Below are 57,671 nucleotides of genomic sequence, written 5' to 3' on the forward strand. Positions count from 1 at the left end.
GATTTTCTGGGGTGGAATTTCCGAAAATATCAGGGAAAACTACTCATCAAACCGAGCAAGAAAAACGTGCAAACGTTTTATCGCAAAGTGAAGGAAATAATCAGTACACATAAAGAGATTAAACAAGAGGAGTTGATAGACTTGCTTAATCCGATACTACGAGGTTGGGCGCAATATCACAGCCCTGTAGTAGCCAAGACAACGTACAGCCGTGTAGAGAACTTAATATTTAAGGCTCTATGGCGGTGGTCAAAACGGCGACATTCGAATAAGAACGTTGACTGGATAAAGGAAAAATATTTCCATACAGTTGGCGAACGAAATTGGATGTTTGCAGTTCCTGTAGTAAACGAAGATGGCAGTAAAGGATTAAAAGATCTGTATCAGTTGTCGGGTACAGAGATTAAGCGGCATAAGAAAATTAAAGGGGCGTATAACCCCTTTGATCCCGAATGGGAAATGTATGGCGAACAGTTGCAACAAGAACGTATGTTGGAAAATATGCGTCACAAAAAGCAATTTATTCGTATGTATATTGATCAGGGCGGACTTTGTGCTGTATGCAAGTGCAAGATGACCAAAGCAACAGGCTGGCATGACCATCACATAGAATATCGTGTGCATGGAGGTTCTGATGCTCTAGGGAATCGCGTATTATTGCATCCCAACTGCCATGCCCAAGTGCATAGCAAGAGTTTGAAAGTAGTAAAGCCGGTTCCCTTGTAGGGAACTTCGTAATATAGCGTTTCCTTTTTTAGGAAATTTTATAATAGGCTTGAGCCGTGTGCGATGAAAGTCGCAAGCACGGTTCTTAGGGGGGAATGGGTCAGTAATGACCTGTTCCTACCCTCCTCAATAAGTTTATAGAAGATTTACCAATGCCAAATCCGAATCGAGGCTCTTGCGGCTATCAGTCCAATGAGTTTGAACCAGAATACGACCGTCCATCTAAATCCGAACTCAAGCGTCAAATGACCGCCCTGCAAAAAATGGGGCAAGAGTTAGTGGACTCCGCACGCGATCGCGTCAAACGAGTTCCTATGCCAGAAGATGTGCGTGACGCCATTCTCGAATGCCAAAACATCACCAACCACGAAGGCCGTCGTCGCCAGATGCAATTTGTGGGCAAAAAGATGCGTACTTTAGATGAGGCAGAAGTCGCGCTGATTCAAAAGACCATTGATAGCTGGAAAGGTGCTTCCAAGTCCGAAACAGCCGCCATGCATTCACTCGAACGCAAACGCGAAAAGTTGCTGGCGAAAGATGAAGCCCTAACAGAATTAATGGCCGAAAATCCTGAACTCGATGTGCAGCATTTGCGCACACTAATTCGCAACGCCCGCAAAGAGCAAGCCGAAAACAAACCGCCAAAAGCCTATCGTGAAATCTTCCAGATTTTGAAAGAAATTCAGGCGAAAAATAAAGCCGCTACTGCATCAGAAGATGACGCAGAAAACGACGATGCAGAAGATGACGACAATTGATCTAGATCGCGCTTTGCGGATAGGCTTGGTGTCGATCTCTGATCGCGCCTCCACTGGAGTTTATCAAGATCAAGGTCTTCCTGCATTACAAGCGTGGTTCGGCGCCGCACTCAGCACGCCGTGGTCTATGGAAACCCGTTTAATCCCAGATGAACGCGCTGCGATCGAACAAGCTTTAATTGACCTGGTCGATCACGCTCGTTGCGACTTGGTGATAACCACAGGCGGCACAGGCCCCGCGAGACGTGACGTCACACCAGAAGCGACATTAGCCATAGCAACGAAAGAAATGCCAGGATTTGGCGAGCAAATGCGCCAGATCAGTTTGCAATTTGTGCCGACCGCAATCTTGTCACGTCAGGTTGCCGTGATACGTGAAACCACCGATCACGCAGCATTGATTCTCAACTTGCCTGGGCAACCTAAGTCGATCAAAGAGACTTTGGAAGGATTAAAAGACGCCGATGGCAAACAAATTGTTGCCGGTATTTTTGCCGCAATCCCCTATTGCATCGATTTAATCGGCGGTCCATATGTTGAAACCCATGAATCGGTTTGCAAAGTATTTCGCCCAAAATCCGCGTTACGCGTAAAAACGTCTGAAGTATAAATTTTTCCAAATAAATCATGACAACTGAACTCTTAGAAACGATAGAAATCGAAAGCGGAAACAACCCAACAGCTGCAGTCATTTGGATGCATGGTTTAGGTGCCGATGCGAACGACTTTGTGCCTATCGTTAAAGAACTCGACCTGCGTAATTGCCCAGCAATTCGCTTTGTATTTCCAAATGCGCCGCAAATTCCTGTCACCTTGAACGGCGGCTACATTATGCGCGCCTGGTATGACATCGCCGCCGCTGGTACCGATATCAATAAGCGCGAAGATGAAGCTGGCCTGCGTCTCTCACAGCAACAAATTGATGCCTTGATCGCGCGTGAAAATGCGCGTGGCATTCCGACGGACAAGATCATTTTGGCGGGTTTTTCGCAAGGCTGCGCGATGAGCCTACAAACGGGTCTACGTCACCCACAAAAATTAGCAGGCATCATGGGCTTGTCTGGCTATGTTCCCTTGGCAGATAAAGTTGCTGCTGAACGCCATGCTGCAAATCAAGACACGCCAATTTTCTTGGTACATGGAACTAGTGATCCTGTGATACCGATCCAACGTGCGCAGCAGTCGCGCGATCTATTGCTGAGCCTCGGCTATACCATTGAATGGCATGATTACTGGATGCAGCATTCAGTATCGCCACAAGAAATTATCGATATAGGAAATTGGTTGCGTAAAGTCCTATGAGTAGTTCTCTAGTAGAGTCATCATAGTAAAAAAGGCTTATTTGAATTCAAATAAGCCTTTTTATTTTCCAGCGGTTTTACTAACTTCCTTTCCAACTTTCATGCCAGTTTTGATTAGATCTTAAACGCTGGCAGTTTCCAATACGTCACTGCGCGCCACAACCATTCCATAGGTCCGTAGCGGAATTTACTCAACCACCAGTGACTAAACATCAGCTGCAAAATCACCACGATGAATACAAACACAACTTGGTGCGAACGTTGCATGCCGTAATAGCCCAAGCCGTAGCTATAAAAAACTGCAGAACAAATGATAGATTGAGACAAATAATTCGTCAGCGCCATACGACCGTACGGTGCCAGCAACTTCACTTTGGCAAATACGCCTGCGCTGTTGAACATCAAAATCAACACACTGACATAACCTAAACAAGCAGGCAAATTTCCTAGATACAGCAGCCCGGTTGCCAATGTAAACGGATCATTGTCCATTCCTTTCACCGGCGCAGTCGTAATCAAACTACCCGCAACACCTAAACCGATACCGATGGGTAAACCAAATAATGCGAGCCTTCTGAACATAGGCAAATGCGCCTTAGTGTTATCCATAATGCCTGATCGTACAAACCAAAAGCCAATCAGAAACATACAATTAATCAAGACACTAAAGATCGTCACATTAGGCCAATTTTCGGCGAATTCTTTAGCTCGAAATTTCATTGCGTCGAGATAAGTTCCCTTAGTTAGAATTTGCACTTCCAACTTATTATCAGCCTCTTTCTTTTTCTCTTGCTCTACCTGTTTTTTCTTTTGCTCAGCTGCAGCTATTTTGCGTTTAGCAGCGTCGCTTGGAGCGGCAGGATTGCTTGCATTGGCCATGACAGCATTACTTGCAGCGCTGGCAGCAGGCGCACTCGAAACCACGTTCTCAATCTGCGGTCCAGTTTCACTTGCAATTGTTGGCGTTTCTTTAGTCCCCCAATACTCAAAACTGCCACCGATAATCATAGAGATAAACAAAGTGCAGTAGAGCAAACTGCCGATTTTCCAAGGACGGACTTCTTTAGGCTGATGCGAACGCGCTAATATATACGCCAACAAGAAGAAAAATCCTGCCGAAAAAATTAAGCCGCGTACGGCTTTCATCGCTGGGATGAAGAATCCTCCCAGGCTAATTAACAATGCAATTCCACCCATCACACACAAGACAGCAGAAGTAATAGGCATGGTTTTACCAAAGAACTTAAGCACGGCTTCGGTACGCAACAAGAATGTCATTCCACCCAACAAGGCTAGTGCGACAGCAATTGCCCCTACCTGATTTAAAGCGGGGATTGCTGCAAACAATGCTAACACGATGGCAGCCAGAAAAATCCAACGTATTTTCGCAAACAAGATCAATAATAAACCTCCTGCAGCGATGGCATAACTAAATAAAATATCTCCAGGCCAAATCAAAATATGGTGCAGCAAGCCAAAGATTGCCAAGGCAATCAAGCGACGCAAATAAGGCTTAAGAAAATTCTGTCCTTTGGCTTCGGTACGTGTCAGCATCAGGGCAAAGCCCATACCAAACAGGAGCGAGAAAATCGTCCAAAACTTTCCTGCAACAAAATACGCAATCACATAGCTCGCTAACCAATTCAGTCCAGTCAATCCCGCTGGCATGCCCTCGCCCAACTCACCCACGGCGCGATTAAAGAATTCGATATTCATCAAGAAAATACCGATCAGCGCAAAACCGCGAATCACGTCAAGGACACCGATGCGCTCATTCGCGCTCACCGGCGCTAACGCTGACGGTGCTGTTGGTGCAGGCGCAGGTGCAGGTGCAGGTGCACTACCATCAGGCATTGGAAGGTCGTCATTTATAGTATTTGTACTGTCGTTTTGCATGTTTTCTCTCACCTCAACAAATGTCTAATTGAAAAAGCGCCTCGATCTGCATCAAAGCGCTTTTTTTATCATTATGCCTTATAAAATGGTAAAGCCAATATACTCAAGGAAATTAACCTATCTGTGCCTGTAAAGAATCAGGCTTGATTCTCATCACTGGGAATTGCCAGTAAGTGACCGCACGCCATACCCATTCCAAAGGACCGTAGCGGAAACGTGCCAACCACCAGTGACTAAACAACACTTGCAAGCAAATCACACAGACGGCGAAGCCTAATTGTTGTGCACGGCCTAAGCCAAAATATCCCATTCCCCAGCCATAAAAGAAACTGGCCTGGACCAAAGACTGCATTAAATAATTGGTCAATGCCATGCGGCCAAAAGGTGCGAGCACTTTAATTTTCGAAAACACAGTATCGCTATGTAACATCAACACCACAATACTGAGATAAGCCAGACAAGTTGGTAAGTTACCCAAATTCAAAAGCATTTGGGAAAGCTGCCAGCCATCACCCGAGACGCCAGGTACATGAGAGACCGCGATACTACTTGCCAACACACTTAAACCCCAACCGACAGGCAATCCAATGACTGCAATTTGACGGAATAGTGCTAAATGTTCTGAGGATTTCGTGATAATTTTGGCTCGCACAAACCACAAACCGAGTAAGAATAAAGCGATCGCTTCAAATGCCATACCCGCCGGATTGAATGGTCCTTCCATCAGTCGGTCAAAACGCTGCTTTACCGTATCCATATAGGTACCATGGCTCAACACCTCGACATCTTCGGCGATTTTTTTTCTATTTTCCTGAATGTTATTAATTGAGTCAGCATCAGTCTCTATTTTCTTTTGTGCATCGGTCTTGACTACCTTAGGATCACCTTTTTTCGCCTCGACTTTTGCGTCTGTTTTTGCGTTTACTTTGGGTGCCAATTTGCCTTCAGCGATTGCAGCTTTCTTACTCAACTCTTCCTCTGCTTTGATTTTTGCTTTTTCCGCTGCAAGCTGTACCGCTTCTGGCGAGTTAAATACGCTCTTGATAGGCTGTTGATAAGAAATGATGCCGAACACGGTACCAATTAAGAACGGCATACAATAAATCAGAACGCCAGCGCGCCAAAAACGAGCAGTTGTAGGTTGATGAAAGCGCGCAGATAAGAAGGCAATCAATAGAAATACAAATGCCATCACAGACATAGGGTTGCGACCATTTTTCATAGCCACAACAAACCAAGATACCAAGGCCACCAAACCAACTAAGACTCCAGCGACCAAAAACAAAACAGAAAACAAGGGGATCTGCTTACCGAATACCTTGACCAGTTTTTCATTGCGAATAAATAACCCAAGCAAACCCATATAAGCGATACCCGCCACCACCGCTCCAAAGGAATTCATACCAGGAATAAAACAGAATCCAAGCAAACCAACAACGCTCAGCACAATCCACTTCCAGCGTCCAAATAAGACGATCAACAAACCACCAGCTGTAAAGGCATAGCTGAGTAAAATATCGCCATACCACAGCATGACATTATGTAGAAAACCAAAGATCGCCAAAGCAATAATGCGGCGAATATACGGCTTAATGAAGGGGCGATTGGTTTCTTCAGCCCGACTTAACATCACTGCAAACCCCATTCCGAACAACAGTGAGAAAATCGTCCAGAATTTGCCCGCTACGAAGTAATTGACGAAATAAGTAGCAAGCCAATCGATACCATGTGCAGCAGGTGGAATGCCGGTACCAAAATCTAGGAAAGAGCGATTGAAATACTCGATGTTCATGAAAAAGATGCCGATTAAAGCAAATCCTCTGACGACATCCAAAGCCTGTATCCGTTCGCTGGCGGCAACCGGGGCAAGCTTTGCGCTTAGCGCATCGGCGGCGAATGCCGCCTTAATATCGAATGTGTGTTCCATTTTTCCCCATTTCCATGACCAGAGCAGTCAGATTTGTACAGTCTTATTTTGGTTTGAAAAACAATCGCGTTTAATCAACGTTAAAAACATGAAAGACATTTAGCAGCATCAGATGCTACGCTTCAACTTGGTGAAAAACAAACATCTTGCGACGAACTGCGTAAATCAAGGAGTGAAATCATTTTAATTGCGCTTATACTCGACGTCTTAAGTTAAACCATAGTTTGATCAGCAGCACTAAACAAAGATCAAGAATTACTAAACGCATTGCCAAATAGCGCAAAAAAGAACAGACATCATGCCAAGATCACGCGCACTAGCTTCAAGCAAAAAATTATTCAATATCGACGCGACTGCGAAGTTAAGGCTAGGATTCGCAGTACTTCTGACATTGCTGCCGCAGATATCCAGCGCACAAAACAGCTCTGTCAAAACAGAAATCAAACAAAGTTGGCAATTACCAGGTTTACAGAGCAAAGCGCAAATTTTGGTCGATAACTGGGGTGTTCCACATATTTACGCTGAAAACGAAGCTGATCTCTTTTTTGCCCAAGGATTCAATGTCGCCAGAGATCGTTTATTTCAAATTGATTTGTGGCGCAGGCGTGGCCTAGGACAGCTCGCTGAAGTGTTTGGCCCGTCGTATTTAGAACAAGATAAAGCGGCACGCGCTTTCTTATATCGTGGTGACATGAAACAAGAATGGGCTGTCTATGGCAGTCAGGCGCAGACACTAAGTAAGAGCTTCGTCGCGGGAATCAATGCTTACATAGATTACTTGAGCAAGAATCCTGAAGCGCTGCCGCCTGAGTTTAAAGTCATGCAGTATCAGCCGGCTAAATGGCAAGTCGAAGATGTAGTGCGGATACGCAGTCATGGTTTGACTCGTAACCTGACTTCAGAAGTAGCGCGGGCCAAATTAGCCTGCACTGGGAATCTAGCGCTTGATGAAGTCAGACAAAGTTTAAGCCACGACTGGAAAACCCAAGTGCCAGCGGGTTTAGATCCCTGCTTACCCGATGATGTGTTGCACCAATTCACACTAGCCACGCAAAATGTCATTTTCGATGCCAACAGCAGACGTGTAAGCCAAACCACCCAGCCGACAACACTCGCTATGCTAGGGTACGACACCGGAACCGAAACGCAAGAAGGCAGTAACAACTGGGTCATTGCCCCCGCCAAGTCCAGCACAGGGCGGGCCATCATGGCGAACGATCCTCATCGGGCCTACTCCACGCCCTCATTGCGTTACATCACCCATTTGAGCACACCGGGTTTAGATGTGATTGGAGCCGGCGAACCAGCCCTGCCTGGCATCTCTATTGGTCACAATGGCAGTATCGCGTTTGGTCTGACGATCATGGCGATCGATCAGGAAGACTTATATGTGTACGAACTCAATCCGAGCAATCCTCAGCAATACAGATACCAAGGAAAATGGGAAAACTTCATTCAACACAGCGAGACTTTTAAAATTAAAGGTCAGCCCGATCAACAAGTCTATCTCCCCTTCACACGACATGGCCCGATGATCTATCTTGAGTCTGACAAGAATCGGGCATTCGCGGTGCGTACCGCATGGTTACAGGCGGGCATGGCGCCCTATTTTGGCAGCGTCGATTACATGCGTGCGAATAACTTTGCGCAGTTTAAAAAAGCCATGCTGCACTGGGGCGCTCCAACCCTGAATCAAGTTTACGCAGATACCAAAGGCAATATAGGCTGGGCACCTGGCGGAATGACACCAATACGACGTAATTGGGATGGACTATTGCCCGTGCCGGGAGATGGGCGTTACGAATGGTCAGGATTCTTATCGGGAGACAAGCTGCCCTCTAGCTACAACCCACGATCCGGTTGGTTTGCATCGGCCAACGAAATGAATCTGGCCAAAGACTATCCACAGAAAGACCGCAAGCTCGGTTTTGAGTGGCCACTTCCGGCGCGCTACCAGCGTATAGCCGAGGTCTTAGGGCAAGACAAAAAAATCTCTATCGAAGACTCTATGCGTTTGCAAAATGATGTATTCTCGTTGCCTGCGAAGCGCTTAGTTACGTTAGTCATGAGTGTAAGCAATACGCTAAAAAACAAAGATGAAACCCAGCAAAAAGCGCTGGCTGTTTTCAAAGACTGGGATTACTTCGAACATGCCGACTCACCGGCGGCCGCTTTGTTTCAAGTCTGGCTGACACAGACGCTGGCACCCGCCTACAAAAATATAATGTTAGGAAGCCAAACTGGATTAGTCACTAGCATGCCAGATATGACGCGCATGCTGCAGAATTTAGATAGCGTCAGTCACTTCCCTGCGCAGTTTGGCAATACTTCACAAATCGCACGCGCCGCACGCGACGAATTGCTGCTAAGCAGCTTAAGCATGGCCTACCAAGGTTTAGAACGTTTACAGGGCAAAGACACCAAAAACTGGCGTTGGGGCGCACTACAAAAAACTCCCTTCAAACACGCAATGTCAGCGATTGTTGATCCCAATACCCGGGCTCAATTCGACGTCGGCAATCTGCCACGTGGCGGCAGTGCAAATACAGTCAATCAATCCAGCTTCCGCCTGCAAGACTTCGTACAATTAAATGGTCCGTCATTCCGTGTCGTGATCGATGTAGGAAATTGGGACAATTCACGCGCAATCAATACACCGGGACAATCAGGTGATCCTGCCAGTCCGCATTACCGAGACCTAGCTGCATCATGGGCAAACGGTGACTATTTTCCTCTACTGTATTCACGAAAAGCGGTAGAGGAAAATACAGGGCAGCGTTTTGAACTAATTCCTGTGAAATAGAACTGAGGCAAACACTGAGTTATGTTATCACTCAGTGTTTTAACCATCAGGTAAAATGAGTGTCGCGCATTCGCACGCTCAGGCTTACAAACAAAAGCTCAAATACGAAAACTTAAACAGCCCACACAGAACGGTAAGCAATACCCCCCCAAAGTCCAAGAACCGCAAGAAAATTAATCGTAAAGATCAATCCCCTTAGTCTGACATTGGCAGTCAGTATCTGAACCAAACTGTGCAGCACTCTACCAATAACAAACACCCACGCCAAGGCAACTGAGGACGAAATAACAGGTGCGTGAACCAGCAACAAACCCGCCGCATAAAAGAACAAGGGCCATTCGAACTGATTCGATAAATTTGCACTGATACGAGGTTCAAATTTTGCCCAAGGATTACTACCATCGGTGCGGCGACATACACCCCAGATAGTCGGGGCACGCGCGATTGTGAGCAAGACATAGAGGAATGCGCATAGGGCAACGTGGCTTGCCATGGGGATGATTAGAGGATGCTGCATAAGGGTTTCTAGTTGTGCCATGTAATTTCTCGAGCGTTCAATTTAAACATCCCGCCGAGCCCGAACATAAAATCAACTTTCATAAACTTGAAAATTTACGATTACGCTATGCTAGTCACCGCGCCAGAATTAGACCGTTTTTTCTCTATCTTGTTGACAATTGTAGACGCAAGAAAATCACCCAAGCGTTGGTGCGAACCAAAAAAAATAAAAATCCAATCAAGAATACCAAATAGGAACGTAATATTTCTAAAAAAAGATTGTACTGGAGTACATGGACGAAAATCCAACTTACTCACAGCGCTCAAGCCTAACAGTTTCTTGCCTATACTTTGTCCATTAGGAAGTGAATCTGAAAACAAGAAGTACAACATACCAATTACGATTCCCGCATACCCAGCAGATTCTGCATCGATCACTAGTTTCAACATGAAAAAAACTGAATAGCCAACAAAGTATGTAACTAATCCATCAATGAACTGACCTTGAAATCGTGTGCCAGAGGTCTTGTTGCGCCGGCTTCCATTTCAATCGTTTTGTTTTCCATCATTGACTACCTAATTAAGGTTTACGGCGACAAAGAGAGCAATCAAATTTTAGCCTAAAGCAAATCGCCACAGAAAGCATCAAGCGTCGCCTCACATACGTTTCGACCAGTATTTACAGCGCTTAGAGGAATAAAAATTTTTGTAAAATTCGTCAACTAAGTTCCACGCATTGTACACAAATAGTATTTACATGAAAGCATTTATTCTCAAAGGTGTATAGCGCCTTAATCTTACTTAGCACCGCCATTTCAAAACGCGAAATTTAATTGCATTAATTGATTTAGTTTGTACCTCCTAACATGTGGCTATTAAAACCATATAAGGATATGCCCTTATATTCTTTTGAGGATCACAGAAAATCACTTATCCTCAATATCCTTGTTAGTACCCTTTTGCATTGAGGAACTTATGCCTGTTTATCAAAATAATGCCGATTCTATCGGTCGTACCCCTTTAGTTAAATTAAACCGAATTACGGATGGTGCTGGCGCCACTGTGTTGGCGAAGATTGAAGGTCGTAATCCTGCGTATTCGGTGAAGTGCCGGATTGGTGCTGCGATGGTGGCAGATGCTGAAGCGCGTGGTTTGCTTGGCCCGGGTAAAGAATTGATCGAACCCACTAGCGGCAATACCGGCATTGCGCTGGCGTTTGTCGCTGCCGCGAAAGGTATCCCCTTGACCTTGACGATGCCTGAGACGATGAGTATCGAGCGTCGTAAACTATTGGTCGCCTACGGTGCCAAACTGATCTTGACGGAAGGTGCAAAAGGCATGAATGGCGCGATCGCTAAAGCTGAAGAAATTCGTGCCAGCGATCCTGATCGTTATGTCTTGCTGCAACAGTTTAAAAATCCAGCCAACCCGGCAATTCATGAAAGAACAACTGGTCCAGAAATCTGGAATGATACTGAAGGTCAGGTCGATATCTTTGTCTCTGGCGTGGGCACGGGCGGCACCATTACCGGTGTATCTCGCTACATCAAGCAAACCCAAGGTAAGGCGATTTTGACCGTAGCGGTTGAACCGACCGCAAGTCCGGTATTGACGCAAAAACGCAATGACCAAGAGATCAAACCTGCACCGCATAAAATTCAAGGTATCGGTGCCGGTTTTGTACCTGATGTGTTGGACCTGTCTTTGGTTGATCTGATTGAGCAAGTCAGCAACGAAGACGCCGTCGCTTTTGCGCAGCGCCTGGCAAAAGAAGAAGGGATTTTGGCGGGCATCTCATGCGGCGCAGCGACAGCTGTGGCAGTGCGTCTAGCCCAGTTACCTGAGAATGCTGGCAAGACGATTGTTGTGGTTTTGCCCGATTCTGGTGAACGTTACTTGAGTTCGATTTTATTTGATGGTTATTTTGATGCGAGCGGTATCGCGATTTAATGGTTAGATTTACTAGGGTGTGCACAGCGCCCTAGTATTAAACTTTAACGAGTCTTTTTAACGGTCAGGTGCGGTCAACGGCAAAATAATTTCAAAACTGGTACCACTCTCGATAGTACTGCGCACTTCTATACTGCCGCCTAATACTGAATGAACGATGTTGTAGCAAATATGCAGACCCAAGCCACTGCCACCTTGCCCTAAGCGTGTCGTAAAAAAAGGATCGAATATCTTACTCAGATTTGATTCACTGATGCCGTGCCCATTGTCGCTAAAAATAATGCGCACCTGTCTGTCATCGATAAATTCTGCCTTCAAGCTCATTACACCGTGTTTGCGCTCGTCAAATGCATGCACGATCGCATTCATGATCATATTACTTAACACCTGCCCAAATGGCCCTGGATAACTATCCATGAGTATCACTTCAGGCATATCAATCTTTAACTCATGTTCTTCTCGCTTTATTCGATTTGACATCGTTAAGGCGATTTCTTCACTGACTGTTCTTAAATCAAACTGTCGTCTTTGATCAGAGGTTTGATCGACCGCAATTTGCTTAAAGCCGGTGATCAAATCAGATGCCGTGGATAAATTACGGACCAACAATGTGCTAGAGGTTTCGGTGGCACGGGCAAATACGTCGAGGCTAGAACGACGCATTTTACCAGTCTCGACTTCTGCCAAAAATCGACTACTCATTTCTTGCATAGTGCTGGCGGTCAACAAGCTATTACCCAAAGGCGTATTCAGTTCATGAGCCACACCCGCCACCAAGGAACCTAGAGCTGCCAGTTTTTCTTGCTCAACCAATTTCGCCTGTGTCAATTGCAGATATTGATAGGCTTCCGCGTTATCAAAAGCAATCGCAGAATACGCTGCGAGGGTACGCAAAATATCCAAATCTCTGGATGTAAATGCATAGCAACGCTCGCTCTGCAAGCAAAGTACGCCAATCACTTTGGATTTCACAATCATAGGTGCAAAGATACCCGACTTCGCCTGTGGTGGTTCACTCTCATCGACATGACGCAAACCTCGACTATTTGCTGATACATATTGTCGATTAACCGAATCCTGTAAGCGATTATCGAATTGATACTCATCAATCTTAATTTCTTTAGCGCTTAGTACACATTGTGAAGAAGGCTGCTCCGCTGCATCAAGACTACGCTGATAGGGTTCAACCATTTTTCCATTTGCCACCATAAAGCGAAACTCAATTTGACGTTTATCCCAATCCACCATGCCAACTCCGAATGACATGGACTCAATGAGTTTACTGATATTTTGATAAAGCACTTGTTGAATCATCGTTGAATCTAAGCTTCCGGTAATTTCACGGCCGATGGCACTTAATAAAGCAATATCTTGCTTTGCGCGTTCGGCGATTTCTCTTTGCTCGACGACTTCGGCTGTACGCGCTGTGACTTCGTGTTCGAGGTAGGTTTGATTCGCTCTATACCTTTTCACCCGCATACGGTAGATGACAAAAATTGCTGAAGAGACGGCCAAAAATACCATTGAGTACCACCACCAGGTGCGCCAGAATGGCGGCAACACTTCGACTTCTAACAACAAAGTACTGTCACTCCAAACACCATCTGGATTAGCTGCCTTAGCAAACAGTTGATAACGACCTGGATTTAAATTTGTGTATGTTGCAGTTCCTTGCTCACCTAAGCCTTCAATCCAATCGCTATCTGATCCTTCTAATTTCCACGCATAACGATTTTGATTACGGTTAAAGTATTGCAAGGCAGATAGTTGAAAACTCACCATCGCATGCTTATGGGTGAGCTTGATTTGTTTCGCCAGATGCAGAGCGCCAGAAATACCTACTTCCTCCAAGCTAGCGAGTTCCGGATTTTGCCCACTAATTTTATTTGTCCATTTACGCCACAAGTTGTCTGCACCATCGACACTTTTTTGTTCGGCTTGGTCCATTAACTTCGTCGTCGTTCCTGCAGAACGCAATGAACGGTTAAAAATTAAAATATCACTCAATACGACTTTAGGCGCTCGCAAATTATCACGCAGCTGTTCCGGCACAAAACGGATCAGGCCTTTAGTCCCAAAATACAAACTACCATCTGGTCCGCGTGCGCTTGCACCAAAATTTATGCCGGCACCAAAGTGCGTCAATGCTGGATAAAAACGTGCTGTATTTTGCTCTGGAATTAAACGCGTTAAACCGAGATCATTACCTAGCCAAATTTCCCCATTAGCGGCATCTTGTATAGAATCAAAACCTGTCCGAGGCATATTTTTTGCCTGCAACCAAGATCGCAACTGCCACGCGCCTTGAATTTCTGCAATGTCGAACAAACCGATTTCAGTTGCCAGCCAAAGCCGTTTTTTTTGATCTTGTCGCATGGCTTGTATGGCCAATTTTTCTGGTTGTGGCACAAGCTTATCAGGACGTATCGGAGCGAGAAAGGTTTCAGTAGCGGCTTGCCACAAATAGAGGCCGCCTTTCGTGCCCACCCATAGTTTGCCAGTATCATCTACTAGCAAACTATCCACCACATCATTTCCCAAGGAGCCAGCGATCCCTCTATCGTTGCGATAGATTTTTGCCTCATAGCGCGCCGACACATCTCGCCCAACCGAATTTTTTATTCGATACAAACCTAAAGCGCTCCCGGCCCACAGATCGCCATTACGATCAAGTACCAGCGAACTGATCGAAGCACCAGCTGCTAATTGATTATTCAGAGCGATCTCTTGACTCACCTGCCGTTGCGTATCGAATGCAAATAAACCACCATCACCACCTATCCATAATTTGCCATCAGGTGCTAGCAATTGCGCTTTAATTTTAGATAGCGGCATCACGCTGTCAGGGACTTTTTTTACTTCTCCATTATCTAAATTCAAATGAACCAGGCCATTGCTATAGGTACCTACCCACGCCACATGATCAGATACAAAGCTGATCGCCATTGCCACAGGCGAAGCTAAATTTTTATCTCCGACCGATTCATTCAAATACAAACTAAAGCGCTTACTACGCAAATCGGCTTGTGCTGCACCGCCATCACTCGTGCCCACCCATAGGCTACCATTACTGTCCTGAATAACACTTTGCACCGCCCCGGAATTAAGACTACTAGGAGTTGCCCGGCTATGCCGATATTGTGTAATTTTTTGACTGCCATTGGCCCATTTGCTGATACCACTCTGACCACCTTGTCCAATCCACATTGAGTCTTCGCTATCCTTTAGTAGTGTGCGAACAACCACAGGATCTAACACAAACTGATTGCGTAAGGGATCGCGGCGCGGACGATTCTGATCAACGTGCCAGATTTGCAAATCACCTTCCATACCCACCCACAATCGCTGTTGCGCATCGAACGCCAAACTGCGTACTTGGAGATCGACAGTACTACTCTCTCTCGCAGTTGTCATATCAATGGTGCTAAACACTAAACTCAGCTGGGCATTTTTATCAATATGAGCGACGTGATTACCCTGCCCCAGCCAGACCCCGCCTTGCATATCACTGATAATCACAAAGATCCGACCTTGAAGGCGCGCATCATTTGATTTCCACAGCGTGAACTGGCGTGTTTTTGTATCAAATTGATAGAGCCCACCATACATCGCGACCCAAATTTTCTTATTATCGCCAGCAACAATGCCGCTGACTCGCCGATTTTGCAAGCTGATATCTGCTGGTATTTCTTGTCGTTGTACCGTTTCGGAGCGCAAGTCAAGACGATCAAAACCAGATCGGGTGCCCAACCACAACACGGCGTCATCATCTTCGAGCAAGGCCGTGACCAAAGGATTACTAATCGTTCTCGTATTTTTTTCTTCGTAACCGAAAACTTTGATTTGACGCCCATCATAGCGGGCTAAGCCATTTGCCGTACCCAGCCACATAAAGCCTTGTTTATCCTGCAGCATACTCATCACGCTACTGCTAGGCAGACCATGCTCTTGGGTCAAATGACTAAAACGCAGGGATTGAATTGAATCGGCGCGCGCCACCGCATTTATCTGAATAATGATAAGTGCGGTGGCCAATAGTAAGTAGGAAAGTTGGCCACGCAGCACAAAGCAGAAGCGAAATAAAACAGCACTTAATAAAATACTGTAGCGTCTCATCTGTCTGCCCATCCGGTGTAACCGTAAGGAGTAGCGATGCTTTCAACAAATCAATTTAGCTGATTCACATCACTCGTCGAGGTATCCAAGTTATTTCTATATTGCGTTTACTTTATAAAAAATTTATCAGGATACTCATGCACTCTTCAGCGCGTAATGTCTTGCGATAATGCATTGTAAGCACGATTTGAACAACAATGAAATAAAGAAACGCAAATGCCTACAAATTTACGACAATGCCGAGACTTTAACCAAAATCTTTAAAAGTCTCCAAATCGATCTGTACCGACTGTTCGCCTGCCGACATCCAGATTTGCCCGTCTTGTATGGTGCACTGCAACTGCATCGTACGTTGTGCCATCTTGGCTAGTTCTTGACTGGTATCAGAGGCAATATTTTTCACACATAAATTTTTAGCGCGATCTAAACGACTATTGATTTGTTTCCACCAGATGCTACTGGCATGGGCAAAACTATAGACCACCACTTTCTCTGCGCGCCCACAAGCTTTCAATAAACGACGATCGTCGGGTTGTCCGACTTCACCCCATAACAAAATCGCGTCGGTATAATCTTTTTCCCAGAAATCAGGTTCTTCAGTGTCGGAAATGCCTTTGCCAAATGCTAAGCGTTCGGTGGCATGAATAGCGAATGCCACTACCCGCACCATCATGCGTTCGTCAGTTTCTGAGGGATGACGTGCTATCGTCAAACTATGGTCCGCATAATAGCCGCGATCCATGTCCGAAATATTCAGTTCTGCTTTATAAATTGTTGATTTAAGTGCCATTGTTATTTTTAGAGATTTATTTGAATTTATTTAAAAACGACGGTCTTATGACCGTTTAAGAGTATGCGATGTTCTACGAAATAATTAACTGCACGTGCCAGCACCACGCATTCAACATCACGTCCGATTGCAGTGAGTTTTTCCGGATCCATCGCGTGATCCACACGCTCCACATCTTGCTCAATGATAGGACCTTCATCCAAATCACCGGTCACAAAATGCGCTGTCGCACCAATCAACTTCACGCCTCGGTCATGCGCTTGGTAATAAGGCTTTGCCCCTTTAAAGCTAGGTAAGAAAGAATGATGAATGTTAATCGCGCGACCGCTGAGCGCCTGACACATTTCGTTCGACAATATCTGCATATAACGGGCTAACACCACCAGCTCGGCTTGATGTCCGTCTATCACGTCTAAGACCTTACGCTCTTGCGCGGCTTTTGCCTCAGCATTAGCACCTGCCGCCAAAGGTAAATGATGGAAAGGAATATTGTAACTAGCGGCTAATTGATAAAAGTCGGTGTGATTCGAAATAATCGCCTTGATCTCGACTGGTAATAACCCAGACTTATAGCGGAACAATAGATCATTAAGGCAATGCCCTATCTTGGACACCATCAAAACCACACGTGGCTTATGATGCGCGTCATGCAGTTGCCATTCCATCTTCCAACTCTGGGCCACCTCAGCAAACTCCGCGCGCAGTCTTTGATCGCTGATCGCTGCATCGTCCAGCGAAAAATGCACGCGCATAAAAAACAATTGCGAATGGGCATCACCAAATTGGGCCGAGTCAATAATATTGCAACCATGGGTCGCCAAGAAACCGGAAACACTGTGCACAATGCCGCGCTGATCGGGACATGCCAAAGTCAGGATATATTCTGGATGCATAAATTTTAGAAAAATTAATTATTTTTAAGATAATAAATAGAGGCTAGTTCGCGAGCAACATTGTCTCATGTTCAAGCGGTTTTTTTATCTTGATTGAGCAGGAATCAGTGCGAATGATGATAAACACAAATAAAAGCACAGTCGTTCTTATTAAGGTATAGTCACTTTACTTGTGGATTTCCGCCATGAGCTTCACCAACCTTACTTTTGGAGCTTCTACTATGCCTATACATGCGCCTCTTATCAATCGTCAGATACGCTTAGCTGCCCGACCGGTAGGTTTTCCGAAAGATAGCGATTGGCAACATACCGAAGAAGCTGTCACAGACCTAAAACCGGGTGAGATTTTGGTAAAAACCTTATACCTGTCGATCGATCCGGCAATGCGTGGATGGATGAATGGGAGTAAATCCTATATTCGCCCAGTAGAAATCAACGAAGTCATGCGTGCTGGCGGTATAGGTCAGATACTGGCGTCGCAATCCGAACGCTTTCAAGTCGGTGACTATGTGTCTGGCAGTCTAGGTGTACAGGAATATTGGCAAGGTGCAGCGGATAATCCGTATGCCGGATTTTACAAGGTCGATCCTCAATTAGCGCCGCTCCCTAAATTTTTAAATGCCCTAGGCATGCCTGGCATGACGGCCTACTTCGGTCTGTTAGATGTCGGCCAGCCCAAAGCAGGTGAAACGGTTGTGGTATCCGGCGCAGCAGGCGCAGTGGGTCAGACCGTTGGTCAAGTGGCGAAGCAACTCGGCTGTCGTGTGGTGGGCATCGCTGGCGGTAAAGACAAATGTGATTTTGTCGTCAATGAACTTGGCTTTGACGCCTGCATAGATTATAAAAACAGCGCCGTCAAAGACGGATTGAAACAGCACTGCCCAGATGGCGTGGATATTTACTTTGACAATGTCGGCGGTGAGATTTTAGATACGGTGCTCACCCGCATTAATCGAAAAGCTCGCATCATCATCTGTGGTGCGATATCACAATACAACAATACCTCTGAAATAAAAGGTCCCGCTAACTACTTGTCGCTACTGGTCAATCGGGCGCGTATGGAAGGTATCGTAGTATTCGATTACGTGCAACGTTATCCTGAAGCGGTTCAGCAAATGAGCGCCTGGATGGCTGCAGGTAAATTTCACACACGCGAGGATATCGTTGAAGGATTAGACAATTTCCCGAGCGCGCTCATGATGCTGTTTGAAGGGAAAAATTTCGGCAAACTGATCTTACAAGTGGCAAACGATCAGTGAAGTGACGTAAGTAAGATAGCTAGACGCGAATGCGTTTAGGCACAAAGAAGCAAAAATCAAGCACATCGCACCCACACAGTTTGCAATACGGCGACAGACACTCTGGCAAAACCAATTAGAGATTGCAAGCCGTATTGCACCTGTGTAATATGGATTGAGATACTTGGGCACTTTAATGGCTAAACACCATCACTAAGTCTTTCAGTTCAGAATGAGGTCCTATGAAGGATTTTTTCTACGGCGATCCGTCACCAGTCTATTTTTCATAAGCGCTGCGTCCGGTGCAGAGGAACCAGACCCTGCGTTCAAATTCCATGACTTCGGCACACTTGACTACCAAGGAATTCCGCAGAAACAAGAGCATCGTCATCAGTTTTAAATTTATTTTTAATTGAGGAAAAACCGACTATTTTGACCATGTATCGACAACGACGACTATTTATATTGTTAGCCGCTCTGACGGTGGGAGCCTCTGCTAGCGAACGCGCTGCGGGAAGTGATTTTGTCGTCATTGCTAATCTACGGTCGGGTATAACTAAAATGAGTAAAGATGAGGTAATTAACGTCTATATGGGGCGAAATCGCAAATTGGCCTCGGGCATTACTGCCATGCCTTTAGATTTAGAAAATCCTCTCGCTGTGAAGGCTCATTTTTATAGCGTCTTGGTAAATAAAGATCTCTCAGAAATCAGTTCGTATTGGGCCAGACTTGTATTCTCCGGTCAAGGTTCGCCACCAAGGCAAGTCAAGAGCCAAGAAGAAGCCATTGAAATCGTCACTCGTAGACGAGGTGCGATTGCCTATATAGAACGAACAAAAATTGATAAGCGTGTTAAAGTCGTTTTCGATCCACTACGTTAAGCTAACACCACAAGAAAGCATGCTGAGCTCACTTCGTACCAGTATTGTTGTTCGTAGCAGCGCGATAGTTCTGGCAATCACTTTGTTTGTCGGTGGGATTTTTGCTGCTTTCACATATTTTTGGGAATCAAACACTGAGCGAGAATTAGTGAAGAATCGCATGAATAGCTTACTCAGCACTGTAGAGAACACCGTCAGTATCGCTTGCTATCTGTTTGATGCCAATCTGGCTAAAGAAGTTGCGCAAGGTTTGCTGAGCAACCAGGATGTCGCCAGCGTCAAAATATATTCTGAACAGCAGACACTCGCCGCTTTAAGCAAAAACAAGAGCGTACAAGAAAAGGGCTTGCTGCGTTTAGATGACAAGTCAAAACTATTCATACAACGCCCGCTCTACTCTCCATTCAATCCTAATGAATTGGTCTGCCAGATTGAGCTAACTCCAGATCTCATTTTTATTCGAGGACAAATCAATAATAAGGCTCGTATCACTGCCTATCTGTTGCTATTACAAGCACTAATCATGGCTGGCGCGGTAGTCTATGTCGTCACGTACAAAATTACCCGCCCGATCAAAACCATTTCCGATAGACTACATCGACTACCGCCCAATGCGAACGCGAGCTTGTCCTTACCCGCTGGCAACGAGCACGATGAAATTGGACAACTGGTAAGAGATGTCAATACGCTGTTTTCTAAACTATTTAATCTCTTGGAAGACGAACGCGAATTGCGCATACGCCATCAGATTGGTGAAAAAAAATTCCAAGCGATTTTTGAGAATTCTGAAACCGGCATATTTTTATTGAAACCGGATGGCGAAGTTATTTCCTCGAATCCCGCCTATTTACGTCTATTCGCCATCCCTTTGGATGCGGATCCTAGCAAAATCAAACATAGCTTAGTCAATAATTTAAATGAATATGCATTGCGATTGCAAAGTATGTTGGAAAACGCAAGCTATGCGGAACAAGTTGCATCCGAAGATTTTATGATAGAAGTTGGTACATCTAGCCAAAAAAAGTGGATCAATTTGGTACTCAGTGCTGTTGAAAATGGGATATTACAGGGCTTAGTCAACGACATTACAGAGAGAAAGCAAATTGAAGAATCCGCGACACAACTTGCGGTAACGGATTACCTGACAGGAATCGCCAATCGACTCGGTTTTGAAAAAGCCATGGCACGAATTCACTTTGAAATGCACGGCGGCCTTATCAACAGTTTTTATTTGCTGATGATAGACCTTGATGGCTTTAAAGAAGTGAATGATCAGCTTGGTCATGAAATTGGCGACAAAGTGTTATGCCACTTTTCACAGCTCTTAACAAAAATCGTTAGGAAGTCCGATTTTATAGCAAGGATTGGTGGCGATGAATTCGTCGTTGTTCTTAAAGACATCGATCAACTAGACAAAGTCCAATCGATCGCAGAAAAAATTACTAGCTCGGCAGCAAAAGTGATTATTTTTGAAAACACGACGGCAATTCAGATTGGCGCAAGTGTGGGCATAGCTTTCGCCAGTACGCCAGACTTCGAACAAAGTACTATCCTGGCACAGGCGGATGAAGCAATGTATGTGGCTAAGAAATCGGGCAAGAATCAATACCACATTTATAGCCCCAGCTAATCAATTGACGCAGATTGCAAGGCACGATCATTCAAGCAAAACTACACATCGAAATCAAGCGATGCCGCAAGGCAGTACCGCAAGTTGCGCCCAGCAATACCTAAGAACTCGACTAGTAGAATAATGGGATTAAGCTTATGCTCTTGCTTTTATTGGAGCCAACTTAAGTGTCTGAAATTTTGCTTACCTACCAAAGCCATTGGCAGCCCGAGACCAAAACACAACGCGCCTTTGCATTCGCCGCAGCAGTTACCATTTCACAGTGTTTCTTTGCACAATTTAATCAGCAATCCATACACGCCAGCATAGATCAAAAGAGTCGCTTGGGTGCTACGCGAGAGCTGATCCTGACATGGATCAAATCGCCCACTAAGCAGAATGACAAAACACGAGCAAACGAAGTACCTAAAAAGAGCCCCGCTGAAAACACCATAACAAAAACTGCGAAGCCAGTTACGTCCCTCAAAACCAACTCAACGGCAAAACAACGCACAACGGATATAGAAAGTTCTGATTCGACGCCAACGTCAATCACAGTGAAAGATGTGACAGGCAGTGACCCACTCTTCAATAACAGCCCACAAGAAGCCACGCTCGGTATCAGTAAAGATCGTTCTTCAATTTCCGGGATGCCAGGAAAACCTAATAGCGCTGCAATTAGAGCGGCTTACGAAGCAAGTAAATCTGATATTCAAAAAATGGCTGATGCGAGCAATAAGACTTTAATCAACACTCCAGCCAGCAAATACGAACAATTTCAAGGTGCCGCCAATCGTGCGGCAAAGCCAGATTGCCTGCGTCAAGGTGGTAGCATTTTGTCTTTATTCGTGGTTGCTTATCAAGCCGCAACCGATCATTGCAAGTAAAGCAGCGCAAAATAAATCTTAGCAAAGCGATCAATTTATATCTGTTCATTAATGAGGGTGGCACCCGCACAGGCTACTTCATTTAGGGAAGTCGCTCGTCATCAAAATCGGGCAAGGTTAGTCGTCCTGTGTGATAATCATACTCATAGACTTCGCCATAGCGCCCCCATTCAACGGCGATTTCCAACACGCGTTTTGCCTCATCTTCTTTCATAAATTCTTCCAGCAATTCCAGCAATGGCGCTTCCGCTAAACTACCGTTCGTCTCTGCTTCAAGATTACGGCGGATATGCGCTGCCAAAGGTACGTGCGCCAACAATTGCTGTCCAAACAGTTCTTGCTTACTGGCCTGATCCGCGAAGACATAGCGTTCGCCGAGCGCCGTCAAACTGATGTCACCTTTTTCCACCAAGGCCAACCCTAACAAACTAAGTGCCTCGTAGGTCGGGAATAACTCTTCGTCGGACAGCTCAGTTTCAGCAGCCAGTTGTGGCAAATCCGCACGACCGTTAAATGGCGTATCAGCCAGCAAATCTAAGACGCCCTCAATGCGGCTAATATCCGTATCCGGTAGGCGGTATCCAAGGTGGTGTATGGTTTCTCCAGTTGCCGTTTCATGTGTATGACGCATCGTCATCAAACCGTAAATTTCATCGATCAAAGCACGCACTTCTAACGAATCGACATCACGTGGACGCGGCAAATCCACTTTAATCTCACAACGCACACGTCCAGGATCATTACCTAGAATAATTACACGGTCAGCCATCATGACCGCTTCCTCAATATTGTGCGACACCACCAAAATGCCTTTAGTTGATACCTTAGCCTCTCGCCACAGCTCCAACATATCGTTACGCAACGTCTCGCCGGTCAACACGTCCAAAGCAGAGAATGCTTCGTCCATCAATAGCACATCAGGATTGGTCACCAAGGCACGCGCTATGCCTACCCTTTGCTTCATGCCACCCGACAACTCACGTGGCAAGGCACCACCAAACCCAGCCAAGCCTATAAGTTCAAGTACAGCGTCAGCACGCTGTTCACGCTCTACAGATGGAACGCCTTGCGCCTCTAGTCCCAGCTCCACATTCTGTTGCACCGTCAACCAAGGGAATAACGCGAAAGATTGAAATACCATAGCAATACCCGCGACCGGACCATATATTGCTTTGTCACGATAAGTCATCTGGCCTTGATCAGCAGGAATCAAGCCCGCCATGATTCGCAGCAGAGTTGATTTACCCGAACCTGATTTACCTAACAAAGCGACTATTTCACCGTCTTTCAAACTGAAGTCCACTTGATCCAATACCAGTCGAGCACTACCGTCCGCTGCCTTAAAGGATTTGCTCACTCCCTTTAGCTCGATTAAATTTTTCTGTACCATCACTTTTTTCTTTCTATCTCAAAAGCCGCGTTCATCTGCGAACAAATATAACTTACGCCAGAAAAACCTATTTAACAGCATCACAAATATACACATCACGCTGACACCCAATGCGATACGATGAAAATCACCCGCTTCTGTCATTTGCTTGATATAGCTACCAAGGCCATCGGCAATTAAAGTTGTCTTTCCCCAAGTAACATATTCAGCCACGATACTGGCATTCCAGGAACCGCCACTGGCCGTAATTGCACCCGTAATGTAGCTAGGAAAAATCGCTGGTAGATAAACCCGTTTCCATTTCAACCAACCATGTAAGCCCAGATTATCCGCTGCCAAACGTAGCTCATTGGGAATTGCAGCCGCCCCCGATACCACATTGAACAAGATGTACCATTGCGTACCAAACACCATCAAAGGACTAAGCCAGATGTTCGGACTCAAATTCCAGTTCAACATCGCAAACACCACAACCGGGAACATCAAATTCACAGGAAATGCCGCCAGAAACTGAGCGAGGGCTTGCACCCTTTGTGAGTAGCGTGGACGTAAACCTATCCACACTGAGAGTGGCACCCAGATCAATGACGCCAATGCAATCAATACCATCACTCGCAACAGCGTAATCATGCCAAGTACAAATACATGACCAACTTCACGCCACCCCACATCACTATGAATAAATACCACGAGGCGATATGTGACCAATGTGGCTAGCAATAACAAACCGATGTTCCAGAGTTTGTCCCATACCAAAGAATGCGGACTCATCTTCGCACGCGAAGAACTACCGTCATAAGACAATTTAAACCATGACAAAGCCTTGCTCAGTTGTCGCCAGAACGCAGATGACCAATCGCGAAACCACGAACTATTGCGTAGCCAGTCAAGCATCCATGATTGCTGCGCTGTATCCCCTTGCGACTCTTCGAAACGAAACTTATCCGCCCACGCCAGCAAAGGTCGGAAGAATAGTTGGTCATACACGATTATCCCTCCCAACATCGCCAGAATCGCCCACGCAATCGCCCATCCATTTTTTGCATCTATCGCCACCGCGATATAAGAGCCTATGCCTGGCAATTTAATGTCTTGCCCCGCGACGGAAATTGCTTCAGCTGCAACCAGAAAAAACCAGCCGCCTGACATGGACATCATCATATTCCATAATAATCCTGGCATTGCGAAGGGCAGCTCAAGACGCCAAAAACGCTGCCATCCTGATAGCCGAAAAATCCTTGCGGCTTCATTGAGCTCCGCAGGTACATTGCGCATCGATTGATACAAGCTAAATGCCATATTCCAGGCCTGCGAGGTAAAGATTGCGAAAATCGCGGCACATTCAACGCCCAGTAAATCACCTGAAAATAGGGCAATAAAAGGTACAATCGCAATTGCTTGGAAGCCCAGAATAGGTACCGACTGCAAAATATCCAGTGAGGGAATCATTACGCGTTCAGCCGCTTTATATTTCACTGCAATCGCTGCAAATGCCAGGCTAAACAATAAGGAACAAGCCAACGCAGTAAACATGCGCAGCATGGTGCGCAACAGGTAATACGGCAAGTAAGTAGGATCAAGTGAAATATCTAGCATTTCACCAACAACGAAGGGGCGACTCATCTGCATCGCCGCAAATCCGAACGCCACAATGATCGCTAACACTATAGGCAACAAAGCCCAGTCCCAACGATTAGGACCCTTTTCCTGCAGAACACGTAGTGTTTTTTGCTGGCTAAATAATTCAAACATAAAAGCTCTCTGCTCAAATGCCAGGTGCGCACGATGCAAACGTCGGCCTGACATGACTCAGTCAAATTTTCCAAGACAAGCTTCGAAAGCGAACGACAAAAATTAGCTAAAGCCAACTCAAGACGAATGTCTTAGGCGAAAAATAGGTGTACAAAAAAGGAAATAGAGGAGAAGCCGGAGCGGCTCTCATCTACCTGCCAAGGACTGGCAAGTAGCAACAGAAAACTGTGTTTAGCTTGCCAGAATAAGGTCGACATAAGATCGACTACTATAACTATCCACAGTGAACTCGCTGAAAAATAAAGTCTGCAGGATAACACAAGAGAACTTTCTATTGCAACGCAAAAAAATGACAATTGAAAAAATTTGTAACTGACCGAAAATTCCTAATTCCTACACATCAAAAGTTTTCGCTGCAGGTTTTAGGCACTGGCCTTTTTTGCTGTTTTTCACCCACACATAATTCTCCAATTTCTGTCTTGACAGAAATTAGAGAAGAACCTACACTGCAGCCATGGAACTTACACCTGTCAAACAAAAATTCATATTGCACTGGGGCGAAATGGGCACCATGTGGGGTGTTAATCGTACAGTCAGTCAAATTCACGCGCTGCTGTACATCGTTGGCACGCCTCTCACTGCAGAAGAGATTGCCGATACTCTTGGTGTTGCGCGGTCGAATGTATCAAATTCACTCAAAGAATTGCAAAACTGGAAGCTGATCAAACTTGCACATGTCATGGGGGACCGTCGTGCGCATTTTGAAACGTCTCTCGATGTTTGGGAATTGTTCCGCACCGTGGTGCGTGAACGTAAAGAACGCGAATTCAATCCCACGATAGCGACTTTGCAAGCTTGTTTAGATAGCCCAGATATTGATCAAGAAGACCGCGCCAGCAAAGCACGTATTGCAGAGACGTTAGCGTTGATGAAGACCTTAACAAGCTGGACCGATGAAATGCTACGCCTAGAACCAAGTACTTTGATGAAACTACTCAAAATGGGCGCCAAAGTGCAGCAGTTTGTACGTGGGGAAGAAAAGTAGACCTTAAACGATGCGTATCGAGGGGGCAAGCGATATGCATTTTTTTGAACATATATTTCTCTCCAGACAGAAATTACAGAAATAAAATAATTAATTGATGAGATAGCAGTAAAAACGATTCAAACAAAAAAGCCTTTATTTAAAAATCACCATCAACTCGTAAACAAAGGAAACATCATGAACAACTACCCACTCACTTTGCTCTATGACGAATCATGCCCTCTCTGCAAACTAGAAATCGACAACTTGAAAGCGCGTAACGATCAGGATTTATTGCGCTTTATCGATGTGTCTGCAGTAAATTTTGATGACAGTCAATATCCCGCCAGTAAAAAAGAAATGATGGAAATCATTCATGCTATGCGTCCGGACGGTAGCTTTGCGAAAGGTGTCGAAGTATTCCGCTTAGCTTACGGTGCTGTTGGCTTGAGCTGGATTACCGCGCCCACCGGATTGCCTGTACTTAAACCACTGTTTGATTGGGCCTATATTCATGTTGCCCGCAATCGCTATCGCTTATCCAACCGAGTCTCAGGCCTTCTATTCAAAATTGCCGCAGATCGTGCAGCGAAACGTGCACTACACAATAGTCGAGTTTGTAAAAATGGTAGTTGTCCCCTACCTAAAAACAATGAACAGAGCGACGCTTAGCATGCGTTTTGCAAACGCGTCTGCCTCGCAACTTTAATTCATCAATAAATCATCACTGAGACCTAGGGGGAAAGCGTGAAAATTCTAATCTGTGGCGCACACGGTTTTGTTGGTCGCCATTTGAGTCGAACGCTGGAACAAGCCGGGCATGAAGTCATTCACGGCGTACATCAATTCAGCAGCGAAACGGCAGAGCGGCAGCGCGAATTACTGATCGACTATGGCAAAGATATTTCAGTCGAGATTTGGAAAAAACGCTTAGCCGCGTTAGGCACCGTCGATATCGTCATCAACGCAGTTGGTATCTTAATGCAGACTAAAGAAATGCCTTTTACCGCAATTCATCAAGCTGCACCAATTGCGCTATTTCAAGCAGCAAACGATGCAGGTATACATGGTATTTTACAGATATCAGCACTGGGGCCAGATGATCGCGAGCACAGCAACCTATCTGTCGAACCAACACAACTGAGCAGCTACTTACAAACCAAACGTGCAGCAGATCAATTTCTAAGCCAACTTGCGTGTCCACATTTAATCTTGCGACCTTCCTTAATTGTCGGGATTGATGGCGCTAGTAGCCAATTATTCCGCAGTCTCGCCAGCCTACCCGTCATCGCTTTGCCTGGTAATGGTGAACAAGAGCTCCAACCCGTACATATTGATGATCTTTGTTTGTGCGTGCGTACTTGGTTGTCGCAGATTGAAAATCAGAATGCTGTATCGCATCAGATTATTCGTGCGGTTGGACCGAAACCTATCAGTTATCGTGAGATGTTAGTGCATTATCGTCACGCCATGAATTTGCCGCCTGCCATGTTCGTCCGAATACCAATGTCGGTAATGCACATCAGCGCCAGTCTTGCGCGTCATTTACCGCAAAAAGTCTTTGCGCCAGAAACGCTGCAAATGCTGGAACAAGGCAATGTCGCAGACAGTCTAGGCTTTACAGAACTTGTAGGGCAAACACTAAGAGGAGCAGATGATTGGTTTACCAATCAACACACGCAAGCTCTCGCTGCAGCAGCGATAGCAAATTGGTCGCAGCTTTTGTTTCGCTTGATGCTTGCCTTTTTGTGGATCAGCACCGGCATTATTTCACTCTGGATTTATCCACGAGAAGATAGCTTACATTTGCTCGCGCAAGTCGGAATCAATGGAGAATCAGCATCCATAGTCCTATATCTAGCAAGCGGCATCGATATGCTATTAGGGATCGCGACACTCAGTCGTCCGCACCGAAATTTATGGCTGTTTCAATCGGTTTTGATACTCGGCTACTCTTTCATCATTGCCGCGTGTTTACCTGAATTTCTCATACATCCATTCGCGCCCATACTCAAAAATCTGGCAATACTAACGATCTTGTTTGTCTTGGTGGCGAGCGAAAAACGGGCAACAAATTAAAAAATACAGCTAAAGACTCAGTCAAGCACAAAATGAATACCTATCTCTTACTCAAAACCCTGCACATCGTTTCCTCCGTGCTATTGGTCGGCACTGGTTTCGGCTCTGCTTTCTATCTCTACTTTTGTAATCGTAGTAAAAACGTCGCGACGATTGCCATCGTTACACGTCTAGTAGTACTTGCAGACTGGTGCTTCACTACACCGGCCGTTATCATTCAACCACTCAGCGGAATTGCATTGGCACATCTTGCAGGATGGTCTTTAAACACGCCATGGATTTTATTGTCTTTGGGCTTGTATTTTCTTGCGGGAATCTGCTGGCTGCCAGTGGTCTGGCTACAGATTAAAATGCAAAAACTGGCGCAATCTGCCCATGAGCAACAACAGACATTAGCGCCACTTTATTGGCAATATGCTCGCTATTGGGAGGCCTTAGGCTACCCAGCGTTCTTGGCGATGGTGGGTGTATTTTATTTGATGGTGAACAAACCGGGATTGTGGATGTAATGATGGGGGTAAATCATTGATTTGCCCCTCGTTGATTTATTGAGCTTTCAAGTTTCTGCATCCGCATCATCCCCACTATTCCCATTATCCTCCAGGCCCAACAAACTCTGCGCCGTATCCGTTGGCAAAGCCTCAACCAATTTCAGTTTACGTGTCATCTGACGGGTGCGGACTTCGGCTTTATCGATATTGTCAGCGGCTTTAACCAAAGCATTTTTGGTAGCCGCTAATACATCGCCAAATTTACTAAATTCAGTTTTAACGGCACCGAGAACTTGCCAGACTTCAGAAGAACGCTTCTCTAACACCAAAGTGCGGAAGCCCATTTGTAAACTATTTAACAGAGCCGACAAGGTCGAAGGACCTGAGATAGAAACGCGGTGCGTGCGCTGTAGTTCATCGGCTAAACCCGGACGGCGCATGACTTCCGCGTACAGGCCTTCAGTAGGTAAAAACAAAATCGCAAAATCAGTCGTCAGTGGTGGCGACAAATATTTTTCGGCAATCGTTTTTGCCTCATTGCGAATCGCGCGTTCTAGTTCTTTGCCTGCTTGCGCTACGCCTTCGGCGTCAGCACGTTCAGCTGCATCTAATAAGCGTTCGTATTGCTCTTTCGGGAATTTCGCATCGATAGGCATCCACACTGGCGCCCTGTCATCTTCTTTACCCGGCAATTTAATCGCAAACTCAACGCGCTCACCGCTACCTGGCACGGTCTCAACATTTTTACCATATTGATCGGGCGTCAACATTTGTTCCAACACCATTTCCAACTGTACTTCACCCCAAGTGCCGCGAGTTTTCACGTTGGTCAACACACGTTTTAAATCGCCGACGCCGATGGCTAATTGTTGCATTTCGCCCAAACCTTGGTGAACTTTTTCCAGTCGCTCTGACACTTGTTTAAACGATTCCCCTAGGCGCTGCTCCAAAGTGGCATGGAGTTTTTCATCGACCGTTTTACGCATTTCTTCCAATTTGCCGGCATTATCAGCTTGTAGTTGTTGGATCTTTTGCTCCAATGTCGTACGGATTTCGCCCATACGCAGAGCATTTGACTCGGTCATGCTCGCTAGAGTCTGATTTAAGGTATCGGCAAAACGTTTCAAGCTCAAGCTCTGCTCTTCCCGTGCTGTTTGTCCTTGTACAGTCAAGGCCTGGCGCATTTGTTCTAATTGCTGGGCATTGCTTTCATTGAGTTTGACGAGTTGCTGCGAAAAGGCGTCGATTTGATTGTTCTGTAAAGTGGCAACGCTAGTAAGTTGTGCTGCCAATGCTTGCTGGAACTGCGTAAAATTGCCACCTAATTCCTGTCGCGTGGCTTGAGCCGTAGATTGCACTTGCTCGCGTAAGCTGCGTTCACTTCGTTCTTGTGCTTGTTGCGATTGTGTTTGAAATGTTTGTAGTTGCGTTAGCAGTTGCGCGTCGCCGTTGCTTTGCTTGCGTAGCAAAATGATAACTTGAAGCAGTGCGATTACGACAATACCTACTATCAGGATGATTTCTACTGTGGTCATTGGTTTTGAACTCTTCTTTGAACTTTTACACGTTTTGCTTATTTCTGACTGAAATAAAATTGTTTAATTTACCCCGGTGTATTCCGCATCCAATCAGCAGTCTGATAAAACGAGCTCATCAGATGCTCTTGCAGACCTTCTTCAATACCAACATCCTGCATCGCCCATGCCATGCAGCGTAGCCATTGATCACGTTCCGCTACGCCTATCGCGTAGGGTAGATGACGGGCACGCAAACGAGGATGACCGAACTTTTCAATGTACAAATTTGGACCACCCATCCATCCGGATAAAAACCAAAACAACTTATCACGTGAGCTGTCGTTTGGTTGTGGATGCATCTCGTTGATGCCAGAAAACTCTTTTTCCAATTGCATCAAATCATAAAACCTGTCGACCATCTCACGCAATTTATCCGCACCACCGATCAACGCATATAAGTTTGATTTCTCTTCTTCAATTTCCATAAAACTACTGTGTTAGTTCAATTTTTTACTAATTTTTCACTTGGCTATTGCACTCAACTATTCCGCAATGACAATAATGGTGGCTGATTCAGGACATTACGCAAACCCAACCAACCACCGATCAAAGCGCAAATCGCGCCAACGACGATACCGGCGCCCCAAACCAAAGGAGAAAAACTCCAGGCGAATTTGAAAGAATAAGTCGCTAATACCCAACCTATGGCAGAAGCACCACTCGCAGCCAAAGCACCTGCGGCACTACCCACCAACAAAAATTCTATCCACTGCGCTTGTGAGAGTTGTTGACGCGTTGCCCCCAATGCTCGCAATAAGGCAGCTTCACGCATGCGTAGATCCTGCGATCCCGCCAAAGCTGCGTACAAGACCAAGACACCAGATACCAGCGTAAATAGGAACAAGAATTCCACTGCCGTAATGACTTGATCCAATACATCTTGTAGCTGCTTCAAAATGGCACCGACATCCATCACCGTCAAATTAGGAAAGTCCAGCGTCAATTGATTCGCGAATTGCTTGTTCGTGTCGGGGACACGAAACGCCGTAATAAAAGTTTGCGGCATATTTTGCATTGCTTTAGGGTTAATCACGACAAAGAAATTCACTCGCATCGAACCCCAATCTAACTTACGCAAGCTTGTGATCTTTGCCGTAATTTTTTGCCCGGCGATATCAAAAGTCATTTTATCGCCTAGCTGCAATTTCAAGGTTTTTGCCAGACCTTCTTCTACTGATGCTTCTGGTTCGGTCGCAGTACTATCTTGATACCACTCACCTGCAATGACTTTATTAGAATGAGGCAAGTCTTTCATCGTGGATAAATTAAATTCACGCTCCACCAAGCTATTCGCACGTTCGTCCTGATAGCTATTTGGCTTCAAAACACTGCCATTCACCTCAATCAGGCGTCCACGTATCATGGGATAAATTTGCGGTTGGGCAAAATTCTCCAAACGTTTGGCGATTTCACTTTTTTGTTCCGGCTGAATATTGATCACAAAATGATTGGGGGCATCGGCTGGCGTCGATTGCTTCCATGCTGCGATCAGATCACTACGCACTACAGTCAACAATAACAACGCCATCAAACCCAAAGACAACGCCACCACCTGCACCACGGTAGCACCTGGACGGCGCTGTAGAGCGGTGATTGCAAAGCGCCATGCTGAATGATTGATCACATTACGCAAACGTTTTAAGCCCATCATGCATAACCTGGCGATCAAAGCGAAACTGAGCATGCCTACCAGGAATCCAACAGCCACCATTAGTCCTACTTTGATGTCGCCCGTTTGCCACAACAACAAACCGATAAATACCGCCAATCCCAAGCCATAAGTCACCAAGGTCAATGCTTGTGGAGCATCTTGTTCACGTCGAATCACGCGGTTATGCGGCACATTACGTAACTGCAAAATCGGTGGCATCGCAAAACCAATCAGCAACAAAATACCAATTGCCAATCCTTGTAAAGCGGGTAAAAAACTCGCCGCTGGCAAATCATTGGTCACTAATTTACCCAGCCATTCCAACAACACATAATGTCCAGCAAAACCTAACAGCACACCTGCGATACTACCCAAAACGCCAAGCACTAAAAATTCAAACAAATACATCACCGTCACTTGGTTTTGAGTTAATCCAAGACAACGTAGCATGGCGCAAGCATCAATATGGCGCAGCATAAATCGACGTGCCGCCATCGCCACCGCAACTGCCGCAAGCATGGCGGACAACATACTCACCATAGACAAAAACTGTTCAGCTCTGTCTAATGTGGTGCGCATTTGCTCGTTACCATTTTCTATGGTTTCCAAGCGCACGCCTTTCAGGCTTTTTGTTTGAATTTCTTGTTCTAAAAAAGTCTGGAATTCTTTGATCGTTGATTTATCACCCGCCAGTAACAAGCGATAAGTCACACGCGAGCCATCCTGAATTAATTTAGTCGCGGCCAAATCATCCATGGCTATCATAACTCTCGGGGAAAAACTCAAAAAGCCTGATCCACGATCAGGTTCAGAGGCAATACTGGCAGCAACCTTGAATTGTTGTTCACCCAGCGTAATCTGATCTCCCTCTGCAACTTTCAAACTACCAAACAAAGCGGGATCTATCCATACCGTCCCGAGTTTTGGCGTTTCATCTGTAGCGACTTCTTTATCTGCCAGATTCAACTTCAACTTACCGCGCAATGGGTAATTGGTGGTAACCGCTTTCAAGGTCACCAATTTTGCCATGCTAGTGTCGCTACTTCCATTGCCACCAGAGTGGCCGTTGGATAACGCCATACTAGGAAACACCACAGTCTCCGCAACTTGCAACCCAGCTTGCCGCGCCTTTGTTTTCCACTCTGGATTGAGCTGCTGCGCCGAGCTGACCAATAAATCGGAAGCCAGCACTTGATGCGCATCGCGGTTCAAACCATTGCGCAGTCGGTCAACAAAAAACCCGACGGACGACAAAGACGCGACCGCCACCATTAAAGCAACCAGAAGGAAACGCAGCTCTCCAGCACGCCAATCGCGTTGCGTCATTTTTAAAGAGAGTGACAAAATGCTAGAAAACATGAGACTCCTGAATAGTTTTTGCTGGACTTATGTGGAAATCAGCCTGCTAAAGCTTGTGCAAAATCGTGCAATAAATCGGCGGTATCCTCTATCCCTACCGATACCCGGATCAAGGAGTCAGCGATTCCCATCTCAGACCGACGCTCTGCCCCAATCTCAAAGAAAATAGTATGCGCCACCGGAATCACCAGCGTACGGGTATCACCCAAATGGGTGGCGTTGATTGCCAAATTCAATCGATTCAAATAATCAAAACAATCAATTTCAGGCTTCAATTCAAAACTGAACAAGGCGCCGTAAGCACGAAACAATTCTGTCGCCAGTGCGTGCTGAGGATGCGAAGGCAAACCCGGATAATGCACGACAGCGACACGTGGATCAGCTTCTAACATCTGCGCTAAGGCTAAAGCATTGGCGCTCTCGCGCTCCATACGCAATGCCAGGGTTTCTGCGCCGACTGCGACTTGATGCGCGGCCTCAGGAGACAGGGAAGCACCAAAATCACGCAATGCTTTAGCACGTAGTTGCGCCATTCCTTGCTGTGCCGGTGCTTGCTTACGGAAATTTGCCGCTATATGTGGATAGTTGGCCCAATCAAATAAACCAGTATCAGTAATCGCGCCACCTAAGACATTGCCATGACCGGCAATCGACTTTGTCAACGAATTGATTACCAGCCCTGCTCCCACCGTTTTAGGCTGAAACAAGTAAGGTGACGTCATCGTATTATCGACCACGAACAAAATGCCACGTTCACGACATAATTCGCCGATGCGTTTTAAGTCGGCAATTTGCGTGCGTGGATTGGCAATGGTTTCAACAAATACCATACGAGTATTGGGTTTAATCGCCGCTACAACGTTGGCAACATCCGTGGCATCGACTAGCGATAATTCCATGCCTTGCTCGGAGCAGGTTTGCCATACGCTATTGGTATTGCCGAATAAAAAACGTGAAGACACCAGATGATCGCCTTGACGCAGCAAACCCTGAAACACCGCGCCAATTGCCGCCATACCAGTCGCAAAACAAATACTGGCAACCCCCTGCTCCATCTTAGTCAGCTTGTCTTCTAAAGCAGAAACGGTAGGATTTCCTTGACGTCCATAGCGGTAACCTGATTGTTTTCCTTGAAATACCTCAGCCAAATCACGCGCATTCTTGTAGCCATAGGTTACTGAAGTATGAATAGGTTTATGGTGAGAGCCGTGCTCTATCTCTTTTTGACGGTCGTTATGCAAAATGGTGGTCGTAAAACCCAAGGATTTTGGTGTGTTCATCGCTAAAATTACCTGCAAAAATCAAGACAAAAGAGGAGTTTAACAGTTAACGTCTGATTTGCTTCGAGAGCAGTCAATTTAGCGATAAAAAAGGCGACCCGACTGACATCGGCCCGCCTTTTAAATTTTTATCCTACTTTTATATCAATTCGAGACAAAGAATTATTCTGACAGTCTCTAAATCATTCCTTTTCCTTCTTATCTTCACGTTTCATACGAATTTCTCTAATTTCTTTTGCATCCTTGATATCTTTGGCGATATCTCGCATTTTATAGTCGCTGGGTACCGCGAACATACTCGCTGCAATATCGTCCCGTTTAATGTTACTCAAGCGATAAATTCTGTCGCCAGAACGTGGATCGCTGTGTTTTGAATAGACCGTAATCTGTAGATCAGGCGAAAACCAAGTTTCATCTGACACGACAATTGGATTGGTATTGCCGATTTCACCCGCCGGAATCTCAAAACTACTTTGTTTTCCTTCTGCCTTAATACCATCAAAATCTTTGCTACCAAGCGCCTTAGTCTGACGCTTGCTGGCCCACTTAGCATCGCCAAAGACGTTAGCCAAGCTAGCGTTCATCGCTCCATTACCTGACATACCAGGCATTACAATCTCCATAGTGCGACCATTTTCCGGACCACGTACATTCACCGTAAGAGTTTTTTCGCTGTCGCCGGCTTTCACATCTGAACCCGCTTTTTCTACGCGACGAACAATTACATGACGTTCAAGATCTTTGGCATCGCCAGCTGACAATTTCAACTCGACGATGTCTTTACCATCTTTTGAGCGTGTAATGTTTTCCGTCACAACTTTCAAAGCTTCGCCATTTGACTTGGTTGTCATCAAAAATTTATCCATCAGCTTGGTTGCGACTTTAGTTTTTGGATTTAAGACAATGTGACCTTCTGCGGGATCATTGATGATAACTTCACGCAATTCACCTTTTCCATCACGAATTTCTTCACGGGTACGTCCTTGGCTATCGCGATATGTCAGCGTCGAGCTTTTATTTGAAATCATATTGCCGTCAGCTAGTTTCTGCTGACTTTCAGAAATCACTTCTGCGCTATAAGGAGCATTCTTAACCAATTTTCCCGAGGAACGAAAAAAACTCATGCCGCTGGCGGAATTAGCAATTGCCATGTCTCCCAAGCCATTCGCCCTACGCACAACGGTTTCGCGCTCAATTTCTATTTTTCGTCCTTCAGGCGTCCCTTTATCTTGCTCCCCGTCCATTATGACGGTGACCGCTGTGGCATTATCAATCGCAATAGTTTTACTGATCTTCGTATCGAATACTGAATCTGAGCGATCCATCGCCAAGGCTGGCAAACTCAAAATTGCGGCAGTAATCGCTGCGCCGATGACTAATTTTTTCATATCCACACCTTCCTTTTTTGATTAAGTTAACTGAATAAGCTGACTAAACAAACGCCATGCCACGCTAGCTACCCAGCATTCAGCCTTGATTAATTTGGTAAAAATCTTACTGCTAAAAATTCGTCGTTCGCACCCAACAACACTTCTGCTTTAGAGCTTTGATTAGCAACCTCAGGATTTACGGTCACTCCCAGAGTCGCCAACACTGAATGTGGTATTTGTGCCTTGACAATACGCATATCATCTTGTCTCAAAATTTCCTCACCGGAATTGAGTGCAAGAAAAGGGATTTCTTCATGCATTTCGTCATTGGCCTGAAGTTCACTGTTATCAGCAATTGCATCCTGATTTGCTTTAGGCGCTAAGGGCGAGGTTTGATTGAATACCAGCACCAGTGCCACCAGACTTACACATAAACCCGTTGTTAATTGCCAAGAGAACTCCTGCCAACGTTGATACCAAGGGCGTTTGGGAAAATGTTGATCGAATGCCGCCAGCAAAGCTTGCTCAACTGAAGCTGGCGCTTGCAAAGATTGCAGCTCACGCTTCAAAGCTTGATTGTGCGGTTTCAAAACAAGGTCTATTTCATCAAAATTTTTCATTACCATTTCCAATTACCATTCATCAATTCTCTATACCCTAGATATTTGTTATGCGCGCTGCCCATTCACTGCACACGCACTGCGGTACTGACTTAAACGTTCAGCGAGTGCTAGGCGAGCACGCGATAGACGAGAACGCACTGTACCCACATTGATCTGGCAAATATCTGCAATCTCCAGATAAGACATTTCATGCATTTCGTACAGAATCAATACATCCCGATAATGCATCGCCAAGCTGGCGATTGCTTGCCGTAAATCCTCGGCCATTCGGTCGCGCATCAGTCGTTCCAATGGAGCAGCATTCTCACAAATAACTTCGTCTAACGGATCGTCATCCTCAAGCTCATTCATTGCGCTAGCTGTCTTTTGCAGCGCGCTATCATGTTTCATTGCCACATTACGCGCTACACCAAATAAGAAATAACGGAGCTGCCCTCTTAAAGCGTCATATTTATACTGATCTGTCATCAAACCCATGAATACGTCTTGCACCACGTCCGCAGCGAGCGCATTCGAGCCACAACGTAAAACCGCATAACGATATAAGGCAGCCTGATGGCGGCGATATAAGGCTGTGAAGGCACTCTTATCGCCATTCCGCATCTGTCGTATTAATTCGGTGTCAGAAATCAAATCATCCATGCTTCGCAAATTGTTATCAGTCTAAGGCATTCGGTTTCGAAGATAAGTCTTACTTAAGCTATTCCATTTAAGAGATCAAAAAGTTCCAGATAAAATAAAAAAAGCGTAGAGAATTTTGCTTTCTCTACGCTTTCGAACCACCTTCGATGTCAATACACATCAACTCACATAAACTGAATTTGCCCTTCAGCAATGCCGATCAGTTGAATTGCCGCCGTCGTATCGGTTGGTGTGATGAGCGATGCGATTTGCATCGTCTTCAATATGGATTCCTCTGGCGTACTGTAGTTTAATCCCCAATCAACCGCAAATTTATAAGCAACTTGAATTTTATTGTCCAACAAATCAGCGACCCATCCCCAAACCGGGTCACCTTTCCACTGGTGTACTGCGCCGACAACCGAGAGCACCATAGTCCCGCGAGTTTGTGCACCACTTTCAAGTTGTTTCGACCAGTAATCAAGTCCACCAGAGTCCGCGCCGTCTTTTCGACCTAAGGCATTGACATAAATCTTATTAATAAAATCTGCATTCGTCAGATTGGGGGCGTAACCCGTCTGCGCCGACTTCTCGGTCGCAGCAGAAAAGAAAGATTCACTTATTTTGTTAAGCCCCATGCCTGCTTTATAGCTATCTATCCAGTAATTCAAGCCATCTGCATCAGGAACACGATTAAAAAAGGCAACATAGATATCCAGCAAAGTATTAAGCACAGGACGGCTTATCGTTTGTGCATTGCTGTGCACTTGCGTATTAACGACGACGTTATCAAACTTCAGGCTTTCTATTTGATAAGTCGCAAGTAAAGAGCCATCTTGCTGCTTGAGCGTAAAACTACCTCCTGGAATTTCCTGAATTTTGAAATTGATGCCGCTATTTAAACTAAATCCGAATTTCAAACTATCGTTACCCTTGCCGCCGTCTATATAAACGTTGGGTAAAGTTGCATCCTTTATGCTAACCACATTGTCTGCATCACCAAAACGCAAGACTGAACCCGCATCCGAGCTAGCAACCGTATACGTAACAATCGACGTATTATCTTTAACAGCAGTGGCAATATTGATTTGCTCGGTCTGGCTTGTTTGCGCTAAATTTTTGCGTATCAACCCGGTGTTATCCGTAGTCACTACCGATAATTTATTCCCAATCGCATAACCGCCATTCGCATAAGCGTCATAAACTGCCCCCCCTTTAGGGAGCGCTTTACCATCATATTTCCAGTTGAATGAGAACAAAGTCGGGTCTGGCGTATTCGCCGAATAAATACCAGGGGCGATCGTACTAACCGTAAGGTAGTCACCTATGTTGGCATAGTACTGCAAGGCAAAGGCTTCTTTTTCTGGCGCACTGAAGGGTTGACTCAAGAATAGCATCTTTGAGTTTTGCGTGGCTCGCCAGATACCGTTTGCGCGATAATAGCCGCCCTCGTAAGTACCAACGACACCTAACTCGCCATCCAGATATCCTAGCCAATCTTTCCAAGGAATACGGCTCAAGGAATCCGTTACATGAGGACTATCTAAAAAATTTTGATTGGTTGTTGGAAAAGACTTCGCAACTTCGGCATCTACGTATTCGTCCTGCAGTCCGGCATAGCTGTGACCAATTTCGTGCAAAGCCAATTCCGAAGCAAGTGCATTTCCTGCCGATGCCCATGCGATAGTGCCACCTGCACCGCCATAGAGTGGCGTATTGACCAACACGATAATGAGCTCACGCTCATTGCGTACAAAAACCTTGGCAACTTCATTTTCAACAGCAAACGTATCACCGTATAGCAAACGCCCATCGCTCCCATGCTGGGTAGAATTGAAATAGGTGTTGACGGAAATAGATTTATTCGGCTGATCGGTGCCTGATTCGGCGGAAGCAAAAAACAATGCTGAGGCATTAAAAAACTTTTTGTAATTTGAGAATGGCGCATTCAGACGCGCATTACTATCGCCCAAAAAGCTATTCAAAAAGACTTGAGCATCACCAATAAATTTTGCGCGTTCTGCCGCCGTATAGCCTTCCGCGACAATGATAATATCAACTCTGTTTGCACTATCACCATTTTTTATGAGTGGGGTTATATCTGGCATAAATTCACTTTAAAACTGAGATGAAAAGTTGAGCTGCAAGTAAGACACAGACTTAGTAATCAGAGTTTATCTAAAACGATGCACGGATATGAGAACCATGCTATCTAAGCCTTGTCGCAATAAAGCGTTAATTTTATGCTCTCCAGTATAGCAATAAAAATTTATTGGCCGTCAAAGCAATTGAAATTAAAAAACTTTGTTGCGGGATACACCACAAATCACGCGATATTACAGCCCACATACGATAAAAAAGCATGGCGTTTTAAGGCTCATGCTTCTTCGGAAATTTATCATAAAAGAATTCAGACTGTATTACCCGAAAAACTATTCCGATAAAAAACGCTCTACTAGTTTAGCCAGTACTTCAGGCTGATCATGATGCAGCATATGCCCCGCCTCCATCACAATTTCCGTGCGCATCTTAGGCACGAATTGCATACGTCGATCAATCTCTGCGCGCGCCTGTTCTTTTGATCCTATCATGCGCCAGATATCAGTGTCGTTGGCTTCCACCCACAACACAGGTGCCGCTATATTTTGCCAGCATTCCAAAACTTCATCGACATGATACAAAATAGGACTGGAATTTTTGTGCGCAGGGTCGGCTAACAACTCCCAAACGCCTTGTGCATTTTGCTTAGACCAATGCTGCGCTAAAAACGCTGCGCGTTCATCGGACAAGCGCGGATTGGTTTTTTGCAGACGTCCCGCGACTTCTTCTAAACTTGCGTAAGTACGCAGGCTTGGCACTTCACGTAACTCTTCCAACCATTTCCTATAACGTCCTGGCGCCTGCTTGGCCTGCGTCATCGGCATACCAAAACCTTCGAGGTTAATCAGTTTGGCGACGCGCTCTGGGCGTACACCAGCGTACAGCATAGCGATATTCCCCCCCATACTATGCCCCAAGAGATTCACGGGCTGATCTGGTGAATAGTGCTGCAAAATTGCGTCCAGATCCGCGACATAGTCAGGAAACCAATAACTCTCCACTTTTGGATATTCAGTGAGTCCGAAGCCACGCCAATCGGGGGCAATGACATGCCAATCCTGCGCCAGACAATCCACCATAAATTGAAACGAGGCTGCCACATCCATCCAGCCATGCACCATAAACAACACCGGAGCATCGGGATTACCCCAATGGCGTATATGCATGTTTAATCCACGCAGCGAAACGAATTCGGATTGGCTTAATTTCATAATGTTGACCTAAATATAAAAATAGAACGATCGTTCGATTATTATACGCTATTGCAGCATTTTGTTGTTTGACCCGCTTTTAATGAAAAAAGGGTGCAAGATTTATGTTCGAATAAACCTTGCACCCTTCATTTATACCGAGCCCGTAATAACGCTCACATGAATACTGCAACTACTCAAGCACGGCGTCCATCCATCCTATTGAATTCAATACGTTACCGTATCAAAACGAACAAAATCCCCTACCTTAACTTGCACTGTTTTATTACTCTGGTCATCTAGCAACTCAGCAACCGCAAATGGCAATTGAACTTGTATGACCTTCATCTTACCCATGCTCGCTTGTGGAATGCCATACTGTAAAGGACGCGCCTGTTGCGCGCTCAAGCCTAAAGTTGGCAATTGGTCATAATCGGATACCACCAAAGCCTCGTCGCCAACGATGATGTTCGAACTTAAACCTGCATCAAAAATAATTTGTTTATCTTTGATTTTGATGATCTTCGCCATCAAAGGAAATGGCGCTAAATCCTTGCGTATCCATGCCACCGATTCTTCAATCACAGAATCAACCGCTTTGCCAAAACTAGTCGCATAAAAGGCGACACTGCCAAAAGGTTTATCTCGCCCGACCTTACCATCATCGTCAGCAGGACGATATAAAAGATGACGGCTTAAAAAAGCGCCACTCAAACCATCATAAATACTGAACTCAACTTCGATATGACGGCTACGACTTTCCCATAGGCCTAGAAATTTTTTATCGCTACGGATACCCGCATTTCTGATTTCACCCGAGATCACAAATTGCGCATCATTTTCAGCGGCGACCTGCTGCACGATTTTCGCGGTCGGGGCGCTTTGCTTTAAGTCAAAAGATAAAAGATTTGGCGATTGACGCACTATATAACTGCCACTGCGTTCAAGACGACTTAGCATTTCACGTGGAAATCCTTGGGCAATATCGTCAAGATCCTGTACCTGCGCCGCCACGTTGACAGCAAAGCCTGTCATCACCACTTTCTTTTTCAAAACCCGTTCTGCTGCGGGCATAGGTGCTGGCGGTTTAGAAAATAAACCACAACTACTTAACGTTAAAAGTGTTGCCCCCACGGTAGTCAACAAAAAAATGCGTCGTGCAAACCGAATAGTACATTTTAAAAATACCTGAAAAACTGTCGTGCCTGACCAGTTAAAAGAGACGCGATATTGAGACATTCTTATTTTCCTTTTTAGCTAAATCGGTTTGCGCTGACCTGATTGGCCTTAATAAACGTTAACGCTGAGCTACCTGAAACTGGGCGGAATGCACAGTAACCGAAGAGCTTGTGATTGAAAAAAATACCGATCATTGAAACGGCATTGTGCGCAGTTTCCGAGTTGAGCGCTATGTTAAATGTGGTCTGTTTCAACGGTAGACTTCTATGGTTTAATATCGCCAAATCCAATCTCAACGTTTGATTCTTGATGTACGAATCCATTTCTCTTAGCTTGAATTGTGCCTCGCTGACTTCGAAGGAAAAGATGACAGCCCAACCCTCCAAATATTGGAATTATCCAGATAATAAGCAGTTGAAATACACGCTGAATCTTCTCAAACTCTTCCGCTCGCCAAATAATAATCGATACCCTAATCTGATAAATGGCGACGACCATCAACAATAAGTAACCGATATATATAAGTTTATCCATGAGCATTTAACTAATATTCATTGCATTAAGCTCTTGCTGAGTAAAACCCGCCGCAAGGCGTGCTGCCACATTAAATGGTGCGCGCAAAGTTGGCGCTCTAAATTGTGCCGCTAATTGTGCGAAACATGCAATCGGTTCTAGCTGACGTTGTTCGCATAAATACGCAAACCAGCGATTTCCTATCGCCACATGACCGATTTCATCACGCAAAATAATATCTAAAATTTCGGCGGCGGCCTGATCACCTGCTTGTGCAATTTTGGCGCGCAAGGCTGGCGTCGCATCTAAACCTCGCGCCTCCATCGTACGAGGCACCAAGGCCATACGGGATAGCACATCATCCTGAGTCCGTTCGGCTAATTCCCACAAGCTATTATGCGCAGGAAAGTCACCGTATTCAAAGCCCAGTGTAACTAAATGATCCGCCAGCAAAGTGAAGTGGTAGGCCTCTTCCTGAGCTACCAACAACCAGTCGCTGTAATACGCATCTGGCATATCAGAAAAACGCCAGATCGCGTCTAAAGCCAGATTGATTGCATTGAACTCAATATGTGCCAGAGCATGAATTAAGGTGGCTCGACCTTCCACCGTGTTCATTGCACGGCGCTTGACGCCGAGGGGCGGCACTAGCTCAGGTTTTAGCGGACGACCGGGTATCTCCACAGGTGCCGTCAATTGAGTTCGCGCATTCAAGGTCAATTGTTGCGCCAAGTATGCCTGTCGCAATGCTTGTACGTCCGTAGCTTTGCTACGCGCGTCAGCTTGAATCAGACAGTCCAAGGCAGACGACCGTAAATCAGTTTGCGTTGAAACGAGATCAATATTTTTCTCAGCGCTGTCGCTAGCGGAGGAAGAAAATTCTGGTGAGGTCGGTGAAATCATGCGGAGGGCGGTAAAATGTCAGATTATTTCAAGATGACTATTTTACGGCATTTACGTCCCTCCTCTTTAGAAGTTTCATAGGAAGCAACATGGCAATCTATCAATTAGGCGATGTCACACCTGACATTGACCCAAGTGCTTACATCACCGACAGCGCAAAAATTATCGGGAAGGTGAAGATCGATGCGCTTGCTAGTGTCTGGTTTGGTACCGTCATTCGCGGTGACAATGAATTAATTCACATTGGCGAGAACAGCAATTTACAAGAATCCTGCGTTTTACATACTGATCCTGGTTTTCCGCTGACCATCAGCAAAAATGTAACCGTCGGACATCAAGCGATGTTACATGGCTGTAGTGTTGGCGAAGGTAGCCTGATTGGCATACAAGCGGTCATTTTGAATGGCGCTAAGATAGGCAAAAATTGCCTCGTCGGTGCCGGTTCTTTGGTGACGGAGGGGAAAGAGTTTCCCGATAACTCACTGATCGTCGGTTCACCAGCCAAAGTTATCCGTACGCTAAGTGATGAAGCTATCGCTCAAATGCAGGCCAACACACAAAACTATGTGCGTCGCGGGCAGGAATATAAAACACAGTTGAAGCGTATCGATACTGAGTAATCTTTACACAAATCTCTATATACATGGTTTCAAAATTCAAGGAAATAAAGTGAAAGATAATCTGCAAAAATTTATGTTTGAACACGCAGGTGTACGTGGTGAGCTGGTCGAATTGCCGAATACCTGGCGCGAAATTTTATCGCATCAAACTTACCCTAAAGCGGTACAAACGATTTTAGGTGAATTACTCGCGGCGTCTGCGTTACTCAGTGCGAATTTGAAATTCAATGGCACCATGATCATGCAAATACATGGCGACGGTCCGGTAAGACTATTGGTCGTTGAATGTGATGCACAATTACGTTTACGGGCGACGGCAAAATTAGCGCCGGACGTTGAGATTGCTGATGATGCTAGCTTGAGTGACTTAGTACATCAAAACGGTCAAGGGCGTTTCGTCATTACTTTAGATCCCAATGACAAAATGCCTGGGCAGCAAGCCTATCAAGGTATAGTCCCTTTAGATGGCGAATCAATTGCGACCGTGATTGAAAACTATATGATGCGTTCGGAACAGCTCGACACCAAGCTTTGGTTGGCAGCGGATAGCGAAGTGACACGTGGCTTATTGCTACAAAAATTACCCAAAATCGGTGGCACAGAATCGAGTGTGGAAGACGAAACAGAAGCCTGGAATCGCGCTGTCATTTTAGGTAGCACGGTGAAGCAGCAAGAGCTATTAGATACCGATATTGATACGCTGATGAATCGCCTGTTCTGGGAAGAAACTTTGCGTGTTTTTGAGTTACAGCATCCTGAATTCCATTGCAATTGCACGCGTGAGAAAGTCGGAAATATGTTGAAGATGCTGGGCGAAGAAGAAATTAAATCCGCGATTGCCGAATTAGATAAACTCGATATCAACTGCGATTTTTGCGGTAAGCATTACAGCTTTGATCAGGTTGACTGCGCGCAGTTATTTGTCGCTAGCACTTTGGTCGATGGCGTCATTACACCGAGTGGTAGCAAACACTAAGGCATTTTTTTGTTTAGTTTTATGCAGTGTGTGTTGGAACTCAATTTAACTTCCATTGAGCTCTAATACACACTGCTTTTGATTAAGTGACTTCAATACTGATAGGAGAACCGAACATTAAAACGATTCGCTTTATTGCCGCCGTTTGCATCAGCATGCGTGTAATTAAATATCGTTACTATGCCATTTTTCCACATCATATCCGCACCCAAAGACAGCAAAAGCATTCTTCTGTCGACATCATTACTTGGGATTAAATAGATCGCATCTGGCAGATCGATGTAATTTATTTTCAAACTATCCCTGCGCGCAAAATCACGTTGATATTCCATCTTCAAACGCGGGATTAATTCGCCCCATGACGTAACAATTTTCATTTCGCTATTAAAGCCGACGGTACTACGTTGGCTTAGCATCGTCTGCTCATGGTAATGCAGGAGATTAGAACCAGCACCGGTCTCTGAAAACGGATCCAACTTCATTTTCGTCATGTCGAGGCGTACATACGGCATCAGCACTATTTTACTAAAACTAAGATCGCCGCTGACTGAGCCTGAACTGATCATCTGCGTTCCCTTCCACTGCCCAAAAGCCATAGACAAATCCTTGCCATCCTGACGACCAAAACGGTCCTCGATCTGATTTACACCCAGCATGAATGAGAAACGCATAGCCGGAAATAATTGTGTCGTAAGATAACTCGCGGCAGTATTCGCAGTCGCCGTCATGAAGGAAGGATTGCGTTCAAACTCGCTATGATCGCGGGCATAACCCAAGCCAAAACCGATATGGGTCTTGCCGCCACCAAAACAACGATCACCGCCGGCGCTAAAACCCATGGTGGTGTATTTCAAGCCATTCGCACTACGATAGCTACCCGCACTATTCAAACCAGATACCCACATAGCAAGCGGACCACATTCTGTCTTACGCTCTTTATTCTCATCCGTTTTTGAGGTGCTCGCTTGTGACGCCAACTCAAACATCCTGCCATTAAAGTGTTCTATTTGCGTTTGTTCAAAATGACGTACGGCTGCAGTAGTCGCCGTAAACATCGCCAACACACCCGTATCTTTAGATGGATCTGGGCGCGGCACTACCGTAATAATTAACTGTGCGACATTCGATACGCCACCGATAGCGGTCGCAGTAAAATTGATACTATCACCACCTATATAACCCGGTGCTGGTGTATAAGTCACTCTTGTACCACTAACACCTGCTACACCATGTTCTGGCAAAGTATTCAGGCTGATAGTGACTCCAGAAAAGACAGGACCAGAAACCAAAGTGGCCAGATCAATACTGGCACTGCGTCCTGTCTCTACTGTTAGATTGGCATTTTTTGCTACGGGTGCTGCAGCCACTACGGAGATATTGATGGTCGCAGATGCGAAACTACCATTACTGCCTAGCACCGCATAAGTAAGGCTATCGGTTCCAACAAAATTGCTTGCAGGTGTATAGCTTAGCGTCATGCCATTAACAGCCAGAACACCACGCGTTGGTTGTGCACTCACACTGAGGCTAATCGCGCCAGCCAAGCTCAATACCGGCAAGGGATTTGTTGTGCTGTTAGCTTGCACGATAACACTGTTTGAACTAGCGCTGATGGCTTGTACATTGATTGTGATCGTCACAGAATTCGAAACGCCACCCGCCCCTGTGGCGGTAATCGTAACGGCATCGTTACCGATATATCCCGTTGTTGGTGTGTACAACAACTCGGTTCCTCTTAGCACAACACTACCATGGCTCGACGCACTGACTATATTGATCGTGGTAGCAAGACCTGCTATTTTTGGAATGATACTGTTGGCCACACTGTTCGCGACGACCTGCACATTGCTTCCTGTTAGAACAGGTGCTACTGCAAGAACATTGATGGTGATAAGGGCGGGTATAGATGTTCCGCCAATTCCGGTTGCCGTCACCGACAGCGTATCAACACCGACAAATCCTGGTTCTGGCGTGTAGCTGACTCCTAAGCCACTGATAATTGCCACCCCACGACCTGGTGGGGTACGAATCGCAATGCTGCTGACATTTCCGCTGGTGCTCGGAATAATCGAATTGCCGCTACTATTGGCATTCACATTAATCGTAGTCGCATTAACGACTGGCAGATCGTTGACGACATTGATGGTAATAGTCGCCGTTGATGAAGGGCCGCCTGTACCTAAAGCAAGTAAAGTAATCTGATCTATACCTGCATATCCTTTTTCAGGGGTATATCGTAAATCCAATCCATTCAAAGTCACCACGCCATGCGTCGGCATACCAATAATACTTAGGCTTGCTGCATTGCCCTGAATCGAAGGATTAATAAGATTGGCACTGCTATTTGTATTCACTCTAACAATACTAGATTCAAGAATTGGTGATGGCTCCACAACGTTAATTGAAATGTTGGCAGGGGCAGAATTAGCACTGCCATTTGAAGCAATGACAACAACACTATCACTTCCCACATAACCTGCTGCTGGTGTATACCGCAATGCCAATCCGTTAACACTGACCGATCCGTGCGATGCGCCACTCACAATTATCAGGCTACTTGCACTACCTGTAATAACTGGGACAATCGAATTAGCACTCGTATTTGCAAGAATTGTGATGTTCAATGGAGTCACAGAAAAGGCTGCTGCTGCTACGGTAATAGAAACAGTTGCTGCAGACGAAGTACCGCCTGGACCTGTAGCCTGATAGCTGAATGTGTCACTACCAGCATAGCCACTGGTTGGTGTATAGATAATATTCAAACCACTAACCGTTGCGGTTCCATGCAATGGCGTTGAAATCACAGAAATACTGCTAACGCTACCTGATGTCGAAGGGCTTAAAACATTATTCGTGCTATTTTGAGTCACTGATTGGCTAAAACCATTCGCTGTCGGCGCTACTGGTGCTGGTGGCAAGACAGTGACATTAATCGTCGTTGAATACAAAACCGGCACTGAGAAAAAAGTAGCACTAACATTGACTGTAAACGTATAACTACCAGCTGTAGTAGGTGTGCCAGACATAACCAACTCATGACCATTGGTTGCCGGAGGTGACTTAGGTATCGTGGTGGTGCCAATGCCGGAAGGTAAAGTGCCAACTACTGTGTACACATTGTCTTGAGTACCCGTGCCCTCAAAATTTTGTGAAAACGTTTGTCCCTGCGTCATTGTCACATTCACAGTTGCGCCAGAATTTAAAATTGTTTGCGCTTGAACCGGAACAGACAATATTGAGCAAGCGATCAATGCTGTCAGCAAAAAAAATTTGAAAAGTAAACGCTGTACCGATCGCGCGCCCGATTCTAGGAAATGTTGAATAGCTGTTGGCATTGGCAACATTGACTCAGTCAATTTCATACTTACTCCCGAAACTTTTTATATTTTTTCCAGCGAATTAGTGCGACAACTAAGTCCACTATTTTGATGTACCCTAATACCCCCCCTTTAAGGCACAACATCGTGATGAATACAGCATAGATAATTAACTTTGAATCGACAAACAAAAAAACAATGAATTCAGTATTGCCTAGACACAAACCATAAATGATTTTATTAAATACGCAGATATTTAATATAATGGCGGATTTAATTTGTTAACATGAATGATTGTACATGGCATAAGTATCAGATAAAGCCAAAGAATCAGCGTAAATGAGACAATCTAATTGAAAACATATTGAAATAAAAAAACTCAATCTATGTCATTTTCTTATCATTTATGATCTGTAGTATGCTGTTCCGCAATTGTATGTAGTAAAGTTTGACGTAATTTTGATAAAGACTCCGAATCTTTTTTGTGTTTATTTGTATTCAATATCTCTCACAAGCAAAGCAAAAAAATGACTGCCAATTCCGCACCCAATGCCAGCGCATCATCTACTTCTGGCTCATCGTCTCTACAGCAACTCAAGATAAATCGTCAGCCAGCATCAGGAAATAAGAAGCCACGTGCTTATGGTCGTTGGATTGGCATAGCCTTGGTCATCGTGGTGATACTAGGTTTTCTGCTTAAACCCAGTAGCCAAGAAGTACAAGCCAGCTCAGTGATCACCACCTACCCTTCACAACAATATGCCCAACTCACTGCGTCTGGCTACGTAGTTGCGCAAAGGAGAGCGGCAGTCGCCAGCAAAGCGACTGGCAGATTAGTGTGGCTGAACGTGCGTGAAGGTAGCATCGTCAAACAAGGTGAAGTAATTGCAAAACTGGACGCCAGTGATGTGCAAGCAGCGATGGCGGCGGTGCAAGCGAGCATCCGCCAAGCGGAAGCAGGCGTGGCACAAGCGAATGTTGAAGTGGTCAATGCAGAATCAGATTTAAAGCGTAGTCAGGGTTTAAGTACACAAGGCTTTATCTCTAGTCAGGCATTAGAAGCCGCGAGCAAACGTTTAAACGCAGCCAAAGCCGCGATGATTTCTGCACAAGCCACGGTCGCAGTGGCCAAAGCACAACTCAGGGTGCAACAAGTGAATCAAGACTTCACCGAAATCCGCGCCCCTTTCGACGGCGTGGTTTTGGTCAAGAATGCCAATGTCGGCGATATCATCACGCCCTTTTCCAGTGCTGCCGGTAGCCAGGGTGCGGTCGTTACCATGGCGGATATGGGTACACTTGAAGTTGAGGCTGATGTCTCGGAAAGTAATCTCGCCAAAGCAAAAATCGGCCAACCAGTTGAAGTCACTTTAGACGCCCTGCCCGATACGCGTTTCCGTGGCAATGTGGTCAGTATTGTGCCCACAGTCGATAGAGCGAAAGCCACTGTCATGACCAAAATACGCTTCGAAAAACTCGACCCGCGCATTTTGCCAGAGATGAGTGCCAAGGTCACAATCTTGTCACAAGCTGCCACCGATGCCGACCAAAAACCAGTATTAGCGATTAACCCTAAAACCGTGGTGGATCGTGGTGGCAAGAAAGTTGTTTTCAGAATTAAAGACGACACCGTAGAAATGATAGCCGTGAATCTGGCGAGAAAAATTGGCGACAATCAGGAAGTCACTGGTGTGCTGCAATCGGGTGATAAGTTAGTACTCATGCCAACCGAAAAACTTGAAGCTGGCAAAAAAATCAGCGTTTCTAGCAAATGAACGGTGTTGCGATGACTGAGAATAATTCTATCGTAGCGCCAGCATCTGGCGACAACGATGCGCCACCTATCATCCGTATTCGTGGTTTAGACAAATCCTACACACGTGGTGGGCAGATCATTCCTGTGTTAGAGGGCGTTGATCTCGACATACAAACCGCTGAGTTTTTGGCACTGATGGGGCCAAGTGGCTCAGGTAAAAGTACCCTGCTCAATTTAATTGCGGGCATCGATAAACCGACTGCGGGCACGATAGAAATCGCTGGTATCAATATCGCGAATTTAAGTGAAGGACAGCTGGCGGATTGGCGTGCTGCGAATGTGGGCTTTATTTTTCAATTCTACAATTTGATGCCCGTGCTTACCGCATTTGAAAACGTAGAACTGCCTTTGCTGCTGACGAATTTATCTAAAAAACAGCGTCACGCCCATGTCACAGCAGCACTAGAAATGGTCAAACTAACTGACCGTATGGATCACTATCCGAATGAATTATCCGGCGGCCAACAACAACGCGTTGCAATTGCACGTGCCTTGGTAACCGATCCGACTTTAATCGTGGCTGATGAACCAACGGGTGACTTGGATAGAGTGACTGCGGAAGAGATTCTTAATTTACTTGATGAGTTACATCGCAGCTTAGGAAAAACCATCATCATGGTCACGCATGATCCCAAAGCCGCATCGCGGGCAAGACGTTTAGTGCATCTAGAAAAAGGTCTCTTGGTAGCGGACGAAGCTTTAGCAACAACCTCCTCTTCACACTGAGCGATAAAAAACGCTATGTTTATCCTGCGCTTATTACTCAAAAACGCTTTCCGGCATAAGCTGCGCACGATCTTAACGATGGTGGGTCTGATCGTCGCCATTTGTGCCTATGGCTTATTACGTACCATTATTGACGCTTGGTATGCCGGCGTCGATGGCACATCCAGCGTCAGACTGATCACACGCAATTCGATTTCACTGACTTTCCCACTGCCTCTAAGTTATGCCGACAGACTCAGAAATGTCGATGGCGTGACAGGCGTCAGTTGGTCAAATTGGTTTGGCGGCGTGTATATTACTGAGCGTAATTTTTTTCCGCAGTTCGCCGTTGAACCTGCAAGTTATCTGGCGCTCTATCCTGAGTATGTATTGAAAGACGAAGAGAAAAAAGCTTTCATCTTGGACAGACAAGGTGCCATCGTTGGGCGCAAATTAGCTAATCAATATGGCTGGAAAATTGGAGATCAAATTCCCATACGCGGCACGATTTTCCCTGGCACTTGGACCTTCACCTTGCGCGGCATTTGGGACGGTGTTGATGCTAAAACAGATGAATCACAATTTCTATTTCACTGGCAGTTATTAGCCGAATCAAATCGTAAACGTTTCAAACGCAATGCGGATTATGTCGGCGTCTATGTGGTGCGCATTAATGATCCGAATAATGCGCCATTAGTATCTGAGCGTATCGATGCGCAATTTAAAAATTCGTTAGCGGAAACCCTGAGTGAAACAGAAAAAGCATTTCAGTTAGGTTTCGTTTCTATGAGTGAGGCGATCTTAGTTGCCGTCAATGCGGTCAGTTACGTGATCATCATCATTATTATGGCGGTGATGGCAAATACCATGACCATGACTGCACGTGAACGCTTAGCCGAATATGCGACACTCAAGGCATTGGGCTTTTCACCCAGCTTTGTGGTGAAACTTTTATTTGGTGAAAGTCTGGTCATTGCCTTGCTCGGTGGCGGTGCCGGCGTCTTACTGACACTGCCGATTGCTGCCGCATTTGCCAAAGCGGTCGGTACTTTATTTCCGGTTTTTGTCGTGTCACAGACAACGATCGCATTACAAATCCTCGCCAGCTGTATCGTTGGCATCGTCGCGGCGGCTTGGCCAGCGTGGAAGATGAGTCGTATCGATATCGTCAATGGCTTAAGGCATGTCGCATGAAGGCAATTCCTTTTTCTTACGTCGCCAGAAATCTTTGGGTGCGCCGCGTCACCACCTTACTCACTGCAGGCGGTATGGCGCTCGTGATCTTTGTATTCACCGTAGTTTTAATGATGAGTGAAGGAATACGTGCGACCTTAGTCGCGACCGGACAGCCAGACAATATTTTAGTGTTACGCAAAGGTGCGGGCGCCGAAATCAATAGCGGCATTTCCCGTGATCAGGCAGCCATTATTGAAAGCCTGCCCGGCATTGCGACCAATAAAGAAGGTAAGGCGCTTATCAGTAAAGAGCCTGTGGTTTTGAATAATTTACCTAAGCGCAGTAATGGTAAACCCAGCAACGTGACTTTGCGGGGCACCTCAGCACTAGGATTAGAATTACGTCCACAAGTAAAAATGATAGAAGGTCGTATGTTTCGACCCGGCACATCCGAAATAATCGCTGGACGCTCGATCTCGCGAGGTTTTCGTGGCACGGGTCTGGGAGAGACATTACATTTCGCTCAGCGCGACTGGGTCGTGGTCGGCATTTTTGATTCTGGCAAAACAGGCTTTGATAGCGAAATCTGGGGTGATAACGAACAAATGATGGCAGCATTCCGACGCAATGCTTATTCCACTATCGTGTTTCGCCTGAATGATCCCACCGCCACGACTGCATTACAAACTGCTATTACAAATGACCCGCGCTTACAAATCGATGCCAAGCCGGAAATTCAATTTTATGCTGAGCAAAGCGAAGCACTCGCCACCTTCATACGAATATTAGGTTTGAGCCTCTCGGTTATCTTTTCTATCGGTGCCATCGTTGGTGCCATGATCACCATGTTTGCCGCGGTGGCGCAACGCATAGGCGAAATCGGCACCTTACGTGCATTAGGATTTCGACGTAGCGCGGTCTTGGTTGCGTTCCTCTCCGAGTCTTTATTGTTATCACTGGTAGGTGGCGTCATTGGCCTATTTGCCGCTTCGTGGATGCAAGCAGTTGATATCTCTACGACCAATTTTCAAACCTTCAGCGAGCTCGCATTTCAGTTCAAATTGAATGGAGAAATTATCTTCAAAACTCTGATGTTTTCTTTGATTATGGGTTTCATTGGTGGTTTTATTCCGGCATGGCGTGCCTCCAGGATGAAGATTGTGGATTGTTTACGAGCCTCATAAAATAGATTTTTCAACAAGTATCTGACGAACGTATAAATACTTTGAAAATTCCTGAAACAAGACATATACTGTACATACATACAGTATTTTAAGCTATCATGTCTTCCGTTTCGATCAAAAATATCAATCAAAATTTGGAAAGCCTCCATCCCTCAATATGGCGGGCATCCCAACTTGGGCGCAGCACAGGTGATTATGTAGATTGTGGCTACCCTGCTTTGGCACAGGAATTACCAGGTGGCGGCTGGCCCTTAGCGGGAATGACGGAGCTGTTAGTGCCGCAGGCTGGCTGTGCAGAATTGCAGTTATTAAGTCCTGCATTAAATCAATTAGCGCAGGGCAAAATCGTTCTGATTAATACGCCGTATCGCCCGCAAATTCTAGCCTTAGCCGCGTTACAAATAGATTTATCTCAGGTGCTCTGGCTACCCTGTAACAATTCTCAAGATGCCTTGTGGGCAGCAGAACAAATAGTGCGCAATCAATCCTGCAGCGCGGTTTTGTTATGGCAATCAATATCAACACGACAAAAACGTGCGCCTGCATTCAAAAGCGATGCGCTACGTCGCTTGCATATTGCAGCACAGTCAGGACGCAGTTTATTTTGCGTCATACGACCGTGGGAAAGTCAGCTCAGTCCCTCACCTGCACCACTGCGCATCAAACTAAGTCTGCAGGAACAAGCTTTAGTGATTGATATTTTTAAGCGACGCGGTGCGCAGCAAATTCGTCCCTTAACACTGCCGCTTTCGAACTACACGATTAATGCTCATGACAGTGCTAATGCCAACGCCACTAACAACATCAATTTAAATACAGTCAACGTTAATACAAACATACTTAATACACAGCATGCCCGCGATGTCTCCACTCCCACCGTTATGGATAGCGATACATTTACCCCAGCTCGCGCTGGAGGTATTTCATCCGCGCTGGTTAGCTAAACTGGGTACAGATTGCAGCATCGTAGTGTGTGACAATAAAGTGGTTTGTGCTTTATCTGAACCAGCAAGGCATGCGGGTATTGTCATGGGTATGCGGCAAAGCAGTGTTGGGCTGCTCAGCCTTGAGGCAATGATCAAAGAACGGGATTTAGGGCTAGAACAAGAGCTCAGACAGAAAGTCGCTATCACGCTCTTGCAGTATTCACCGCAAGTGGCTTACTCCGACGAACATCACAATGTTATCTTGATCGAAGTAGCTGCCAGCTTACGTCTGTTTGGTGGCATACGATGTCTGTTTCGCCGCATTCAAGACAACTTACAAACACTAGGTGTCAGCGCGCAATTCGGTGTCGCCAGAAATGCCAGTGCTGCGACTATTTTCTCGCAACAATACCACCGTAATTTTTATCAACGAAGCAGACGCTTACAACTGTGCTTGAGTCAAAAACATTTAGCGCGACGCCTGAATATTATCTCCTGTCGATTATTACCTGCAGCCGCAGCGCAAGCTGACTGGTTGTCAGGTATCGCCTGCAATCAGCTAGGTGCACTGAGGCAATTACCGCGCGCGGGCTTACAAAGACGTTGCGGCAAAGCGTTACTGAAAGCACTCGATACTGCGTATGGCGAACACCCAGAATTTCATCAATGGCTGGAAGTGCCTGCACAGTTTGATGCGCGCTGCGAACTACCTGATCGTATAGAAAATACCGATATCATTTTTCGATATGCGCGTGGATTGATTTTGCAATTATGTGGTTGGCTGCAAGCTCAGCAATCAGCTGTAAAAAAAGTCCACCTATACCTAGGACACGAACGTGGACGACAAGCCGTGTCACCCACTCTACTGCCATTACAATTAGCGCAAGCCAGTTGGCAAGAACCCCATCTGACGCATCTATTAAAAGAACGCTTAGGTCAACTGTCACTCAACGCCGCAGCTATTTCTCTTCACTTACAAGCAGCCGAAATAGAATTACGTCAGGCACATAGTGAATGCCTATTTCCCGATAGTCGTCATCAGACCGAAGACCAAACCAGACTGATAGAACTACTCATTGCCCGTCTCGGTGCCGAGCAAGTATTACAAGCCGCACCGCATGCCGATCATCGTCCCGAAGTGGCCAACCGCTGGGTCTCGGTCATGGAAAAAATAAAGCCAAACGTCGATATGAACATAGCCTTAAAAAAATTTAGTAATCCACGACCAAGCTGGTTATTAGAACAGGCACAAGTTTTAAGCGTGCACCAACACAGTCCCTACTACGGCTCCAAACTCAAATTACTCTCCAGCGCCGAACGCATAGAAGCTGGCTGGTGGAATGGGCAATTAGTGACACGTGACTATTTCATCGCCGAATGCAATAAATATTTTCGCTACTGGATTTATCGCGAAAGAATAGGTAATGCACAGCTCATGCATGAAGACGAAGTTTGGTTTTTGCATGGTTTTTTTGGTTGATATTGGTTACCAAATTTTTCAATCGATTTTTTCCTCTAAGCACTCATGCTGCCCCACTACGCCGAATTATTTTGCTTCTCCAATTTCACCTTTCTGCACGGTGCTTCGCATGCAGAAGAGTTGGTCGCACGCGCGGCAAAACTCGCCTATAAAGCGTTGGCGATCACCGACGAGTGCTCCTTGGCAGGTGTTGTACGTGCGCACGAGGAAGCAAAAAAACAAAAACTCCCATTAATTATCGGGAGTTATTTTGAACTCCAAGTTAGCCCGCATTATCCAGAATTAGGCAAACTACGTCTGATAGCACTGGCACAAAACCGTGAAGGCTATGGCAATCTATGCGAATTAATTAGTTTGGGAAGAATGCGTCCGCATGTCATCAAAGGTCAGTATCACTTAACACCCGAAGACTTCAACGCGACATCCACTGAGTTTAAACATCTGACAGGTTTGCCGGATTGCTTGTTAATAATTGTTCCCGACTATCCCGCAGACATCAAACAATTAGCATTACAAGCGGCATGGATGGCGCAACATTTTCCAGGACGTGCCTGGTTGGGTTTAAACTTATTAACGCAAGCACTCGATGACAGGCATCAGCTACACATCCAACAAGTCGCACAAGAAACACAACTACCGGTAGTCGCATTAGGTCAGGTTTGTATGCATGTACGTTCGCGCAAACCCCTGCAAGACACACTCACTGCGATCCGCCTGGGGAAAGCCATCGCCGATTGTGGCTATGATCTGGCACCCAATGCAGAACAGCATCTGCGCTCACGCCTGCGCCTAGGCAATATCTATCCTGCCAAGGCCTTGCAAGAAAGTCTGCGCATCGCTGATCTATGCCAATTCTCTTTAGATGAATTGCGCTATGAATATCCAGATGAATTGGTACCCGCAGGACAAACACCTGCCTCTTTCTTACGCCAAGAAGTCTACGCCGGTGCAGATCAACGTTATCCTAGGGGCTTATCAGATGAAGTCGTCGCCAAGATAGAATATGAACTCCACTTGATTAATGATCTGGCGTATGAGCCTTATTTTTTAACCGTGTATGACATCGTGCGCTATGCACGCTCGCGAGATATTTTATGCCAAGGGCGCGGCTCAGCGGCCAATTCGGTCGTCTGCTATTGCTTACACATTACGGAAGTGAGTCCAGAAAACGGCATACTTTTATTTGAACGTTTTCTATCCAAAGAACGTGGTGAACCACCCGATATTGATGTCGATTTTGAGCATCAACGACGCGAAGAAGTGATTCAATATCTTTATCGCAAATATGGCAGACAGCGCACCGCCTTAGCAGCGGCGGTACACACTTATCATCCTCGTGGTGCTTTGCGCGAAGTGGGTAAAGCCTTGGGTATCGATCATCATCTCATCGACAAACTCGCCAAATCGCAACACTGGTTTGACAGCAAAGAGGCCTTATTAGAACGCTTTACCGAAAGCGGCTTAGATCCCACTGCTCCTGTCGCACAACAATGGGCGGGCTTGGTTTATCAACTCTTAAAATTTCCGCGCCATTTATCCCAACATAGCGGCGGCTTTGTTATTTCCCGCGATAAGCTATCGCGCTTGGTGCCGATTGAAAATGCCAGTATGGAAGGACGCAGCATTATTCAATGGGATAAAGACGATCTCGAATCCTTAGGCTTACTCAAAGTCGACGTACTGGCTTTAGGCATGCTATCGGCACTACAAAGAGCTTTTACATTAATGCGACAAATCCCAGATTGCCCGACTCGCATGCAAGATATTCCGCCAGAAGATAGCAAGACCTATGACATGATTTGCAAAGCCGATACAGTGGGCGTTTTTCAAATCGAGTCGCGGGCGCAAATGGGTATGCTGCCACGTTTGCGTCCACGCACCTTCTACGATCTGGTCGTGCAAGTGGCGATTGTACGACCTGGCCCTATTCAGGGCGGCATGGTACATCCCTATTTAAAACGACGTCAGGGTTTAGAGCCTGTTAATTATCCCAAACCAGAAATCGAAAAAGTCTTATCTCGTACTTTAGGGGTTCCTATTTTCCAAGAACAGGTCATGCAAATTGCGATGGTTGCCGCTGACTTCTCACCCGGCG

At 45.7% G+C, this 57,671-nt stretch carries 44 protein-coding genes (2 of these 44 running past the window's edge); 23 read left to right on the forward strand and 21 right to left on the reverse strand.

Annotated features, from left to right (window positions below):
* The 4 genes from ltrA to ACO0KZ_RS15885 form a co-directional block, all read left to right on the forward strand.
* Positions 1–726, forward strand: partial view of a group II intron reverse transcriptase/maturase gene (gene ltrA, locus ACO0KZ_RS15870; RefSeq protein ID WP_422996938.1) — the final stretch only. 975 nt of this gene lie to the left of the window's left edge; the window shows 726 of its 1,701 coding nt (coding positions 976–1,701); the start codon falls outside the window, past its left edge; it ends in the stop codon at positions 724–726.
* Positions 727–878: 152 nt separating this feature from the next.
* Entirely contained in the window at positions 879–1,484 is a 606-nt protein-coding gene (gene yjgA / locus ACO0KZ_RS15875) for a ribosome biogenesis factor YjgA (RefSeq protein WP_422996940.1), read from the forward strand.
* Complete coding sequence (gene mog, locus ACO0KZ_RS15880) at positions 1,462–2,094, forward strand: molybdopterin adenylyltransferase (RefSeq protein WP_422997234.1); 633 nt, start codon at positions 1,462–1,464, stop codon at positions 2,092–2,094. Before yjgA ends, mog begins: the two co-directional genes overlap by 23 nt.
* Positions 2,095–2,111: 17 nt before the next feature.
* Positions 2,112–2,786: an alpha/beta hydrolase gene (locus ACO0KZ_RS15885; protein WP_422996942.1), complete on the forward strand. Its 675-nt coding sequence runs from the start codon at positions 2,112–2,114 to the stop codon at positions 2,784–2,786.
* A gap of 113 nt (positions 2,787–2,899) precedes the next feature.
* On the opposite strand, the gene ACO0KZ_RS15890 is transcribed toward ACO0KZ_RS15885, so the two are convergent.
* Complete coding sequence (locus tag ACO0KZ_RS15890; protein ID WP_422996944.1) at positions 2,900–4,681, reverse strand: DUF418 domain-containing protein; 1,782 nt, start codon at positions 4,679–4,681, stop codon at positions 2,900–2,902.
* Positions 4,682–4,793: 112 nt separating this feature from the next.
* Positions 4,794–6,608 carry a DUF418 domain-containing protein gene (locus ACO0KZ_RS15895; RefSeq protein WP_422996946.1) on the reverse strand — a complete coding sequence of 605 codons (1,815 nt, stop codon included), beginning with the start codon at positions 6,606–6,608 and terminating at the stop codon, positions 4,794–4,796.
* A gap of 298 nt (positions 6,609–6,906) precedes the next feature.
* Between ACO0KZ_RS15895 and ACO0KZ_RS15900 the strand changes: the two genes are divergently transcribed.
* A complete protein-coding gene (locus ACO0KZ_RS15900) occupies positions 6,907–9,411 on the forward strand; it encodes a penicillin acylase family protein (RefSeq protein WP_422996948.1) in 2,505 nt (834 codons plus the stop codon).
* Between the two features lie 112 nt (positions 9,412–9,523).
* Here the strand turns inward: ACO0KZ_RS15900 and ACO0KZ_RS15905 are convergent, their stop codons facing one another.
* Together ACO0KZ_RS15905 and ACO0KZ_RS15910 are read right to left on the reverse strand one after the other, a co-directional pair.
* Positions 9,524–9,949, reverse strand: coding sequence for an MAPEG family protein (locus tag ACO0KZ_RS15905; protein ID WP_422996950.1), 426 nt, complete (start codon positions 9,947–9,949; stop codon positions 9,524–9,526).
* A gap of 80 nt (positions 9,950–10,029) precedes the next feature.
* On the reverse strand, positions 10,030–10,404 hold the full coding sequence (locus tag ACO0KZ_RS15910) for an RDD family protein (RefSeq protein ID WP_422997236.1): 375 nt from the start codon (positions 10,402–10,404) through the stop codon (positions 10,030–10,032).
* Between the two features lie 480 nt (positions 10,405–10,884).
* Between ACO0KZ_RS15910 and cysK the strand changes: the two genes are divergently transcribed.
* Positions 10,885–11,859: a cysteine synthase A gene (cysK, locus tag ACO0KZ_RS15915; protein ID WP_422996952.1), complete on the forward strand. Its 975-nt coding sequence runs from the start codon at positions 10,885–10,887 to the stop codon at positions 11,857–11,859.
* 57 nt (positions 11,860–11,916) lie between these two features.
* On the opposite strand, the gene ACO0KZ_RS15920 is transcribed toward cysK, so the two are convergent.
* The 3 genes from ACO0KZ_RS15920 to purU all read right to left on the reverse strand — a co-directional run bounded on the left by ACO0KZ_RS15920 (position 11,917) and on the right by purU (position 17,658).
* Positions 11,917–15,975, reverse strand: coding sequence for a two-component regulator propeller domain-containing protein (locus ACO0KZ_RS15920; RefSeq protein WP_422996954.1), 4,059 nt, complete (start codon positions 15,973–15,975; stop codon positions 11,917–11,919).
* Positions 15,976–16,222: 247 nt separating this feature from the next.
* Entirely contained in the window at positions 16,223–16,765 is a 543-nt protein-coding gene (locus ACO0KZ_RS15925; protein ID WP_422996956.1) for a YaeQ family protein, read from the reverse strand.
* A 26-nt stretch (positions 16,766–16,791) separates the two neighbouring features.
* On the reverse strand, positions 16,792–17,658 hold the full coding sequence (gene purU, locus ACO0KZ_RS15930) for a formyltetrahydrofolate deformylase (RefSeq protein ID WP_422996958.1): 867 nt from the start codon (positions 17,656–17,658) through the stop codon (positions 16,792–16,794).
* A gap of 221 nt (positions 17,659–17,879) precedes the next feature.
* Between purU and ACO0KZ_RS15935 the strand changes: the two genes are divergently transcribed.
* The 4 genes from ACO0KZ_RS15935 to ACO0KZ_RS15950 all read left to right on the forward strand — a co-directional run bounded on the left by ACO0KZ_RS15935 (position 17,880) and on the right by ACO0KZ_RS15950 (position 22,274).
* Positions 17,880–18,917 (forward strand): NADP-dependent oxidoreductase, encoded by a 1,038-nt coding sequence (locus ACO0KZ_RS15935; protein ID WP_422996960.1) that lies wholly within the window; start codon positions 17,880–17,882, stop codon positions 18,915–18,917.
* Between the two features lie 411 nt (positions 18,918–19,328).
* Positions 19,329–19,778 carry a hypothetical protein gene (locus ACO0KZ_RS15940; RefSeq protein ID WP_422996962.1) on the forward strand — a complete coding sequence of 150 codons (450 nt, stop codon included), beginning with the start codon at positions 19,329–19,331 and terminating at the stop codon, positions 19,776–19,778.
* Positions 19,779–19,797: 19 nt separating this feature from the next.
* The gene (locus ACO0KZ_RS15945) at positions 19,798–21,408 is read left to right on the forward strand and encodes a diguanylate cyclase domain-containing protein (RefSeq protein ID WP_422996964.1); all 1,611 of its coding nucleotides are present in this window, start codon (positions 19,798–19,800) and stop codon (positions 21,406–21,408) included.
* Between the two features lie 167 nt (positions 21,409–21,575).
* Positions 21,576–22,274 (forward strand): hypothetical protein, encoded by a 699-nt coding sequence (locus tag ACO0KZ_RS15950; RefSeq protein ID WP_422996966.1) that lies wholly within the window; start codon positions 21,576–21,578, stop codon positions 22,272–22,274.
* An 82-nt stretch (positions 22,275–22,356) separates the two neighbouring features.
* Here the strand turns inward: ACO0KZ_RS15950 and ACO0KZ_RS15955 are convergent, their stop codons facing one another.
* Both ACO0KZ_RS15955 and ACO0KZ_RS15960 read right to left on the reverse strand, forming a co-directional pair.
* On the reverse strand, positions 22,357–23,664 hold the full coding sequence (locus ACO0KZ_RS15955) for a nitrate/sulfonate/bicarbonate ABC transporter ATP-binding protein (RefSeq protein WP_422996968.1): 1,308 nt from the start codon (positions 23,662–23,664) through the stop codon (positions 22,357–22,359).
* Between the two features lie 18 nt (positions 23,665–23,682).
* On the reverse strand, positions 23,683–25,416 hold the full coding sequence (locus ACO0KZ_RS15960; RefSeq protein ID WP_422996970.1) for an ABC transporter permease: 1,734 nt from the start codon (positions 25,414–25,416) through the stop codon (positions 23,683–23,685).
* 514 nt (positions 25,417–25,930) lie between these two features.
* Between ACO0KZ_RS15960 and ACO0KZ_RS15965 the strand changes: the two genes are divergently transcribed.
* From ACO0KZ_RS15965 to ACO0KZ_RS15980, 4 genes are all read left to right on the forward strand, one after another.
* Positions 25,931–26,461, forward strand: coding sequence for a GbsR/MarR family transcriptional regulator (locus ACO0KZ_RS15965; protein WP_422996972.1), 531 nt, complete (start codon positions 25,931–25,933; stop codon positions 26,459–26,461).
* A gap of 177 nt (positions 26,462–26,638) precedes the next feature.
* A complete protein-coding gene (locus tag ACO0KZ_RS15970) occupies positions 26,639–27,112 on the forward strand; it encodes a thiol-disulfide oxidoreductase DCC family protein (RefSeq protein ID WP_422996974.1) in 474 nt (157 codons plus the stop codon).
* A gap of 75 nt (positions 27,113–27,187) precedes the next feature.
* Positions 27,188–28,519: an SDR family oxidoreductase gene (locus tag ACO0KZ_RS15975; RefSeq protein WP_422996976.1), complete on the forward strand. Its 1,332-nt coding sequence runs from the start codon at positions 27,188–27,190 to the stop codon at positions 28,517–28,519.
* Positions 28,520–28,551: 32 nt separating this feature from the next.
* On the forward strand, positions 28,552–29,028 hold the full coding sequence (locus tag ACO0KZ_RS15980; RefSeq protein WP_422996978.1) for a DUF2269 family protein: 477 nt from the start codon (positions 28,552–28,554) through the stop codon (positions 29,026–29,028).
* 47 nt (positions 29,029–29,075) lie between these two features.
* On the opposite strand, the gene rmuC is transcribed toward ACO0KZ_RS15980, so the two are convergent.
* The 11 genes from rmuC to ACO0KZ_RS16035 all read right to left on the reverse strand — a co-directional run bounded on the left by rmuC (position 29,076) and on the right by ACO0KZ_RS16035 (position 43,376).
* Positions 29,076–30,545, reverse strand: coding sequence for a DNA recombination protein RmuC (gene rmuC / locus ACO0KZ_RS15985; RefSeq protein ID WP_422996980.1), 1,470 nt, complete (start codon positions 30,543–30,545; stop codon positions 29,076–29,078).
* Positions 30,546–30,613: 68 nt separating this feature from the next.
* Positions 30,614–31,012 (reverse strand): group II truncated hemoglobin, encoded by a 399-nt coding sequence (locus ACO0KZ_RS15990; RefSeq protein ID WP_422996982.1) that lies wholly within the window; start codon positions 31,010–31,012, stop codon positions 30,614–30,616.
* A 53-nt stretch (positions 31,013–31,065) separates the two neighbouring features.
* On the reverse strand, positions 31,066–33,597 hold the full coding sequence (locus tag ACO0KZ_RS15995; RefSeq protein WP_422996984.1) for an ABC transporter permease: 2,532 nt from the start codon (positions 33,595–33,597) through the stop codon (positions 31,066–31,068).
* 38 nt (positions 33,598–33,635) lie between these two features.
* Positions 33,636–34,877 (reverse strand): cystathionine gamma-synthase family protein, encoded by a 1,242-nt coding sequence (locus ACO0KZ_RS16000; RefSeq protein WP_422996986.1) that lies wholly within the window; start codon positions 34,875–34,877, stop codon positions 33,636–33,638.
* Between the two features lie 182 nt (positions 34,878–35,059).
* A complete protein-coding gene (locus tag ACO0KZ_RS16005) occupies positions 35,060–36,265 on the reverse strand; it encodes a hypothetical protein (RefSeq protein WP_422996988.1) in 1,206 nt (401 codons plus the stop codon).
* A gap of 89 nt (positions 36,266–36,354) precedes the next feature.
* Positions 36,355–36,867: a hypothetical protein gene (locus tag ACO0KZ_RS16010; protein WP_422996990.1), complete on the reverse strand. Its 513-nt coding sequence runs from the start codon at positions 36,865–36,867 to the stop codon at positions 36,355–36,357.
* A gap of 48 nt (positions 36,868–36,915) precedes the next feature.
* Complete coding sequence (locus tag ACO0KZ_RS16015; RefSeq protein ID WP_422996992.1) at positions 36,916–37,512, reverse strand: RNA polymerase sigma factor; 597 nt, start codon at positions 37,510–37,512, stop codon at positions 36,916–36,918.
* Positions 37,513–37,676: 164 nt separating this feature from the next.
* A complete protein-coding gene (locus ACO0KZ_RS16020) occupies positions 37,677–39,599 on the reverse strand; it encodes a M64 family metallopeptidase (protein ID WP_422996994.1) in 1,923 nt (640 codons plus the stop codon).
* A gap of 324 nt (positions 39,600–39,923) precedes the next feature.
* On the reverse strand, positions 39,924–40,802 hold the full coding sequence (locus ACO0KZ_RS16025) for an alpha/beta fold hydrolase (protein ID WP_422996996.1): 879 nt from the start codon (positions 40,800–40,802) through the stop codon (positions 39,924–39,926).
* Between the two features lie 207 nt (positions 40,803–41,009).
* Positions 41,010–42,020, reverse strand: coding sequence for a flagella assembly protein FlgT middle domain-containing protein (locus tag ACO0KZ_RS16030; protein WP_422996998.1), 1,011 nt, complete (start codon positions 42,018–42,020; stop codon positions 41,010–41,012).
* A gap of 480 nt (positions 42,021–42,500) precedes the next feature.
* Complete coding sequence (locus tag ACO0KZ_RS16035) at positions 42,501–43,376, reverse strand: ferritin-like domain-containing protein (protein WP_422997000.1); 876 nt, start codon at positions 43,374–43,376, stop codon at positions 42,501–42,503.
* Positions 43,377–43,465: 89 nt separating this feature from the next.
* Here ACO0KZ_RS16035 and ACO0KZ_RS16040 point away from each other — a divergent pair, with 89 nt between their 5' ends.
* Positions 43,466–43,996: a gamma carbonic anhydrase family protein gene (locus ACO0KZ_RS16040; RefSeq protein ID WP_422997002.1), complete on the forward strand. Its 531-nt coding sequence runs from the start codon at positions 43,466–43,468 to the stop codon at positions 43,994–43,996.
* 49 nt (positions 43,997–44,045) lie between these two features.
* Positions 44,046–44,972, forward strand: coding sequence for an Hsp33 family molecular chaperone HslO (gene hslO / locus ACO0KZ_RS16045; protein ID WP_422997004.1), 927 nt, complete (start codon positions 44,046–44,048; stop codon positions 44,970–44,972).
* A gap of 92 nt (positions 44,973–45,064) precedes the next feature.
* On the opposite strand, the gene ACO0KZ_RS16050 is transcribed toward hslO, so the two are convergent.
* Entirely contained in the window at positions 45,065–48,334 is a 3,270-nt protein-coding gene (locus ACO0KZ_RS16050; protein ID WP_422997006.1) for an Ig-like domain-containing protein, read from the reverse strand.
* Between the two features lie 482 nt (positions 48,335–48,816).
* On the opposite strand from ACO0KZ_RS16050, the gene ACO0KZ_RS16055 reads away from it, so the two are divergent.
* From ACO0KZ_RS16055 to ACO0KZ_RS16085, 7 genes are all read left to right on the forward strand, one after another.
* The gene (locus ACO0KZ_RS16055; RefSeq protein ID WP_422997008.1) at positions 48,817–50,064 is read left to right on the forward strand and encodes an efflux RND transporter periplasmic adaptor subunit; all 1,248 of its coding nucleotides are present in this window, start codon (positions 48,817–48,819) and stop codon (positions 50,062–50,064) included.
* Positions 50,065–50,075: 11 nt separating this feature from the next.
* Complete coding sequence (locus tag ACO0KZ_RS16060) at positions 50,076–50,831, forward strand: ABC transporter ATP-binding protein (protein WP_422997010.1); 756 nt, start codon at positions 50,076–50,078, stop codon at positions 50,829–50,831.
* 15 nt (positions 50,832–50,846) lie between these two features.
* Positions 50,847–52,004: an ABC transporter permease gene (locus ACO0KZ_RS16065; protein ID WP_422997012.1), complete on the forward strand. Its 1,158-nt coding sequence runs from the start codon at positions 50,847–50,849 to the stop codon at positions 52,002–52,004.
* Positions 52,001–53,170, forward strand: a complete 1,170-nt coding sequence (locus ACO0KZ_RS16070; RefSeq protein ID WP_422997014.1) for an ABC transporter permease — start codon at positions 52,001–52,003, stop codon at positions 53,168–53,170. The genes ACO0KZ_RS16065 and ACO0KZ_RS16070 overlap by 4 nt, the downstream gene beginning before the upstream one ends.
* 98 nt (positions 53,171–53,268) lie before the next feature.
* Complete coding sequence (gene imuA / locus ACO0KZ_RS16075; RefSeq protein WP_422997016.1) at positions 53,269–54,114, forward strand: translesion DNA synthesis-associated protein ImuA; 846 nt, start codon at positions 53,269–53,271, stop codon at positions 54,112–54,114.
* Entirely contained in the window at positions 54,032–55,576 is a 1,545-nt protein-coding gene (locus ACO0KZ_RS16080; protein WP_422997018.1) for a Y-family DNA polymerase, read from the forward strand. The genes imuA and ACO0KZ_RS16080 overlap by 83 nt, the downstream gene beginning before the upstream one ends.
* A 45-nt stretch (positions 55,577–55,621) precedes the next feature.
* On the forward strand, positions 55,622–57,671 hold the 5' portion of the coding sequence (locus ACO0KZ_RS16085) for an error-prone DNA polymerase (protein WP_422997020.1). The gene runs 1,109 nt beyond the window's last position; only the first 2,050 of its 3,159 coding nucleotides appear in the window; the start codon lies at positions 55,622–55,624; its stop codon lies beyond the right edge, outside the window.

The sequence above is a fragment of the Undibacterium sp. Di24W genome (assembly GCF_049340325.1).
In the GTDB taxonomy this organism is placed as follows: domain Bacteria; phylum Pseudomonadota; class Gammaproteobacteria; order Burkholderiales; family Burkholderiaceae_D; genus Undibacterium.

Bases quoted from the DNA above. Each gene is read 5' to 3' on its own strand.
- cysK (WP_422996952.1), top strand. From the start codon at position 10,885: ATGCCTGTTTATCAAAATAATGCCGATTCTATCGGTCGTACCCCTTTA.
- ACO0KZ_RS15995 (WP_422996984.1), bottom strand. From the start codon at position 33,597: ATGTTTTCTAGCATTTTGTCACTCTCTTTAAAAATGACGCAACGCGAT.
- ACO0KZ_RS15895 (WP_422996946.1), bottom strand. From the start codon at position 6,608: ATGGAACACACATTCGATATTAAGGCGGCATTCGCCGCCGATGCGCTA.
- ACO0KZ_RS16015 (WP_422996992.1), bottom strand. From the start codon at position 37,512: ATGGATGATTTGATTTCTGACACCGAATTAATACGACAGATGCGGAAT.
- ACO0KZ_RS15945 (WP_422996964.1), top strand. From the start codon at position 19,798: ATGCTGAGCTCACTTCGTACCAGTATTGTTGTTCGTAGCAGCGCGATA.
- ACO0KZ_RS15925 (WP_422996956.1), bottom strand. From the start codon at position 16,765: ATGGCACTTAAATCAACAATTTATAAAGCAGAACTGAATATTTCGGAC.
- ACO0KZ_RS15990 (WP_422996982.1), bottom strand. From the start codon at position 31,012: ATGGAAATTGAAGAAGAGAAATCAAACTTATATGCGTTGATCGGTGGT.
- ACO0KZ_RS15885 (WP_422996942.1), top strand. From the start codon at position 2,112: ATGACAACTGAACTCTTAGAAACGATAGAAATCGAAAGCGGAAACAAC.
- ACO0KZ_RS15980 (WP_422996978.1), top strand. From the start codon at position 28,552: ATGAATACCTATCTCTTACTCAAAACCCTGCACATCGTTTCCTCCGTG.
- ACO0KZ_RS16065 (WP_422997012.1), top strand. From the start codon at position 50,847: ATGTTTATCCTGCGCTTATTACTCAAAAACGCTTTCCGGCATAAGCTG.
- yjgA (WP_422996940.1), top strand. From the start codon at position 879: ATGCCAAATCCGAATCGAGGCTCTTGCGGCTATCAGTCCAATGAGTTT.
- ACO0KZ_RS16025 (WP_422996996.1), bottom strand. From the start codon at position 40,802: ATGAAATTAAGCCAATCCGAATTCGTTTCGCTGCGTGGATTAAACATG.
- ACO0KZ_RS16030 (WP_422996998.1), bottom strand. From the start codon at position 42,020: ATGTCTCAATATCGCGTCTCTTTTAACTGGTCAGGCACGACAGTTTTT.
- ACO0KZ_RS15960 (WP_422996970.1), bottom strand. From the start codon at position 25,416: ATGTTTGAATTATTTAGCCAGCAAAAAACACTACGTGTTCTGCAGGAA.
- ACO0KZ_RS16050 (WP_422997006.1), bottom strand. From the start codon at position 48,334: ATGAAATTGACTGAGTCAATGTTGCCAATGCCAACAGCTATTCAACAT.
- ACO0KZ_RS16010 (WP_422996990.1), bottom strand. From the start codon at position 36,867: ATGAAAAATTTTGATGAAATAGACCTTGTTTTGAAACCGCACAATCAA.
- ACO0KZ_RS15900 (WP_422996948.1), top strand. From the start codon at position 6,907: ATGCCAAGATCACGCGCACTAGCTTCAAGCAAAAAATTATTCAATATC.
- ACO0KZ_RS16005 (WP_422996988.1), bottom strand. From the start codon at position 36,265: ATGAAAAAATTAGTCATCGGCGCAGCGATTACTGCCGCAATTTTGAGT.
- ACO0KZ_RS15920 (WP_422996954.1), bottom strand. From the start codon at position 15,975: ATGAGACGCTACAGTATTTTATTAAGTGCTGTTTTATTTCGCTTCTGC.
- ACO0KZ_RS16080 (WP_422997018.1), top strand. From the start codon at position 54,032: ATGTCTCCACTCCCACCGTTATGGATAGCGATACATTTACCCCAGCTC.
- ACO0KZ_RS16040 (WP_422997002.1), top strand. From the start codon at position 43,466: ATGGCAATCTATCAATTAGGCGATGTCACACCTGACATTGACCCAAGT.
- ACO0KZ_RS16020 (WP_422996994.1), bottom strand. From the start codon at position 39,599: ATGCCAGATATAACCCCACTCATAAAAAATGGTGATAGTGCAAACAGA.
- ACO0KZ_RS16035 (WP_422997000.1), bottom strand. From the start codon at position 43,376: ATGATTTCACCGACCTCACCAGAATTTTCTTCCTCCGCTAGCGACAGC.
- ACO0KZ_RS15970 (WP_422996974.1), top strand. From the start codon at position 26,639: ATGAACAACTACCCACTCACTTTGCTCTATGACGAATCATGCCCTCTC.
- ACO0KZ_RS15955 (WP_422996968.1), bottom strand. From the start codon at position 23,664: ATGGTACAGAAAAATTTAATCGAGCTAAAGGGAGTGAGCAAATCCTTT.
- ACO0KZ_RS16000 (WP_422996986.1), bottom strand. From the start codon at position 34,877: ATGAACACACCAAAATCCTTGGGTTTTACGACCACCATTTTGCATAAC.
- purU (WP_422996958.1), bottom strand. From the start codon at position 17,658: ATGCATCCAGAATATATCCTGACTTTGGCATGTCCCGATCAGCGCGGC.
- ACO0KZ_RS15935 (WP_422996960.1), top strand. From the start codon at position 17,880: ATGCCTATACATGCGCCTCTTATCAATCGTCAGATACGCTTAGCTGCC.
- imuA (WP_422997016.1), top strand. From the start codon at position 53,269: ATGTCTTCCGTTTCGATCAAAAATATCAATCAAAATTTGGAAAGCCTC.
- ACO0KZ_RS16070 (WP_422997014.1), top strand. From the start codon at position 52,001: ATGAAGGCAATTCCTTTTTCTTACGTCGCCAGAAATCTTTGGGTGCGC.
- mog (WP_422997234.1), top strand. From the start codon at position 1,462: ATGCAGAAGATGACGACAATTGATCTAGATCGCGCTTTGCGGATAGGC.
- ACO0KZ_RS15890 (WP_422996944.1), bottom strand. From the start codon at position 4,681: ATGCAAAACGACAGTACAAATACTATAAATGACGACCTTCCAATGCCT.
- ACO0KZ_RS16055 (WP_422997008.1), top strand. From the start codon at position 48,817: ATGACTGCCAATTCCGCACCCAATGCCAGCGCATCATCTACTTCTGGC.
- rmuC (WP_422996980.1), bottom strand. From the start codon at position 30,545: ATGACCACAGTAGAAATCATCCTGATAGTAGGTATTGTCGTAATCGCA.
- ACO0KZ_RS15965 (WP_422996972.1), top strand. From the start codon at position 25,931: ATGGAACTTACACCTGTCAAACAAAAATTCATATTGCACTGGGGCGAA.
- ACO0KZ_RS16060 (WP_422997010.1), top strand. From the start codon at position 50,076: ATGACTGAGAATAATTCTATCGTAGCGCCAGCATCTGGCGACAACGAT.
- ACO0KZ_RS15905 (WP_422996950.1), bottom strand. From the start codon at position 9,949: ATGGCACAACTAGAAACCCTTATGCAGCATCCTCTAATCATCCCCATG.